This window comes from Streptomyces luteireticuli, from assembly GCF_041519305.1.
In the GTDB taxonomy this organism is placed as follows: domain Bacteria; phylum Actinomycetota; class Actinomycetes; order Streptomycetales; family Streptomycetaceae; genus Streptomyces; species Streptomyces luteireticuli.
Map to the genome: position 1 here is coordinate 1 of NZ_CP167927.1, position 57523 is coordinate 57523.

The following is a 57523-nucleotide window of genomic DNA, read 5'->3' on the forward strand; positions in this document are numbered from 1 at the left end:
TCCCGCGCCGCGGGTCCCACAGCGCTGCGCGCTGTGCAAGCGAACACCCACGCTGCGCGTGGGTGTTGCGCTCCCGCTCCGCGGGAGCGCGTGCGAGGGGCTGCGCCCCTCGCACAACCTGCTTGCTGCGCAAGCAGGTTGATGGCCTGTTCGCTGCGCTTCCAGGCCTGCGGGGTTCTGCCCCGCTACCGGGTCTCCGCTTCGCTTCGACCCGGGCCGGCGAGTCCGCTGCGCTCCCTCGCCGCAATAGTCCTTCCGGCTGCGCCTCCAGGACTTGGGCCCGCTGACGCGGGCCTGGCTGGCTAGGAGGGGTGGGGGTGCTCGTTCGTGTCGGGTTCTAGTGTAGCGGGCGTATCAGGGTGATGCACCATGTACCGTTGGCGAAAACACGAGACACCCTCCAAGCGCACCGGAGATTTTTCAGAATCCTGAGAGGAACGGCCGCAGATGACCGGTCACCACGAATCTACCGGACCAGATCCCGCGCTCAGCAGCGATTCTGTGCGCCGGGTGACGCAGTACCAGACGGCGGACGTGAACGCCCGGTTGAAGCCGTTCGCGCTCCTGGAGGCGCAGGGCGTGCCCGCGAGCGAGGCGGACGACCTGGTGGCCGCGCTGGAGGCCGGAGCAGTCGCTGGGGCGCAGTGCGAGGTCGTGGAGCGCAATGTGTACACAGGCGCCAAGGGCGAAGAGTTCAGAGAGGGCTGGTATGCGGGGTGACGGCCGTGAGCGAGGCCCTGGAGGGCATCGCGGACCGGGGCTGGACGCGGCGCGGCGGATGGTCGGCCGAGGATGCTGAGCTGGCCGTACATGTCGCGGACGTGCGGAGGCCTGAACAGGCGGACCTGGTGCGGCTGGAGACGTTCGTCCGCAAGGCCGTGCTGCCGCGCACGCACCCGAACACCACGCAGCGGCGCCGGGTCCTGGAGGCGCTGCTGCACCCGCGAGGCCGGGCCCTGCGACCCTCACAACGAGCCGTCCTTCAAGGACGGAAAGCCCGGCGGCTGCCATCTGGCGGGCGGCTCGGCCCGGAGCGACGCCGGGTGCGGCCTGCACGCCGCACCCGGCCACCTGAGGATCCACGAGAATTAGGTGTAGGGAGGTACGGAAATGTCTTTGGTTCCGCTCAGGGAACACCAGGTCGACCAGAAATCGGCGTTCCGTAAATGGGTAGGATTCCCTGCAAGATCGTCTGTGCCCCCTCAGGGGGCGCGTGCCACGGGGGTGTCCGCGACCGGGTCCGGAAAGACCATCACGGCCGCCGCGTCCGCGCTGGAGTGCTTCCCGGGCAGCCGGATCCTCGTCATGGTGCCCACCCTGGACCTGATCGTGCAGAGCGCCCAGGCGTGGCGCCGAGTCGGGCACCGCGCGCCCATGGTCGCCGTCTGCTCAGTGGACAAGGACGAGGTCCTGGAGCAGCTCGGGGTGCGCACCACCACCAACCCGATCCGGCTCGCCCTGTGGGCCGGTAAGGGGCCCGTGGTCATGTTCGCCACGTATGCCTCCCTCGTGGACCGCGAGGACCCGGAGGACCCGTCGGGCCAGCGGAAGGTACGCGGACCGCTAGAGGCCGCCCTGGCGGGCGGGAAAGGTCTGTACGGGCAGCAGATGGACGGATTCGACCTCGCCATCCTGGACGAGGGGCACATGACCGCCGGCGACATCGGCCGGCCCTGGGCCGCGATCCACGACAACGCCCGCATCCCCATCGACTTCCGCCTCTACCTCACCGCCACCCCGCGGATCCTCGCCTCGCCCCGGCCGCAGCGGGGCCGAGACGGGCAAGAGCTGGTGGTCGCTTCGATGGAGGCCGACTCCAGCACCTACGGCACCAGGATTTTCGACCTCGGGCTGGCAGAGGCGGTGGAGCGCACGATCCTCGCGGGGTTCGAGATCGACGTGCTGGAGATCCGCGACCCCGACCCGATCCTGGGCCTGTCCGAGGACGCGCTGCGCGGCCGGCGGCTCGCACTCCTCCAGGCCGCGCTGCTGGAACACGCGGCGCAGATGAACCTGCACACCGTCATGACCTTCCACCAGCGGGTCGAGGAAGCCGAGGCGTTCGCCGAGCAGTTGCCGGCGACCGCCGCCGAGCTGTATGCCACCGAGGCGTCCGAGGCCGCTCTCGCCGACGCAGAGGAGCTGCCGGCCTCCTCCATCGACGCCGAGCTGTACGAACTGGAGGACAGCCGTCACGTACCCCCGGACCGGGTCTGGGCCAACTGGCTGTGCGGCGACCACCCCATCGCCCACCGGCGCGAGGTCATCCACCAGTTCGCCAACGGCATCAACGCCGACAACCGGCGAGTGCACCGGGCGTTCCTCGCGTCCGTGCGAGCACTCGGGGTCGGGGTCGACATCACCGGGCTGCGCGGGGTGGAAGCAGTGTGCATCGTCGGCTCCCGCAGCTCCCAGGTCGACATCGTCCAGAACATCGGACGCGCCCTGCGGCCCAACCCCGACGGCAGCGTGAAAACCGCCCGGATCATCATCCCCGTCTTCCTCGCCCCCGGCGAGGACCCCAAGGACATGCTCGCCTCCGCCAGCTACCAACCCCTCGTCGACATCCTCCAAGCCCTCCGCTCCCACTCCGAACGCCTCGTCGAACAGCTCGCCTCCCGCGCCCTGACCCGCAGGAAGGAACACCGGCGTCTCCATGTCCGCCCCGACCGCGGCGGTGCAGGGACAGGCGGCGGCGAAGGCGGGGAGCCCGATGGCCAGGCGCAGCGGGAGACAGACCGTGTCACCTCGGTCGTGGTCAACTTCGCCGCCCCCCGCAGCGCCGCCGACATCGCGGCACTGACCCGCTGCCGCGTCATCCGGCCCGAGTCCCTGGTGTGGCTGGAGGGCTACCAGGCCCTCATCCGCTGGCGAGCCGACAACGGCATCACCGGCCTACATGCCGTCCCCTACGACACCGAGACCGAAGTCGGCGTCACCAAGGACTTCCCCCTGGGACGGTGGGTGCACCAACAGCGCAAGGCACTGCGCGCCCGCGAACTCGACCCCCACCGCAAGGAACTCCTCGACGAGGCCGGGACGGTCTGGGAGCCCGGCGAGGAAGCATGGGAAAACAAGCTCGCCGCGCTCCGCTCGTACCGGCGGGCCACGGGACACCTCGCACCCCGCCAGGACGCCGTATGGACCGACCCCGCCGACGGGACGCAGGTACCGATCGGACAGCACATGGCCAACCTCCGCCGAAAAGGCCAGAAAAACGGCCTCGGCAAAGACCCGGAACGAACCGCCCTGCGCGCAGCGCAGCTCACAGAGATCGACCCCGACTGGAACTGCCCCTGGCCACTCGACTGGCAACGCCACTACCGCATCCTGGCCAACCTCACCGAAACCGAACCCAACGGCACCCTGCCGACCATCGAGCCCGGCGTCTTCTACGACGGCGACGACCTCGGACGATGGGCGCAGCAACAGAAACAACCGGGCACCTGGGCACGGCTCCTGCCCGAGCAACAGCAACGACTGACGATGCTGGGCATCAAGCCGCCCCAAGCACCGTCACCCGCCCCGGCGACCGGCCATGCGGCGAAGGGCAAGGCACAGCAGGCATTCCAACGCGGCCTCACGGCCCTCGCACAGTGGGTGAAGCGGGAAGGCGCCCACCGGCCCGTGCCGAGGAGCCACAGCGAACAGATCGCGGTCGACAGCGAGGCCGGGCCGGTGACCGTGAAACTGGGCGTCTGGGTATCGAACACCAAATCGAGACGCGACAAGCTCACGGCGGAGCAACTGGACGCGCTACGGAAGCTGGGCATCGAATGGGTGTGAAGTACGGAGCCGTGCCTGTGGCGGGGCAGGGCGGGTCTGTCCCTGCAGGGGTCTTCCATGTCATCCCCGCCAGCAGCGGGGCAAGTTGAGCGAACCGCAACGGGCCGCGCTTCGAGAGTGGGCGTAGGTTCCGGCGGAAAGGGCTGGCTGCGGAGTGCCGGGTGTCCAACCCTCTCCGATCAACCAGCGACGGGGCCTGGCAACTGACAGCGATCGGCACGCGCTAGGCATAGCGGCGCTGGGGGCGGGCAGTGGGGCCGGCAGCAGCACGACTCCCGGTCCCCCGTCTGGCATATGGGCAGGCGATGCGCTTGGAGAACGGCGTGGGCGGGGCAGACGGGCCTATGCGCCCGAGCCAAGGCGGCTGAAGGCCCAGCGCAGTACTTCTTGGTCGACGCGGGCCCGGCCGGTGCGTTCCATGGCCGTCTGGGTATGGGCGGTCAGGCGGGACCAGTTACGGAAGTTCCCATGGGCGGCGTGCCTGTCGGCGAAGGTGATGTCGTCCGGGTCTGCGTCGGCCCAGATCGGGTGGTAGAGCGGGATGGCCTCCAACACCTCGTCACCAGTGAGGCGGGTGAAGCGCTGCCAGATGAAGATCCGGGAGGACAGCATCGGTTCCTTGCGCAGCGCGGCGTGGCAGCCCTCGCCGCCGACGAAGATGACGGCGAGCTGGGTATAGGGGTCGTCCCAGAGGTATCGGACGTACTCCAGCTGGTCGCTTTGGAGCCACTGCGCTTCGTCCAGGACGAGGGTGCGCGGATGAGTGGCGAGCGCGTTCTTGAGGAGGTGGTCGAACTCGCTGGCGTAGCGCGGGGGCTGGCCCGGCAGTTCGAGGGCGGCGTGCAGTTCGTGGCGGACAGCGCGGGTGGTGGCGCGGGCGTGGAAGGTGATGCGGCGGATGTCCTCGTCCGGTTCGAGTTCGCGCAGGCAGCTGGTGACGGCCATGGTCTTGCCGAAACCGGCACCGCCGTGGACGCACATCATCGCTCGCGCCTCGATCGAGTCGGCCAGGTTCTCCCTGGCAGTGAGCAGCGCGCGAGTACTGACGAGGCGGGCTTCGGGTAGCACCACGTACTGGTCGGTGGGTGCGGGTGGCAAGTGGCTGCCGGTCATGGGGAGTCCTCGCTGGGGGCGGCTGGGTCCGCGGGTCGGGTGTGTGCCTTGAGGGCCTCGGGGATGGCCCAGTCGGCTGGTGGCGGGGCGGGTGGGATGAGGTCGGGCAGCGCCAGTGCGGCCAGGTCGAGGTGCTGGTGCTGGTCGAGTTCGCGGGCTGCTTCGGTGCTGGTCGTGGCGTCCAGGCGGCGCGGTTGGCCTGGTTCAGTGGCGGGGGCGAAGCGGGTGTGGCGCAGTTGCTCGGCGGTTTTCACCTCGTCGCGAAGGCGCCGGGCGCGCTGGGTACGGGCGCGGCGCAGCGCGGCGAGTTGCTCGTCGGTGGCCTGGTCGGCGAGGTGGGCGGTGCCCAGGTGGCGGCCCTGGGGTGTGCAGAGTTCGATCTCGTGGGTGTGGTGGGGCATGAAGCGCACCGTGACCTTCAGTCCGGCCTGTCCGGTCATCCAGTCGGCGATGTAGTCCCGGTTACGGAAGCGGACGCCGTGGCTGGTGATGGTGCGAGTGCGGCCGTCGTCCTCGAGCGTGAACGACCACACATCCTCGGCAGGAATGTCGTTGAGCGGGGTCGGATCGGCCTGCCACGCTTCGAGCGGGGTCGCGCCGTGCAGTTCGGCGGGGCGGTGCTCGGTGTTCCACCACTGCGCCCAGGTCAGCAGCTCGTTGGTGAACGCCGTAAACGACATCGGCGGGGCCGTTTGCGGGCGGCGGTCGGGACGGCGGCGCGGCTTCTTCGGGGCGTATCCGGGCATGGCCGCGAACAGCATGACGGTGGCGCAGTGGTTGAGGTTCTCGATGCTGCCCTTCAGGTGGGGGCTGTAGGGCGGCAGGACGGTGATGTCCGCGTCCAGCGCGGTGAGTGCGGTGGAGACAGTGCGGGAGAGGAAGTCGCGGCCGCGGTCGAACCTGACGTGCTCGGGCAGACCGCCGACGGGACCGTAAGGGTCGGTGCGCAGGACCGCGGAGCGCAGCGCGGCCAGGATCGAGGCACGGGTGGGTGTGCCTGGGGTGACGGCGAGGCCGGCGATGGCCTTGCTCGCGCAGTCGATGAACCACGTGACGTACGGCGGGACGAGGTCACCGTCGGCATCCACACGCAGCGGGGCCTGAACGTGATCGGCCTCCCAGACGTGATTACGCCAGGTACGGCCACGCTTGGCGAACACATCGCATGCGCGGGCGGCCTCGGGACCGTGACGGTAGCCGGCCCGCTCCCCCGGCGTGAGATCCCTGCGCACTGCGCGCAGGAACGTCGGCAGCGACGGCACGGGGTCCAGCAGCGGCACGGCCGCAGGCGGGGCGCCGCCTGGAACGGAGGCGGTGGGCTGCGGTGTGACGGAGACGATGGTCGTGGAGGTGCCGCTCTCCTCGGACAGCTCGGTATCGGCGGCGGCCTTGGCGTGGGCGAGGAGTTCGCGGTGGACCGCGGAGGCGTTGCCGTGCCAGTACGCCAACAGCACCCGAATCTCGGGTGTGATCTCGAACCGGTCGGCACGGCGCGCTCCCGGATACGCGGTGCTCTCAGGCATGGTGGTCGCGTCCGCCAACCAACGCCACACGGTGCGCTCCGAGACGTTCAGGCACTGAGCGGTGGTGTGGACATGGGCGCGGGTGAGCCGACGCTGGGTGCGCAGGGCGAGCAGGCGGCGTACGGCCGGGGCCCGAAGCGCGGTCAACGAGGCGGGGTCCAGGGCGGGTTCCGTCAGGGAAGCCGGGGCGGGAGCGGTGATGCCGGGGGTGCACAAGTCCATGAAGAGGGGCCTGCCCGTGGGAGGGGTGTGGTCAGGAGGTGGGGCCGAGGCGGGAACAGGCCCCAGACAGCAGCTCGCGATCCACCGCGGTCTCGGGGTGACGGGCCAAGGCCGCGTACGTGTGGGAAGTGATCTTCGCCCAGGTACGGAAATTCCCCTTCGCCCGGGTGGCATCGGCGTGCAGCAGGTCGGCGTTCGTCGCGGCATCCCACAACGGGTGGAACAGGCGCAGCACGGCAGGGACCTGATCCCCGTCCAGGCGAGGCACCTGCTGCCAGGTCAGCACCCGGGAGGCCAGAGCGGGAGCACGCGCGAGGGTACGCTCCGCGCCCGCACCACAGAGGATGAGGGAGGTCTGGGTGGTGGGAGCATCGGCGAGCAGGCGCAGGTAGTCCAGTTCTGGCGCGGCTATGCGCTGCACGTCGTCGATGACCAGCGCACCCGGGGTCTGGAATGCCTCAAGCAGCGCGCGGTCGGCGGCATCCGTGCGGTTCGTCAACGCCGTGGCGGGCAAACCGAACGCGGTCAGCAGCACGGCCCGCAGCTGCGGCAGCGCCGGCTTCACCGACACCACTGCATGGCGTACCGGGATACGGCGCGGCAACAGGCGCAGCGCCTGATGCACCGCAACCGTCTTGCCATGCCCGGGATCCCCGTACACGCACACGGTCCCCCGCGCAGCGATGGTGTGCGCGATCGCCTCGGTGACCTGGCCGAGCTGCCGCGTGGAAACGACGTGCGCGCCCGGCACGTACAGGCGCACGCCGCCGGTGAACGGTGACGTGCCGGCCGGATCAACGCTGTCGGCACCGTCCTTCGGGGCGGGATCGGCGGTCGCCTCGCCGGCCTCGTCGACCGTGCCCGGCAGTGCCAGTTCGGCCAATGCCCGGTCATAGGCGGCCGGATCCACCCGGGCATAGTCGGGACGAGCAAGGTCAAGGACACGCCCCGCGCGCCGTTCCCGGTTCGCTGCGTGGTGCAGCGTCGACAACGACGGCAGCCTGTCCCGGCCCAGAGCAGGAAGCACCTCATCGGCATGCCCGGCCATCCAGCGGTGCAATGCCTTCACGTTCCCGCCCAGCTCCCCCAGCCGGGCCCACAACGCATCAGTCAGCATGAACGCCCCACGCCGCGCGGCCGGTTCAATACGGCCCGACTCCCTCGCCACAGCCAGCCAACGCCATACCGTCCGCACGTTGACCCCCGCCGTCTGAGCAGCGATACGGACATGCACCGTCTGAAGCGTCCCTGCCTCATCCAGCGCGAGAAGACGACGCACCACCACCAACCGCGTCAAGACCCGCTCCCGCGCCCCCGACACGGCAGCCGGCCGATCCAACGACGGCGAAAACGACACGGGCAACGGCTCAGCACTCATACCCGCCAGCACACACCCCTGTCCTGATCACGAACACAGGAATGTTCATCCTCACGTCAGCCACGCCCCTGGTGTGCTAGGCCGAACCCTCACCCCATGACAGCGGTTTAGTCACCCCACGACAGCTGAGATCCCTACTCCAGCACGATAAACAGCCAGCTCAGCTGGCTACGCACCGAACTCAATTCGGCTGCCGCCCAACACGCTGACGCCACCCCGCACACTCACACGTGTGTTCCCCTCAAAGTGACATCACAACGAAGTCAGCATCCGGCCGTCCGACCAGAAAAACCGCCGCGACCGGCCGATGAACACCAACCCACCGCCCCCACCGAACCCGGACTCGACTGGGCATAGCACCGGGGACTCCAGAAAGGGACTCCCGGTAACCAGCGCAGTACGGCGCAAGGACTTGCCGTGGAGAGAGTGGAGGGAGTGGAGGTCCGCGGTGCCGTAGAAGCCGAGCCACCGGGACCACGGGACGCTTTCGGTGACGGTGAAGATGTTGCGGGCACGGCCGAAAGCGGCCCCGGCGCGGCGGCAGTCGGCGAGGAGGGCAGCGGCGGTGCCGAGCCGGGCCTGGACCCCGGACCGACACAACCGACCCTACCCGACCACCAGCTCGCCGGACCGGGACCCCGGCCACCCAACCTCGTTCCTGGCCCCACGAGACAACCCCCACCACCATCACGGAACAACATCTACAGACACACACAACCGACCAGGGCGACTGCCAGCTGATTCACGTGGTGCGGCATGCCCGGCCCCCGGCCTCGCGGCTCAGCACGGACTGCGAAAGGCCGGCAGCGGTCACATGAGCGAGGGAGCTGCCATGAGACCGTCCTCGTAACCGAGGACCGCGGCCACACCCCGTACATCCGGGTCGAAAGAGTCCGGGCCGAAGCCCGCGCGGGCGCGTCCGGACGGCTCGACCAGCACAGCACGCTCCAAAACCTCCCGACGCTCCTCGGTCAAGTACTGGGGAAACTCAGGCACGGGCCGGAGCACGACCACCCGACCGTACGCCCGGGCGAGCTCGGCATGGGTCAGGGAGAACGTACCGCCGTCGATGTAGTCCTCTCCCCCGATACTGACCACCGGCCATAACCCCGGAACCGCGCAGCTCGCGGTGAGCGCATCCACAAGACCGACACCCGACGTGCTGGTGAAGACGGCAAGACTCCCGTCGGCGCGTACGGCGGTGACCTGCAGACGATCACTCGGCCAGGTATCACCCATCACCCTCCCCGCGACGGCTGCACGGCGGAGGGACGGGTGAGTTCCTGAATGCTGCCGGGACAACTGGATGAAGCGCCCGGCCTTCACCGCTGGAGAGTCCTCGCTGTGGTGCACGGCCAAAACGTCGCGGAGCACCTCGGCCGGTGCCGGCACCGGGGCGAGTTCATCGTTGCGCAGCGACTTGCGCACGATCCTGCCGAACTCGGCACCAGCCGATCCGGCCTGGAGCACGGCGGCCGCCACCGCAGCGCCCGCCGACGTACCGATCACGGCACCGACGGAACCCAGCCGGAGCACCCCCTGCTCCTCAAGTGCCGCGAGCACCCCGGTGGTCCAGCCGATACCGGCAAGCCCGCCACCACCGAGCACCACAGCTGTCGAGTCCCCGGACATCATCGCTTCCTTTCTGCGGACTGCCCCCTGGCAGCTCGTCGTCCGCACGCTAAACACTGACATCGATGTGAGAGTCAAACCGCACAGGAGCACACCCCGTACCCGGACGACGGACACGGTCACCCGCACCGGCGCGCACAAGCAGCTGCTACACCCCTACAAGCGACAGGAACCCGACACCAACACGCCTGTCGAGCAGCTACCGGGCCTACCGCAAAACCGACGCAGCCCCTCCCCGAACCACCCCGACCCGCACCAACACACCCAACACGCACAGCGCCCGGAACCCACGAGCACAAACAGCGGCTTCCCGGCCGACGGCAGCAACCGCTTCGGCAACGAGCCCGGCTGAACATCGCCGCCGGCATCCAGGCCGAACACCATGCCCGGCACAGCAACACCGGCGCGCAACAGCCCCGGTACGCTCCCGCTCCACACCTGCCCCGGCAGGCCCTTCATCCAGGGCCGCGGACCAAGATCGACTGTCAGTGGTGGGTGAGACGGTAGGAGCGCCGAGTCGGAAAGAAGGGGGAGCCGTCATGTCCGGACGCCAGAACTACATCAATCACGTCGCTCTCGTGCTGGACGCCAGTTCGTCCATGTCGCACCTGAGCCGCAAGGTCGTCGAAGTCGCCGACCAGCAGATCGCCCACCTCGCCCGCCGCTCAAGGGAGTTGGACCAGGAGACCCGTGTCACGGTGTATGTCTTTGCCGACACGGTGGAGTGCGTCATCTATGACAAGGATGTGCTGCAGATGCCGTCACTGGAGCAGTTGTATCGGGTCGGTGGGATGACAGCTCTGCTGGCGGCCGCACTGAAGTCGCAGCGGGAGCCGGCGCAGACGGCCCAACTGTACGGCGACCACAGCTTCCTGACGTTCAGGCTCCCCGACAGGCAGGAGAACGCAAGCACCCGCTGCCCGGACGCCCCCGCCGGGGACCCGCGCCAACTGGCCGGGGCCGTGGCCGAGATGATCGCCACACAGGACGACAACTAGACGCTGGCCGTCCTCGTACCGGACCAGATGGGCAGGCGCGAGGCCATGCAATGCGGTTTCCCGAAGGACAACATCGCCATCTGGGACGCCACCAGCACACGGGGGCTGGAGGAGGCCGGGCAGGTCATCCGGCAGGCCACCGAAAAATTCATGGTGGGCCGCACCCAGGGCATCCGGGGATCGCGAGCGGTGTTCTCCACCGGTGCGGAGGCGGTCAACAAGCACACCATCAAGGCGGCCGGCCTCACCCCGGTGAATCCGTCGGAGCACCAGCTGATCCCGGTAACCCGCGACACTGCCATCCGGGACCGGGTCGTCGAAAGCGGACACACCTACCGCACAGGGGGGCGCGTTCTATCAGCTGAGCAAGCCGGAGAAGATCCAGGCGAAGAAGCAGATCGCGGTACTGGAGAGGAAGACCAACCGGGTGTACGCGGGGCCCGAGGCCCGGGCCCTGCTCGGTCTGCCGGACACCGAGGTCCGCGTCAAGCCGGACCACAACGACGACTTCACCATCTTCGTGCAGAGCACCAGCACCAACCGCAAACTCGTACCCAACACACGACTGCTCCTCATGCCCTGACACCCCCAAGCTCCGGGACCGTCATCGGCTTCATGGCAGCGCCCGAACCAGGCAAAGAGAAAACCCCCCAACAGATCCGCAACCGAAGCCCTACCGACACCAACAGCACCGGCGACCAACAACACACAGACCCACCCCGCTCGCACGACCGCAGTGAATCACCGCCACCCACACCATATCCGCCTTACGTCTTCGGCCGGTCTACACACCCCATGGCCGGAACGACAGAAACGAGCACCAAGGGGTTGCTCGCCTCCCGCACGCCCCATGGAGGGGCAGAGGTAGGACGAGAGGAAACCGCCACTTCGTAACGGACTGTCCGGCTGGGTGACGGTGAGGGCTGGCGCCGGGAGGGCGGCGGATGCTCTTACTTTTCGTTGAGAATGTTTCCCTAGCGTCGCGTTCATGATGATGCAACGTGGTGCAGTCGGATCTGTTGTCCTCACTGCTGTGGCCTTGACAGCCACCGTCGGGGCCGCCGCCGCGGATCCCGCCTCCGGCAGGGCCGCCTCCTCGGTGTCCCACGGCAAGGTGACGGACAATCTGTACATGTCGCTCGGCGCATTCGAGGATGCCACGTCCGGCGAGGACCCGAAGGTCAAGGCAATGATTGACCGTACGGACATCGGCGGCGTACAGGTGGTGGCGCCCTGGAAGGCCCTTGAGGGGAAGAAGGGGGAGTACAAGTGGTCGCGGCTGGACAATGCCCTGAAGTATCTCCAGGAACGCCACAAGAAACTGTTCGTCCAGGTTCAGGACCGGTTCTTCGATGTGGCCATGAAGGACGCCAACGTTCCCCAGTATGTGAAGGACGAGGGCGGGGTCGCGCCGACGGTCGACGAGAACCCTGACAACCCCACCACCCATGGGGCCATGGTCGCGCAGTGGAACACTCAAGTGCGAGCAGACTTCCAGGCCATGCTGAAGGCGATGGCGCAGAAGTTCGACGGCAAGCTCGCCGGGGTGAACCTTCCGGAGACCGCGGTCGAGGTGGACACCAAGAACGATCGGACCAAGTACACCTCGAAGGCCTACATCGATGCCGAGATCGACAACATGCGCCACGGCAAGAAGGTCTTCACCAAGACGCAGTTCATCCAGTACATCAACTTCCTGCCGGATGACGACGACCACAAGCGCATGAAGGAGATGTTCGACCTCGCCAGGGACAAGAAGATCGGCATCGGAGGACCGGACACCCTGCCGGACCGGAAGTACCAGATGGAGAACTCCTACAAGTTCCTCCACGAGTACAAGGATGCCCTCCCCCTCGTCGCGATGGCCGTCCAGGAACCCGACATCAACGCCAAGGACCCCAAGACCGGCAAGCCGTACACCCGCGAACGGTTCACGGACTTCGCCCACAACTACCTCGGTGCACGCCACATGTTCTGGACCACCGAAGCAGACTGGCTGCAGAAGCCCCCTGCATGACAGGTGCACGAGTGCTGCTGCTCAGGTCTGGTCTGCCAGGCAGCGCGTCGACCAGGTGCTTGTCGTGGCTGTGACGGTGATCCACTGAACGCTGTCACGGCCGCCTTCGGGCCCGAATAGCCCAGCGCCCTGGCACGAGGAGCGTCTCGGCTCCGTGACGATGGCCCGGGCGGGGAAGCCGCCCATCTCCCCTGCCCGGGACCACGCGAGATGGGCGGTGACCCAATTCCGGTTCAGCGCCTGCTCGCTCCGGTCGCGTCGGCAAGGCGCAAGGAGCATGCTGGAACAAGGTTCGTACCTCACAGGTGAGGTTTTCGCGACATCGCCCCAGCCTCGACCGTCGAATTATGACAGTAGACGAGGTACTAATGGCGGTCATGGCCGCTCAAGCTGGTGAACACTGTTCAGAGGTTTCCGGGACCGGAAAAATGTGGGCCGGAGGTGCATGATGGCAGACTTGGAGATCCGCACACGTCAAATAGAACTCGCTGAGATATTTGCGGATATCGAGCAGCTCAAGAACAATGTTCACATTGTGCTGGACAACCTTGGGTTCCAAAATGTCGTAAGCAACGACGAGGTAGCCGGTGACCTGGCTGACATCCGGCTCTCAGTCGTACATCTGCCGATCAGCGACCGGACTTTCTATCAACAGGTGATAGCCGCCGGCGACAGCCACGACGGCACGGTGAATACGGTCAACGCGGTTTTGAACCAGATCGCCAGCCTGTAGTTGCGCGACTCCGCAGATCCCGGCCGGCGGCTTGGGCTTCGCCTCGATAGTGGCGTGCATCGACACTGCCCTTCGGCCCGTAGGAGAGCACAGATGCCCTCCTTGTGCGACCGCGGCAGGCAGCGTGGGGTCCGGCGTTTCCCTATGACGGCCCTCCCAGGCCCCGGCGGCGGTTCCTCAGCCAGGTTGAGCGTCCGCGCCGCCAGGACCGGCGAGACCGACGCCCTGCAGTCCGGCTCCGCCCCGTCTCCGGCACCTCCAGGAGGAGGGATTCCTGGACGGGGCCGGGCTCCCTGCCCCGTCGGGGCACCGGTGCCCCTTCTTCATGGTCTCGGTGCACTGTGGAGCACGTCGTACTGGTCGTGCTGTCCAGGAACGCCTCCGCGGCCTCCACGACAATGACGGCCTCGGGAAGTAGCGGAACGCCGGGCGGACTTCTGGACGGAACTGTCCCTCCAGCAGCAACGCCGACTGGCAGAACCAGGCATCACACCCGTCCGGCGGCCCGCACCCCGGATGTACGGTCACAGGACAGGCCCGGGGCCGCAGGTCAGCCGAAGGACTGCCCGTACAACTGCGCCCGGGAGGTGACGCCGAGCTTGGGGAAGATCTTGTACAGGTGGTAGCCGACGGTCCGGGGGCTGACGAACAGGCGTACCGCGATCTCGCTGTTGCTCAGTCCCTGGGCGGCCAGGCGCAGGACCTGGAGTTCCCTGGCCGTGAGCGCGTCGGTGGCCGGTGGTCCGGCCGGTGGCCGGTGCGCGGTGCGGGTGCCGGCGGCGCGCAGTTCTGCGCGGGCCTGTTCCGCCCATGGGGCGGCCCCCACGGTGTCGAGTTGTTCCTCGGCCCGCAGCAGGTGGTCCCGGGCCTGTTTGATCCGGCGGTTGCGGCGGAGCCACTCGCCGTACAGCAGGTGGCAGCGTCCGGTGTCGAAGGCGGAGGGTCCGGCGTCCTCGAGTGCGGCGAGGAAATGTTCCTCCGCGTCGTCCCCCCGGGCGAGCAGAGCCCGGCAGCGGCGGTCGGGGCGCAAGTGCGGGGGGACGTGCGGGGCTTCGTCGTCGAGCGCCGCCCGGGCCCGGTCCGCTTCGCCGGCTCTGACGCAGGCCTCGACGAAGTCGGGGAGGGCCAGTTGGCGCACCATGTAGTGGTGGGCCGGGCCCTCGGGGGTGCAGATCTCGCCGAGGAGCCGTGCGGCGTCGTGGGGGCGGCCGGCGGCGAGCGCGTCGAGTCCGAGGGCCCAGTGGGCCAGGGCCACGGCGGAGGAGACCCGGCGCGGCACGGTGATGTCGAGGGAGGCGGTGGCCAGTTGGCGGCAGCGGTCGCTGTCGCCCCGGGCTGCGGCGATCCAGGCGAGCATGGCGCGCAGGTGGCCGGCCGGGCCCAGTTGTCCGGTCTCCAGGGCGAGGGTGAGGGCTTCGGTGGCGTTGGTGCCGGCCGCGGACCAGTCTCCGGTGAGGAGTTGGAGGGAGACGAGCGGGGCGAGGGTCATCGGCAGCGTGCCCATCGCGCCCTCTTTGCGCAGGGCGTCCGCGGCGTGTTGGAGGGCCTGGAGGACGGGTCCGGTGGAGCCGAGGAGGTGCGGCAGGAAGACGGGGGGCCACACCCAGGGTCTGGGGTGGTTGGGGCATAGCCAGGTGACGGGTGTGTCGGCTCCGGCCGGTCCGGGTGGTCGCTCGTTATAGGTGACGGAGCCGACGTACCGCAGGTGGCCGGCGAACCGGCGGGCGTCACGGGTGGCCGGTGTGGAGGGCAGTCCTTCCAGCAGGTCGGCGATGTCGGCCAGTTGCTCGGGGGTGTTGGCGATCCAGGCCGAGCGTGCGGCCATCACCAGGGATTCCCCGGCCTGCCGGGGGTCGGTGTCCCGGGTCAGCCGGGCGGTTTCGAGGAGCATGGCGCAGGCGTCCGCGGGGTCTTCGGAGGCATGGGTGATGGCGCCCCGGACCCGGAGGAGTCCGGCGCGCAGCGCGGGGGTACCCGCCAGCGACTCGGCCTGGGTGAGGAGGGCCTGGGCCTGGTGGGGTTCGGCGGCTTTCCAGGCGCATTCGGCCGCGTCGGTCAGCAGTCGTGCCCGGGTGCCGGGGTCGGAGGCGAGGGCGGCGGCACGGCGCAGGGCTTTGGCGGCGGTGGCGACGCCGCCGGTGCAGCGGGTCCGGTCGGCCAGTTGGGCGAGGAGGCCGGCGGAGTGGTCGTCGAAGCCGACGGCGGCGGCCGCGAGGTGCCAGGCGTGGCGGTCGTCGCCGGTGCCGACCGCTCCGGCCAGGGCGAGGTGGGCGGCGCGGCGTTCGTTGAGGGGTGCTCCTTGGCGGAGGGCGGAGCGGACGAGGGGGTGGCTGAAGCGGATGTGATGCTGGTCGAGGTGGACGAGTCCTCGGGTGGCGGCCGTCGAGAGTTCGTCCATGGCGCGTTCGGTGTGCTCGGCGGCGCGCAGGACGACCGCGAGGTCGCCGTTGTGCTCGGCGGCGGCGAGCAGGAGGGCGTTGCCGGGCAGGGCGAGCAGGTCGGCCGCGCGGTGGAGGAAGAGCCGTTGCAGGCGTTCGGTGAGCGGGAGTTCGTCGGGCAGGGCGGCTTCGCCGCTGACCTGTCCGGGGCTGAGGGCGGTGGGGAGTTCGACGAGGGCGAGGGGGTTGCCGTTGGCCTCGCGCAGGACGCGTTCGCGGGTGGCGGGGGCGGCGGCCGGGAGGCGGCGGGCGAGCAGGGAACGGGCGGCGTCGGGGTCCAGGGGGCCGACGCGCAGTTCGCGCACGCCGGGGGCGGGAAAGGCCGGGGATCCGTCGGGGGTCGCGTCGCGGGCGGCGAAGACTACGGCGACGCCTTCCGCTCCGAGGCGGCGGGCCACGAACTGCAGGGCGTCGGAGGAGGGGGTGTCGATCCAGTGGGCGTCGTCGACGAGCAGGAGCAGGGGCGTGCCCCGGGAAGCTTCGGAGAGGAGGGCGAGGGCGGCCAGGGCGACGAGGAATCGGTCGGCGGGTGCGGAGTCGATGCCGAAGGCGGAGCGGAGCGCGGCTGCCTGGGGGTCCGGGAGTCGTGCGCCGAAGGGGGCGAGGGGGCGCAGGAGTTGGTGGAGGGCCGCGTAAGGTAACTCCGCCTCGCTCTCCACGCCGATCCCCCGCAGGACGCGTATGCCGGGGCCGGCCTGTTCCGCCATGTGGTGCAGGAGTGCGCTCTTGCCGATGCCGGCGGGGCCGCGCAGCAGGAGGCAGTCGCTGGTGCCCTGCTGCACCGCCGCGATGACGGCGGACAGTTCGCTCTGTTCGCGTTCTCGTCCGATCAGCACGTGGGTCCCCCCTATTGATCTACGTCGGCTGACGGATGCATTCTCCGATCAATGCGCTTTATTCGCCCTATACCGACTGATGTGACTTGCATTACTTGGTTGTCGAGGCCCGTCATGTGACGGATGCCTGCTGATCAAGGGGTGGCGCAGGGTGTCGGTCATGGCCGGCCCGTCGTTCCGGCACCGCCCGGACGGGGTGCCGACGGGCGGCCCGTACCAGTGACCCCCGCAAGACAGCAGGTGGATACATGTCGGTATCGGAATTGGAACCGGGCCTCGCTCCGGGCGACGGCGTGGTGGCGGATCCCCATCCCCTGGGGCTGTACGAAGTGTTCGAGGGCCGTCTGGGCCCGGGCGAACTCCTGGAGTCCGTGCGGTCGGTCCTCGATCGGTCGGTCCTCGATGCCGGGGCCGGGGATCCCGCCCGGGCGGGCACCGTCGTCGCACACGGGCCGGATGCGTGCACCGTACGGCTCGACGGCGCCCGGGTGGACGTCCGCAGCCGTCTTCTGCCGCACCGGGGTCCCGGCACCCTGGACCCCGTCGTCGGGGATCCCGGGGAACAGCAGGTTCTGCTGTCCGTCTCCGGCCCGCTCACCGATGCCGTGCGCACGCTGTTCGACGCCCTGACGGAGGACCTCCGGCAGCGCACCCGGTGCTACACCGACGCCGAGATCGCCTCCATCGTCGCGGGCATGCCGCTGGTCGAGCGGTACGCGACCCCCGAACCGGCGCTGTCCGGCTGGGCGTTGGTCTTCCGCGACCACTACGTGGAGAACAGCGTCGGTTTCCTCCTGGGAATGGAGCGGGCCGGGGTGGACCCGGCGTGGATCTACGCGCTGTCGAAGGGCGACCGGACCGCGCACCGCGACCGCGTGCACGCCTGGTTCCTCCGCCGCGGCTACCGCAGCGACGTGCTGGACAACTCCGTCATCAACGGCACGGCCACCGAGGCGGAACGGGGTCACGCGCTCGCCGTCGACGCCCGCGTCGCCGATTTCGTCCGCCGGGCCCACGCCGCGGGCCGCAAGGTGCTGGTGATCGACGACGGCGGGCTGCTCGCCCAGGGCTACGGCACGGACGGCGGCCCCTCCGAACGGGTCGACGCGGCCATCGAACTGACGGTCAGCGGGCTCAAGCGCATCGCGGCGGCCCCCGGACAACTGGCCGTTCCCGTCCTGAACATGGCCCGGTCCCGGCTGAAGTCCCGGCTCGGGTACAACGAGATCGCCGACTCGTGCATCCGCCGCCTGCGCGCCATCGTGCCGGGCGAGAAGTTCATCGGCCGGCACGTCCTGCTGCTCGGCTACGGCACCCTCGGAACGCGCGCGGCCCACGCGCTGCGCGCGCTGGGCTGCCGGGTGAGCGTCGTGGACACCGACGTCCTGGCCCTCATCACCGCCGCCGAGGACGGCTTCGACACCCACCGCACGGTGGCCGAGGCCCTCGCGCACCGCGTCCCGTTCCTCGTCGTGGGCAGCAGCGGCGGCACCGCGATCGCGGCCCGGGACGTTCCGCTGCTGCCGGACGGGGTGCTGCTCGCCGGGTTCGCGACCAAGGACTTCGCCGTCCTCACCGACGGCCACCGGGAGGCACGGGCGACGGAGATCCCGCACGTCGGCGTGGTGTACGCACTCCCCCACGGCGCGACGGTCACCGTCCTGGGCGACGGGCGCTCGCTCAACCTCTTCGAGTACGAAGGCATCGCCAACCGGGGCTACGACGCCTACCGGGCAGGGACCCTGCTCGCCGCCAAGGAGCTGTGCCGGGACCTCGGCCGGTTCCCCGCGGGGGTGCACCTGGAGCCCGTGGACCGGATCGTCGACGAGGCGGGGCTCTTCGAGGCGTACTACGCCCGCTATCTGGCCTCCGGCCGTTGCTTCCCGGCCGTCCTCGAGCACGGCGGGGACCATGATGCCCGGTAGGCCGCGCGGAACCCACGTCTGTGTCGTCGGCCTCGGCGTCGCCGGCCGGCTCCACCACCGGCTCCTCACCGGTCTCGGGGCGACCGTCTCGGTCGTCGATCCGGCCGCCGACCCGCGGCTGCTCCCCTTCCCGGTGGCCGCGCGCGTCGAGGACGTGCCCGAACTCCCGCCGGTGGACGTCTGGTCGGTGTGCACGCCGACGGCGGCGCACGTGCCGACGGTGGCCGCCGTCCTCGACCGGGACCCCGGCGCCCGGCTGCTGGTCGAGAAACCGGTGTGCCGCTCCTGGGAAGGCCCCCGGCTCGCCGCGCTGCTCGCCGCGCACGAGGGGGCCCGGCTGGTGGTGATGAACCAGTACGCGCACGCCGAGGCGCCGGCCCTGCTGCGGGCGGTGAAGGACGAGTACGCCCCGCGCCACCCCGTCGAGGCGATCCGCGTCGCCTTCGGCAAGGACCGCCGCCAGGACATCGCGGCCGGCCGCTTCGTCGACCACGACTACGGTGTCTTCGGCTACGAGTGGCTGCACATGCTCGCCCTTCTCGGCCGTTTCCTGCCCGAGGACGCCTACCACCGCTACCTGGTGCGGCACCCGGACCACGGCTCCGTGCGCATCGCCCGCGACCCGGAACTGACCAGCACCGCCGCGCACGACGTGGTGGACCTGGACGGGACCGAGATCGACCTGTACTCGTCCGTCGTCGGCCACGACCCCGGCCCCGAGGCGCCCGCGCCGCACTGGACCGTCAGGACGACGCCCGCGGCCGACAGCCGCCACCGCCTGGCCCGCGTCGAGGCCGGACCCGTGCGTCTGACCCTCGAACTCGACCCGGTGGTCCTGCCGGACGGCACGCCCCTGCCGCGCAACACCCACCGGCTGACCCTGGACCGGCCCGAGGGCCGCCGCGAGTGGCGGATCGAGGACTCCCCCCTGGAGAACGCGCTGCGCCACTCCCTGACGGCGCTCCTCGACGACAGTGCCCGGCCCTGCCCGGACCTGCGGCCCATCGCACGCATCGGCCGCCTGGCCGCCCTGGCCCGGCACCCCGCCGACGCGGCCACCGCCGCCCTGCCCACCCGCCTGTGAGCCACCCCACCGTGAGAGAGACGCACCCATGAGCCGAATCTGCCTCGTCATTCCGAGCAACCCGTTCGACCAGTACTTCGTTCAGCTGCCCCTGGACGCCGTCACGGCGGCGGGGCACCTCCGCGCGGAGGGCCACACGGTCGCCGTCTGGGACCAGCGCCTCCGGGACACGCCGCCCGGCGACGCGTTCGACCTGCTGATCGTCTTCTCCGCGATCGCCGACCGCGCCCAGTGCTACCCCCTGGAGCTCGCCCCGGTCCGCACGGCCGTCGACCGGGCCAAGGCCCTGTTCCCCACGGCCCGCACCATCGCCGTCGGTCCGCACGGAACCCATCTGCCCCTGTCGACCCGGGCGGAGCTCGGCGTGGACCATGTCGCCCTCGGCGAGACCGACTCGGCCGCCGTCGCCGCCGTGCGCGACCTGGCCGCCGGTGCCGACGCGCCCGTCCTCTCCGACTCCGCCTCGCCCCGGAACCTGCTGGCCCCGGCCGCCGGCGCGCCCCGGCCCTACCCCAACCTCCCGCTGGAGGAACTCGCCTTCCCCGCCTACGACCTGGTGCCGACGGCCCGTTACACCGCCGAGGTCATCTCCGGCGGGCTGCCGCTGCCCGGCCCCTGCGGCATGGTCCTGGCCTCGCGGGGCTGCACCTACGGCTGCACCTTCTGCCACCTGCCCTTCGGCACCCGCATGCGCAGCCAGCCGCTGGACCGGGTCGTCGCGGAGATCGACGCCCAGCAGGCGGCGGGTCTGGATTTCGTCTTCTTCCTCGACTACGTCTTCGGGATCAACAAGTCCTTCTACGGCGACCTGTGCCGGCGCCTGCGGGGCCGCGGTCTGGGCTGGGTGGGCCAGACCCGGGCCGAGGTCGTGCTCAAGAACGACGTGCGCGAGTGGGCCGCGGCCGGCTGCCAGGGCATGTGGCTGGGCGCCGAGTCGCCGGCCATCGCCCAGACCGGCGTCCACAAGCGGGTCAGCGAGGAGCAGATCGAGCAGGCCATCCTCAAGCTGCGCGACGCCGGCATCACCCCCTTCGCCTTCGTCCTGCTGGGCCTGCCCGACGACGAGGCGTGCGTCTCCGGCCGCCTGGTGGACTGGGCCGCCAAGATGCCTGCCTGGTTCGGCATCAACCAGCTCTACCTGCGCCCGGGCACCACCCTCTACGACCGGCTCGCCGCCGACTACAACGACGGCGCCCGGCCCACCACCTGGGAGCAGGTCCGGGAGGTCACCCGCCGCTACCGGGAGTCGTACCCGGTCGACCTCGACCGGCAGCAGCAGCGCCTCACCGAGCTCCCCAACTACCTCGGCAACTCCATCGCCCCGGTGGCGGGTTGAGGGCACCGTGCTGAACTTCGGCATCATCGGCTGCGGAAGCATCGGCGGGTTCCTGGGCCGGCTGCTCACCCGCCGGGACGGCGAACTCGCCGACCGGGCCCGCCTGGTGGCGGTCGCCGGCCGGAACCCGGCCCCCGTCCGCGCCCTCGCCGCCGAACTGGGCTGCGAAGCCCTGGACGTGGCGGACCTGCTCGCCCGCCCTGACGTCGACGCGGTCGTCGTCTGCACCCCGAGCGGCACCCACGCCGAGCTGGGGACCGCCGCGCTGGAGGCGGGCAAGCACGTCCTGCTGGAGAAGCCCGTCGACGTGTGCCGGGACGCCGTCGAACGGCTCCTCGCCACCGCCCGGCGCACCGGCCGCACCGTCGGCGTCGTCTCCCAGCGGCGGTTCGACCCGGCCGCCCGGCTCGCCCGGGCCGCCGTCCGGGACGGTGCGCTGGGGCGTGTCACCTCGGTGCTCATCGAGGTTCCCTGGTGGCGGGGCGACGCCTACTATGCCGGCGGCACCTGGCGCGGCACCCGCGCCCTGGACGGCGGCGGCGCCCTCATGAACCAGGCCGTCCAGGCCGTCGACCTGGCCATGTGGCTCGCCGGCCCCGTCGAGGAGGTCGCCGCGCACACGGCGCTCCTCGCCCACCACGGCCTCGAGGTCGAGGACGTGGCGACGGCGAGCCTGCGCTTCGCCGACGGGGCGCTGGGCGCCCTGCTGGCCACCACCGCCGCCTACCCCGGGCGCACCGCGCGCATCGCCGTCCACGGCGACCGCGGCTCCGTGGTCATCGACAACGACGAACTGGCCTACTTCCACGCGGCGCAGGACGGGGAACAGGCCACTGCCTACGGCGCATACGGGGCCGGGAACCAGGCCGACGCCCACCGCCCTTCCCTCGCCGCGGACGGGACCAGGGACTCCATCGGGCTCCTCTACCAGCCGCACCGCGACCAGCTCGCCGACTTCTGCGACGCGATCGCCGCCGGGCGGTCCCCGCTGGTGGACGCGGAGGCCGGGCGGCGCGCCCTCGACGTGGTCCTCGCCGTCTACGCCTCCGCCCGGACCGGACGGGCCGTCCGGCCCGGCGACACCGGGACCCCAGTCTCCTCAGGAACCCCAGAAATCCCTGGAATCCCTGGAATCCCAGGAAAGGAAAGCCTCTCGTGACCGAGATCCTGCGCCGCACTCCGACCGGCGAACTCAAATGGGCGCTGGCCCAGCTCTTCGACCGCAGCGCCCCGACGTACGAACGGGTCGGCGTCTCCCACTTCGACGCCCTGGGCCGGCAGCTCGTCGAGCGCGCCGGGCTGCGGGAGAGCGAACGCGTCCTGGACGTGGGCTGCGGTACCGGTGCCGTCCTCGTGCCCGCCGCGCTCGCCGTCGGCCCACACGGCTCGGTCACCGGTGTGGACCTGTCCCCCGGCATGGTGGAGCGGGCCCGCGAGGCGATCGCGGAGCAGGGGCTGACCCAGGCCCGCGCCGTCGTCGGCGACGCCGAGACCGCCGAGTGGACCGACGCCGACGGCACGGCCACCGGGCCCGCCGACGGCTCGTTCGACGCCGTGCTCGCCGGGATCTCGCTGTTCTTCTTCCCCCACCCCGATGCCGCCGCCGCCCGCTACCGGACGCTCCTGGCACCGGGCGGCCGGCTCGCGGTCTCCTGGTGGGGCCGCCCCGACGCCCGCTGGGACCCGGTCTTCGCCGCGAGCGCGCCCTACGGCGCGGCCTCCGCCCACCGGCTCCCCGACGACAGCCCGTTCCGTTCCGTCGACGCCCTGCACTCCCTGCTGGCGGACAGCGGGTTCACCGGTGCCGAGACGGTGGAGACGGACTGCGTGACCCGCTTCCAGGGCCCCCGGCAGTGGTGGCGCTGGGTGTGGTCCACCGCCGGCCGTCAGTTCTGGGAGAGCGTCCCCGACGGGGCGAGGGGCGAGGCCACCGCCGCCGTGAACGCCGAACTCGACCGGCTGCGGGCCCCGGACGGGAGTCTGACCAGCGTCAACAAGGTGCGGTTCACCGTCGCGAGGGCCGTATGAGCCGTATGCCCGGGGCTCCGCACGCCCTGTTCTCCGCGGCGTGGCTCCGCATGGCCGCCACCGTGGCGGCGCCGCACGCCCCGGATCCCGGCTCCGGCTCGGCGGTGCGTATCGGCCTGCGCCTCACCGACGCCTCGGGGGACGTCGCCGACCGGGTGCTGCTCCTGGCCGACATGGCCACCGGAGCACTGGAGTTCACCGCGGGCGAGTGGGGCGAGCGCCCGGCGATGACGCTCGCCCTCAGCCGGGCCGACGCCCTCGTCCTGCTCTTCGGCGACGGGGAGCAACGGGTCCGGCTCTTCGAACACGGCGGCCTGCGGCTGGAGGGCGTCTTCCTGTTCGTCTTCTTCCTCGACCGGGTCCTCCAGCAGGACCCGGCCGGGGTGGTGGCCCGGCTGCGGGAGCTGACCGCGGGTCCGCCGCCCCGGGGGCCGGAACCGACGGGCGGGGCGGCCTCCGCCGGGGACCCGGCCGTCGCCGAAGGCGAGGCCCTGGACCACGCCCGGGAGCGACTTCCCCTGACGATGGCCGCGTTGCGGCACGAGCTCGGGCGGACCACCCCCGGGGCCCAGCTGTACGTCTCCGGCGCGGACACCACGGTGTCCGTGGCCCTCGGCGAGGCACGGCCCGGAGTGCCCTTCACCCGTGACGCCCTGCCGATCTGGTACTGCTGCTCCAAACCGTTCGGCGCGGTGGCCGTCGGACAGCTCTGGGAACGGGGCCTGCTGGACCCGGAGCACCCGGTCGCCGCCTATCTGCCCTGGTTCACCGGGGACGGCCGGGAGACGGTCACCCTCCGCCAGTTGCTCACCCACACCTCCGTCGTCCCCATGGGGCTCGACCCGCTGCACGGCAGCATGACGGCTCCGCTGCCGCTGCGCCGCGAGCAGGTGCGGACCATGGCCGTCCCCCGTGACGCGACGCCGGGGTCGAAGATCACCTACGCGCCGTGGTGGGCCTGGTTCCTGCTCTCCGAGGTCGTCCGCGCCGTGGACGGCCGGGACTACGAGCGCTACCTGGCGGAGGAGATCCTGACGCCGTGCGGGATGACGGACACACGGGTGGTGCTGGCGCCCGAGGAGTACCAACGGCTCGCCGGCCGCCTGCCGTTGATCCACATCACGGGCGGGGGGCTGCCGTCCCAGCCGACCCACTGGTTCGCCACCGAGGCCTCCTGCACCCGGCCCGTCCACGGCCTCAACATGCGCGGTCCCATGGCCGACCTGGGTCTCTTCTTCGAGGCCCTCGCCAACGGAGGGCTGGGCAGGCAGGGGCGGATCCTGCGGCCGCAGACCGTGGCGGCCCTCACCGCCCGTCACCGGGTGGGCCTCCGGGACGACTTCGGCAACGCCGACTGGGGCCTCGGCTTCCGCGTCGAATCCCGCTACGTCGCCGAGGAGTGCACGGCGTTCGGCCACCACGCGTCGCTCCGCTCCTTCGGCCACTACGGTCTGTGGACCTCGGCGGCGTTCGCGGATCCCGACGCGGGTCTGGTGGTCGCCCTGCACCTGAACGGCAAGACCTGGCAGGAGGACCACCAGCGGCGGCTCATCGCGGTGTGCGACGCCGTCTACCGGGACCTCGGCCTGGACCGGGCGGCGACCGTGCACCCGGGCGGGCCCGGGCGGGCGCTTACGCTCCCGCCGCCCACCGTCACGGCTGATCAGGCAACTTCACCCGACGGCCCCGAGAGGTGACACCCTGTTCCCGGCACCGGTCTCCGCGCCGGGAAGCACCCGCAGCATTTGCTTGTCCCTCGCCCCCTCGTGGGAGACGATTCCTCCGCCCGCACAGGTGATTAACGCGCTGGTTGGGGCAGTCCGGGACGATCCCCGGGGTCAGGAAGCGCCGGCGCCGGCCTCGACACCGACCACCGACAGGCCGACGTGATCCGCCATCCGTCGGGTCAGGCCCACCCAGCGGCCTTGAGAACGGCGGAGGCAACGGCCGGGAGCGGGACACGGGTGGTGTCGATGCTGAAGTCGGCGATGCCGGCCCGGTCGAGGACCTGTTGGAGCCGGCCGGCCCGCTCCAGATGCCAGGGCAGGGAGCCGGGGTCGTTGTCGGCTTCGTGGCGGCGCCTGAGCCGCCCGTGCACGACAGGGAGGTCCGCCGTCAAGCGGCACACGGTGAGCGGCATGCCGACGGCAGCCCGGAAGCCGTCGCGGTCGGCCGCGTTCTCAGCCACCCCCGCCAGGATGAACCGCCGCGCACCGGCGTCGAGGTAGTTGGTGGTCAGAGCGCGCAGATTGCGCAGCAGCAGGCCGGAGTTGAACGGGTCGTCCTCAGGGGCGGGCCACGACTGGCAGAGGCGGTCCAGGTCCATCACCGCGTGCGGCACGCCTGCGTCAGCGAGAAGATCTCCCAGCAGATCGGCGGCAGAGGTCTTGCCGACACCGACGGTGCCAGTGATCAACAGCGCGCACGGCTCCGCCCCGTTCGCATGGTCGTGGTGGTCCACTACTGCTCGCTCTGCGTCTTACGTCCTTGGCCGATCTGCGCATTATGGCCGGAGCCATGGATACGAGCACCAGGTTTTTCCCTTGTCCGGGAAGACAACGACCAGCATCACGGCCGAGCGTGATGCAGCCGGGCCGCCCGCCCGCAGCCGTACCCAGACCGAACCGGGCGATCGACCACACCAGTTCCGTCCGTCTGTACCGAAACACGGTGGATATCACCAACAAGGCAGGGGCACTGGCAGCGGCCGGATCAGACGGTCTGGAGGGCGACGCTGTGGTTGCCCGCCGGGCCTCCGGGTATCGGGGCGGCCATGTTGTATCGAGCCTGGCCCGGATGGGGGTGCTATGCGTCGACCAAGGCGCTGTCCTCGGATATCTCGATCCATCGGTCGGGCGGTCCGGTGATCGGGCGGGCGTCGGGGACGGTGATGCCGGCTTGGTGGCAGGCGTAGGCCAGCTCGTTGTTGTTCCAGCGCCGTGCCGGTCTGTCCCAGAGCCAGAAGCGGTGAGTCCAGTGGCCTGCGGGGACGTCCGCGTCGAGCGGCGGCAGACCGATCTCCTCGCCGTGCAGGGGGACTCCGTTCTCGGCGAGCGTGCCGAAGACACCGCCCTTGGGGTTGAAGTAGAGGCCGTAGGCCCGCCCGCCACCGTCGGTCAGGGCGGCCAGCCAAGTGTCGGTGTACAGCCCGTAGTAGGTCGGCTGGAGCAGCGCGCAGCCGCCCGGTACAGCGGTCGCTGCGACGAATCGGGAGCTGTGGTCCCAGTCGTCGTACGGGTCGTACGCGGTGGGGCCCGGGTCGTCCGGGTCGGCGCCGAGCCGGACCATGGCCTCGGGGAGGGTGACGCCGGAGAGGAACGCGGCGGAGATGCCCTCGGTGTACAGGTCGTCGCCGAAAGCGGCGGCCTGTCCGTCGGCCGCCGCGAACGCGGCCCGTTCCGCCTCGGTGAGCCGGGCGTGCTCGGGGGTACCGGCGGCGAACAGCGGCGCGAGCCGGGTGGTCAACGCGAGGCGGCCGGGTGACCAGCGCCCCATACGGGGCGTCCAGGCGTCCGCCCCGGCCGCGAGGAGTTCGACGACGTTCGCCTCCGCCCCATGACACACGGCCTTCCACAGGGCCGTCTCACCCCACTCGTCGGGCCGGTCGACATCAGCGACCCGTCGTGCCAATTCGCGCACCGACTCGGGGCTTCCGTTCTCCGCGGCCCGGTGCAGGAGCCCCACCCATTGAGCACCGGGATCGGTTCCGGCGTCCGGGTCGTCCCGCCCGTCCGCGTCCTGCGGATCCCCTCTCTCGTCGGGGACCGCGGTCGCGGGCGGCTCAGCACCGGAGGGAGCGGGATGACGAGACTGCGAAGAGGTGTCCATGCAAGGGATCCTGGCACCCACCACTGACATCCCGTTCTCCCGGCGCCGCCCCGGCGGCCGCGCCCGACCACAGCCACACCGTCCACACCGGCCCGCCGCGCCCTCGCCGCGGCTGAGCGTGCTGTAGCCGTCCCCAGACCGAACCGTGTGATCGACGAGCTGACAGAGCGTTCGGTGGCGGGGGTGGCGGACACGGCGGGATTCCTTTCGGTGGTTCCGGCGGACGGTACCGGCACACCGGTCCTGCCGTCGGCCGCCGCGGCGAAGAGGTTCAACCGCACCGGCCCGCCGCGCAGTTCGCACCATGCCTGTCCGTACTCCGCCGCGGCATGGCGGCAACATCCCGGTGGAGCTCGTCGTCGAGTGACGCCGCCGGGAGGGGCCTCAGTTGCCGTCGTCCCCCGCGGACGGTGATGCGAGCAAGTCGTGGACGAGGTGCAGCAGTTCGTCGGGGTCGGCGTCGGCGAGTTCGGCCAGTGCCCCGGTGGAACGGGCGAGCAGGATACCGGTGAGGGCTGCGACGGCCAGTTCGGCCCGCAGGCGCGGGCGGGAGCGGCCCTCGGCGGTGAAGCGGTCGTGGAGCGGGCCCACCAGCCGGGCGTCCAGCTGTGTGCGCGCGGCGTCCTGGATGTCCGGGTCGGTGTGGGGTACGACGGCGGTCCGCAGGACGGGGCCCAGTTCTCCCCGGTCCGCCCGGGCCAGCAGCGCGCGCAGGCGCCCGTCGCTCAACAGGTCGGCGGGCACGGCCTCCTCGGACCACGTCCGCAGGACGGCGAGGTAGAGCTGCGTCTTGCCGCCGAAGTAGCGTGCGATGAGCGCCGCGTCCACGCCGGCCCGTTCGCCGATGTCCCGGGTGGTGGTGCGGTCGAAGCCCTTCTCGGTGAACAGTTCGCCGGCCGCCGCGAGCAGGAGCTCGCGGCTGCGGGCCGAGTCGTACGGGCGCCGGGCGGAACGCGGACCGGTCATCGGGCCCGCTGCTCCGCGGCCGCCCCCGTACCGTCCTCCACGACCATCGTCCGCTCCTCCTCGTTCGCCCGCCGCCTTCCGGGCAGGGCGGCGGACAGGACAATAGCGGCCGCCCACACCGCGCACCCCAGCAGGGCGCCCGACCGGTAGCCCCCGACGGCCGGCAGGACCTGCCCGGCCGCGGTGTGGGCCTGCAGGACGGTGGCGCTCAGGGCGCTGCCCACCGCGTAACCGACGCAGCGCAGCAGCTGGTTGAAGCTGATGGCGCTGCCCGTCTCGTGCGCCGGGACGGCCTCGACGATCAGGGACGGCATCACCGAGAAGGTCACCCCGATGCCCAGGCCGGAGAGGCCCATGGCCAGGAACAGGCCCCACAGACCGTTCTGGAACAGGGCGAAGCCCACCATCGACAGCAGCGAGACCGCACACCCCACGGCCATCACCAGCCGTACAGGCAGTCGGCGGACGAGGACCGGTACCAGTCTGCTCGCCGCGAGACCGGTGGCCGAGAACGGCACCAGGATCAGGCCGGTGACGGCCACGGAGGCGCCGAAGCCGTAACCCGCCGTGACCGGGGTCTGCGCGAAGCGCGTCACCATCGACATCAGCAGATACATCCCGACCCCGGCCACCAGGATGACCAGGTCCGCCGTGAGCACCGAGCGGTGCCGGAGCAGCCGCAGGTCCACGAGCGGGTGTGCGGTCCGCAGCTCGTGCGCCGCCCACCAGGCCAGCAGTGCCAGTGCCCCGCCCAGCAGACCGAGCGTCCGCGGCGAGTCCCAGCCCCATCGGCCGCCCTCGCCCAGCACCAGCAGCAGTCCTGTGACCGCGGCGCCCAGCAGCAGCGCTCCGGGCACGTCCAAGGGCCTGCGCGGGAGACGTGCACTGGACGGAAGGACGGCGAAGGCCACCAGGAGGGACAGCGCGCTGATGCCCGCGCCGAACCAGAAGGCCGCGCGGATGCCGGCGCTCTGGGCGATCAGTCCGGTGAGCGGATATCCCAGGCCCACGCCGGCTGCCGTGGTGATCGACAGCAGGGCGAGCGTCGTCCGTGACCGGGCTTCCGGCAGGGCGTCGCGGGCGGTGGCGATGGCCAGCGGCACGAGCCCCGCCGACACGCCCTGCAGGGCCCGCCCCGCGACCAGCCAGCCGAAGCCGAGCGGCAGCGCCGACAGCACGCCCCCGGCCAGGACCAGGGCCATGGAGCCCAGCGTCACGGCCCGCCGGTACGGCCCGTCGCCGAGCCGCCCCATGACGGGCGTGGCGACCGCCCCCGCGAGGAGCGTGACGGTGAGGGTCCACTGGGCGTCGGCGAGCGGCACGCCGTAGACGGCGGCGATGTCGGGGACGAGGGGCGCGCCGAGGCTGCTGATCACGGCGAGCGCCATGCCGAAGAAGACCAAGGACGGCGCGAGCAGGCCCTGCCGTCGCGGAGGACCGGATATCTCCACGCTCACCATGGCATTCCCCTTCACCCGATATTGTCATCGCCTGATGTCATTCCATGATGACATCGAGGAGAGAAGGTGTCGACCGGCCGGTCGGACGATGTTCCGGAGAACCGACGGGTAACCGGCGGCCGAGGCCCGGGGACGACGGCAGGGGACGCCGCCGGGCTCGGGCGGGGTGCGGCGGAACGCGGCGAGTTCGTCGGGAAAGGTGAGGGCCCGGGCACGCCGGGTCTTGATCACGCCGACGGATTCGCGACGCGCCCGTCACGGCGGTGGCCGACGAACTGCGCGGCGAGAGCGTCGAAGCTTTCGTGGTGCTCACCTCGGGCGGCCGGCCCGGTGACGGGGCGCACCGACCCTCCGGCTCCGTCCGTCGCCGAGCCGAGGTTGTTGACGACGACCTGAGCTCCGCGCCGGCCGACTCCAAAGCATCCTGCCGGTTCGCCCCGGAGTGCCCGATGATCAGCCGCTCGGGTCCGCGGACGTTCACATGGGACCTGTACTCGACGCCGATCAGGCGTGGTTGTTTGACCCGCTCCGCGAACGCCCGCAGCAGAAGGGCCGCTCCAAGCATGCGGCCTGGAGGCTACAGATGACCGACCACGTTCTGGAGCGCGTCCATGATGTGCGTGCGCCAGCCGCTGCCCATGATCTTGCGGGCCATCATCTGGGCCGGGTCGTCCGGGTCGAATCCTTCGTGGACGAGGAAGAGGCGGGTGCCGCGCCCCTCCGGCTCCAGGGTCCAGGTGATCGTCCAGTCGGCGGCGTCGGCGGCGGAGGCGTCCGCCCAGCGGAGGCTGAGCATCCGCCCGGGCTCGAACGCGAGGACTTCGGCCTCCACGGTGCCGGAGAAGTTGGTGTTGGGGCGGGGAAAGGAGGTCATCGTGTAGCGGTGGCCGATCTCGAGGCGGAAGTCCGCGGGCATCAGCCACTGGGCGATCAGTTCGGGCTCGGTGAGGGCGCGCCAGACCTTGGCCGGCGGGTGGGCGAGGAACTGGTCGACCCGGACGGTCGTGAGGTCGTCCGGATCTTCGGGGCTGTCGAATGCGGAGGTCATGTCTCATCGTCCGGGATGCGGTCGAGCAGTTCGCCCAGGCCCTTGAGCCTGTCGCGCCAGAACCGCTCGTACGGATGGAGCCACTCCTGCACCTCGGCCAGGGGGGCGGCTTCCAGCTGGTAGATCCGCTGCCGCCCGGACCGTGTCTCCGACACCAGCCCGGCCTCCCGTAGCACTTTGAGGTGCTCCGAGAGGCTGGGGCGGCGCATGGCGAAGTGGTCGGCGAGCGCCTGGACGGGCTGCGGGCCGCGTTCGCGCAGCAGCCGCAGCACTTCGCGGCGGGTGCCGTTGGCAAGCGCGGCGAACACGCGGTCCTCGTCGGCACCCGTCGTGACCATGGCGTCTAGAAGCCTTCCTTCTCCGTGAGCAGCATCAGGCCGTTGCCGTCGGGGTCCCGGAAGCCGGCCATCCGCCCCCAGGGGGCGTCCTCCGGGCCGTTCACGTCCACACCTGCCGCGGCGAGCTTCGCGCAGTCGGCGTCGACATCGGCCGTGACCAACATGATCCCCTGCGCGGAGCCGGGCACGAAATCGCCCATCCCCGGGCCGGAGAGCGTGAAGACGGTCCGGGCGCCCTCGGGGGCGACCTGCAGCCAGCGTGCGGGCCCGACCTGGCGGTCCGCCCGCACTTCGAATCCGAGCACGTCGGTGTAGAAGGCGAGCGCCCGGTCCTGGTCGGCGACGGGAAGGGTGACGAAGGAGGTGTGGGTGATGTTCATGCCCTCCACGATAGGTAGGGTTTTCCCTACCCGTCAAACGTAGGGAATCTCCTACGTGTTTTTCTGTCACCCGCCGGCGATGGCGCATCGGGCGGCCTCGCCGATGTCCGCAACGGGCAGCGAAGAGTTCACCGCACGTTCCTGGCGCCCCACGGAACAGCACGGAAAGGTAACGGGTATGGACCAGCGCTCCCCCGGGCCGACCGGGGCATCGGCGCTGTCCCCACACCGACGAAGATCTCCGACGGAGGAGTTCCATGCCGATGCCGGGCATATCCCGCCGCACCCTGCTCACCGCCGGCGCCGCCACGGCCGCGGTCGCCGTCGGCGGAACGCTCACCGCCCCCGCCGCCCGTGCCGCCGCCCCCACGCTCCCCAACGGCATCAGCAAGGACAAAGTGCTGGTCGTCGGCATGGACGGGCTGCGTCACGACCGGATCGGCGCGGCGAAGGCCCCCGCCCTCAAGTCCCTGATGGCGAACGGCACATACGGCACCTCGCTGCTGTACGCGAACCCGATGGCCGCGACCTCCTCCGGCCCCGGCTGGTCGACCGTCAGCACGGGCGTGTGGCCGGACAAGCACGGCGTGAAGGACAACACCTTCGCAGGCAAGAACTACGCCAGATATCCCGGTTTCCTCGCCCGGTTGAAGCAGGTCCGTCCCGGGCTCTCCCTCTTCGCCGCCGTCGACTGGCCCGAGCTGGACACCCACGGCACGGTCACACCGGGCGCCGACGCCAAGCTCGTCCACAACAACGACTACGCCGTCAACGACAAGTTGATCACCGAGCAGACCGAGGACGTCCTGCGCAACCAGAACCCCGACGCCCTGTTCGTGTACTTCGGCGAGACCGACGAGATCGGCCACAACAACGGCGCGGCCAGCCGGAAGTACCTCGACGCCATCGACGTCCAGGACGGCTACCTCGGGCGCCTCCTCGCCGCGATCAAGGCCCGTCCCACGTACGGCACCGAGCGCTGGACCGTCATCGTCACCACCGACCATGGCCACACCGACGGCGGCGGCCACGGCGGCTCCTCCATCGAGGAGCGACGCACGTTCGTCCTCGCCCAGGGTCCCGGCATCGCGGCTGGCCTCCGCCCGGTCGACACCAGGCCGGTCGACGTCGCCGCCACCGTCTTCCACCAGCTCGGCATCGCCCCCGACGCGTCCTGGGGCCTGGACGGCAGGCCGATCCAGCAGCGCTCCACCGACCCGTTCGACTCGCTCCGGTCCTCCCTCTCGCCACGGGTGGACGAGACCGGCATCCCCGCGGACGTCCTCGGCTTCACCCACACCGCACCGAGCGGCTGGTCGGTCGTCAACGACTCCATGGGCACCGGCGGCGTGACCGAATGGCGCGGCTGGTCCTTCACCACCGACGAGTTCTGGTCCCGCACCCAGCCCGACCAGTACCGCGAGCTGAACGTCCGCGCACGGGGCGTCTTCGCGGTGGCCGACTCCGACGAGTGGGCGGACAAGTCCTTCTCCGGCAGGTACGACTCGACCCTGGTCACCCCGGCGTACGACGTCGGCGGCAGGGCGGCGGTGACGCTCGCCTTCACCACCCTCTACCGTCACGAGGGCGGCCAGACCGCCGAGATCCTGGCCTCCTTCGACGGCGGCACCCCGGCGGTCGCCATGTCGTACACCTCCGACGTGATCTCCCAGCCCCAGTCGGTCACGGTGGATGTCCCCGCCGGAGCCTCGTCCGTGAACTTCCGTTTCCGCTATACCGGTTCCAACGACTGGTACTGGGTGATCGACGGGGTCGAGATCCGGTAACCGATGATTCAGCGGGCGGCCGTGCGGGTGCGGCCGGAACTCACCGCCGGCTTCTCGGGCTTCAGCGAGTTGCCCGCGGGGATCCTGCCGCAGTCGGACGGAGGGGTCCTGCCCGCGAACCGGTCGTCGAGCCAGCCCAGCGCGGCGGGCGCCCAGGGCACGGCACTGCCGAAGTGGCCGAGCAGGTCGTACTGGCGGTACTTGATCGACTTGTTGCCGTTGTCGCAGTACTGCCGGGCCAGCGACCGCACGTCCCCGGAGACCATGACCCCGTCGCCGGTCCCGATGCCCGGGAGATTGCCGAAGGTTCCCTCCTCCACGCCGCCGTTGCCCTGCGCGATGAACCCGGGGACGGTCGGAGTCGCGGCCGAACCGAGGTTGAGCCTGTTCACGGCCTTGAGGAACTCGGGCACGGAGTTCGGGTCGGCGTACTGCGGCTTCGCCATCTTCTTCCACGTCAGGCCCGGGTACCGGCCCAGGACATCGACGATCGAGGCGTGTTCGAGCTTCTTGTACATCTCCAGGCCGTAGCTGCTCATGTACGGCTTCAGGTCGATGTCGTAGGCGCGGGAGACCCCGATGAGCGCCATGGGCATGACGCCGGCCCATACGAGGCTGCCGCCGATGTACTTGAGGTTGTGCGCGGGGTCGACGAACAGCCCTCCCTCGGCGAAGCCCACCAGTCTGCGGTCGACTTCCGGCGCGTAGCTCGGCGCGAGCGCGGCCGCCCAGTGGGTGGCGATGGCACCACCCGAGTAGCCGATCAGGCCGAACCGGGTGCCGGCGTCCATGCCGGTCTCCGGGGATCTGCTGACGGCCCGGATCGAGTCCAGCGTGGTGGTTCCGTACTCCGGGCCGGCCGCGAAATCGGCGTTCTGCCCCTCGGTGTCCGGGATGACGACGTCGTAGCCCCGCAGCAGAAGCGGCACCAGGACGAAGGACTCGCCGCTGGGGATGAGACCGCCGAGGCCGGCGTCACCCGCGATCGCGCGGGACGGACCGTCCGCCGCGCTGAGGGAGTCGTAGGCGGACTGGTACGACACCGCCTTGCGGCCGTCGCCGCCCGGGCTGCGCACCACCGAGGTCACGCCGGCGGACGGGCGGCCCTGGGCATCGGTGGTGCGGTAGAGCAGTTGGATCGCCTTGACCGGCGTCGGGATGCCTGCGATGTGGTACCGCAGCGTCCGCGTCTTCAGCACGGTGCCGGGTGCGAACGAGGACAAGGGTCTGCCACCGTCGTACATGTAGAACGGGTCGTTCTTCGCGGCCGACGCGGAAGCGGACGGGGACGGGGCGGCTGCGGCGGTGGTCGCCGGAGCGGCGGTGACGGCCAGTGCCGTGATGGCTGCGGTTGCCAGTTGCCGTATGGCGGTTCTGTGCATGACTCCCCCGGCTCGCGAAATGGGTCACAGGGATGGCTGATGCGCGCGTTACCACGGGTACCGGTGAGGAAAGTTACCAAACGGTAAGTCTGTTGCACAGGCATGCGGCAGGACTTCTCACGGCGCTGTCGGCAGCCCCTGCAGCGGACCTCGCCTTCGCCGCGCTTCGAGGACGGCACAAGCTCCTTGCCCGCCCGGCGACTTCATGGAGAACGAACCGGATTGCCTAATGGCATTAGGCATGTACATAATCCAGTTAGATCGAGTGAGGGGGAGTCATGACACGCGTGCGTGCAGGCCTGACCACGGAACGGGTCGTGCAGGCGGGGGCGGAACTGGCCGACGAGCTCGGCTTCGAGCGGGTGACCCCGACGGAGCTCGCCCGGCGGTGCGGCGTCAGGACCGCAAGCCTGTACGCACACGTCAAGAGCCTCCAGGACCTCAAGACCCGTATCGCCCTGCTCGCCCTGGAAGAACTCGCCGACGCGGCCGCCGCCGCCCTCGCCGGGCGGGCCGGCAGGGACGCCCTGGCCGCCTTCGCCGACGTCTGCCGCGACTACGCCCGGCAGCACCCCGGCCGTTACGCCGCCACCCAGTTCCGGCTCGATCCGGACACGGCGGCCGACAGCGCCGCCGTCAGGCACTCCCTGATGCTGCGGGCGATCCTGCGCGGCTACGACCTGGCCGAGCCCGACCGGACGCACGCCGTCCGCCTCCTGGGCAGCGTCATCCACGGCTACGTCAGCCTGGAGACGGCCGGCAGCTTCAGCCATAGCGCCCCCTCGACCCAGGACACCTGGGTCTGGACGCTCGACCGTCTCGATGCCCTGCTGCGGAACCGGCCCGCGCCCTGACCCGGTACCGCGCCGCGGAACATGAAGCCATGCAGCGCCTATACACACCCGAAGGAATCCGACATGTCCGTTGCCGCCCCGCCCTTCCGTACCTTCGTGGACGACATTCTGGATTCGCTCGGGGCCGTCCCTTCACGAGAGGCCCTGGTCCACCGGGAGCGGCGCATCACCGCCGGTGAATTCCGCGACCTGGTCCACCGGTTGGCGCACGCGCTGCGTGCCCGGGGCCTGGAGCGCGGACAGACCGTCACGCTGCTCAGCGGCAACCTTCCCGAGGCCCTGGCCGTCCGTTACGCCGCCAACCTGCTCGGCTGCCGGGTCACCCATCTCTACGGCGGGCTCTCCGCCGGCACCCAGGCCGCCATCGTCCGCGATGTGGAGACCCGGGCGCTGGTCGTGGACCCCTCGTACGCCGCGCGGGCCGCCGAGGTCGCCGGCCTGGCCCCGGTCCCGTACGTCCTGACCCTCGGCGTCAGTTCGATCGGCGTCGACCTGCTGGAGTCGGCCGCGGCCCTGCCCGCCGAGCCGATATCGGGGCTGGCCCGCCCCGAGGACATCTGCTCCATCCGCCACACCGGCGGCACCACCGGCCACCCCAAGGGCATCTGCACCAGCTTCGAGAGAGCCGGCAGGCTGCGGCCCGAGCCCGGCGGGGAAGAGGCCGGCCGGCCCCGGCAGTTGGTGGCGACCACCCTCGCGCACGCCGCCGGGCTGATCGCCGACCATCTGCTGGCCGAGGGCGGCACCGTGGTGCTCCTGGAGGACTTCGACCCCGGCCGGGTGCTCGCCGCGATCGAACGCGAGCGCATCACCCACCTCTACCTGCTGCCACCGCTGCTGTACCGGATCGTCGACCACCCGGACGCGGACCGCACCGACACCTCCAGCCTGCGCCAGGTGATCTACGGCGGCTGCCGGGCGTCCCCGGCCCGCATCGCCGACGCCATACGCCGCTTCGGGCCCGTCCTCCTGCAGGGCTACGGCCAGACCGAGTCCGGCAGCATCAGCGTCCTCGGGCCCGAGGACCACGACCCGGCCCGCCCCTGGCTGCTGCGCTCCGCGGGCAGGGTGCTGAACGGGGTCGACGTCGCCATCCGCGACGCGCACGGCAACGACCTGCCGCACGGCGAACACGGCGAGATCTGCGTCCGCTCCGCCATGATCATGCAGGGCTACTGGAAGCAGCCCGAGTTGACCGCCGAGGTACTGCGCGACGGCTGGCTGCACACCGGCGACATCGGATTCCTCGACGCCGAGGGCTACTTGACCATCGTCGACCGGATCAAGGACATGATCGTCGTGGTCGGCGGCCACGTCTACACCACCGAGCTCGAGGACCTGCTCAACTCCCACCCCCAGGTGCTGCACAGCGCCGTCTTCGGTGTGCGCGACGGCGACGGCACGGAACACGTGCACGCGGCTGTGGTACGGGCCCCGGGAGCCGGGGTGGACGCCGCCGGGCTGCGGGCCATGGTCCGTGAACGACGCGGCGCGATGTACGAACCGGCACATATCACCTTCGTCGACCAACTGCCGCTGACGGACGCGGGCAAGCCGGACAAGAAGCTGCTGCGGTCGCGCGCCGCGCAGGCCGACCGAGGCGGCGAACCGCTCTCCACCGGACTGCCGTTCGGCGATAGCGTGATCACTTCGGCGCCCGGGTGCGGCCGGCCCCGGCCCTGATCCCGGATGCGCCGAGCAGCGTCGTCGACGGAGAGGAATGCGCAATGTGCGGAACATGTGAGGGCATCGAGCCCCATGCCGGGACCGCGTCCGAGGCCCGTCCGGCGGGCGTGCCGGGGGTGGGGCGCCGCCGGTTGCTGGCGGCCGGTGGCGCGGGGCTGGCGTTAGGACTGGCCGGCGGGGCCTTCGGGGCACCGGCCGCTGCGGCCGCAACGTCCCCCGGCGGCAAGGCCGGTGACGCCCGGCTCGAACTCGTCCTGCTGGGCACCCAGGCCGGGCCGCCCCCGCTGGCCGACCGGGCCGGGATCTCCACCGCTCTGATCGTGGACGGGCGGATATATCTCGTCGACTGCGGGCGCGCGTCGGTGACCCAGTTCGTCAAGGCGGGGCTGGCGTTCGACAAGGTCCGGGCGATCTTCCTCACCCACCTGCACATCGACCATGTCGCCGACTACTACAACTACTTCGTCCTCGGCGGCAACGACCCCCACGGGCCGCTGGGCGCCTCGGGGCCGGTCGGGGTGTACGGGCCGGGGCCGGCGGGCGGGCTGCCGCCCGTCTTCGGCGGCGGTTCCGCGCCGGTGATCTCTCCCTCCGACCCCACCCCGGGCACCCGCGCGATGACCGAGAACTGCCACCGTGCCTACGCCTATTCCAGCAACGTCTTCCTCCGTGACGCCGGCTCCCCCGACGTCACGACGCTGATGGACGTCCACGAGATCGGCATCCCCGCCTCCGTCGGCGCCAGTTACACCCGCACGGCACCGACGATGCGGCCGTTCACGGTGATGAGCGACGACAAGGTACGGGTCTCCGCGGTCCTGGTGCCGCACGGCCCGGTGTTCCCCTCGTTCGCCTTCCGCTTCGACACCGAGTACGGCTCGGTCACCTTCTCCGGCGACACCACCTACACCGACAACCTCCCCGCTCTCGCCCAGGACACCGACGTACTCGTCCACGAGGCGATCAACGTCCAGGACGCGCCCCTGCCGCCCGCCCTGCGCGACCACCTGCTCCAGTCCCATGTCGAGGTGCAGAAGGTCGGCCCCGTCGCCCAGCGCTCCGGTGCGAAGAAGCTGGTGCTCAGTCACCTCGCCGACCTCGCCCACCCGCAGCTGGACCCCCGCCGGTGGGAGGCGTGGGCGAAGGACGGCTACCGGGGTCCGGTCGTCGTCGGGGAGGACCTGCAGCGCATCGTCCTGCGATAGGCCCCCGGCCTCATCGATCGGCCCGATGCGGCCGGCGTCGGCGCAGCCGGACCCGTCCGCCCCGCGTGGGGACGAGGATCACCGCCATGAGCCGCGTCGACTCCGGCGGTCCGGCCTCTTCCGGGACGGCCGCGGCGAGGGTTTCCCTCAGGACGGTCTCGACTTCGAGCTGGGCCAGCGATACCCCGATGCAGCGCCGCACGCCGCCGCCGAACGGCGTCAGCGAGTAGGGCACCGCGTCGTCCGCGCCCAGGTGGCGTTCGGGCCGGAACGCGTCGGGCCGGGGCCACAGTTCGGGGTCGTGGTGGGTGAGCGGGAACAGCGCCGCGACGAACGCGTGCCCCGGCACGGGGTGGCCGCCGAGCTCCGTGTCGTACGCCGCGGTGCGCAGGGAGCCGTAGACGGCGGGGCGCAGTCGGCCGGATTCCTTGATGACCGCTTTGAGCAGCCGGTCCGATCCCGCGTCGAGGTCGGCGATGAGGTCGTCGCGGACGGTGGGATGGTGGGCGAGCAGGTGCAGCGTCCAGGCGATCGAGGCCGCCGTGGTCTCGTGGCCGGCCAGGACGAGGCCCATCAGCTCGTCCAGGACCTGTTCGTCGCTCAGTCCGACGCCGTGCTCGTCGCGGGCGTCGAGCAGCATGGACAGCACGTCGTCGCGCTCGGCGCGGTCGGGGGCCGCCCTGCGGGCGACGATCTCCTCGAGGATCAGGTCCCGGGCGGCCGCGCGGCGCCGGTGGAAACGGCCGCCGGGTGAGAAGGGCCCGAAATCGCGCCGCAGCGGCCTCGGCAGGAACAGCACGGGGAAGTTCCCCATGCCGACGAACGCGTTCAGCGCCTGGCGGAACTCGGCGGTCCGGGCGGGGTCCGTCAGGCCGAGGACGACCCGCAGGATGACGTCGAGGGTGAGCCGCTGCGCCCACGGGCGTACCGGTTTGGGGCCGTCGGCCAGCAGATCGGGCAGCTCGGCGCGCACGAGTTCCCGTACTCCCTGCGTCCAGCGCGTGACCTGCCGGCCGTGGAAGGGGGGCAGCAGGAGCTTGCGGTGGCGCAGGTGCACGGGAGGGGGCGTGCAGATCAGCGATCCGGCGCCGACCACGGCCGCCAGTCCGGCGGAGGCGTCGCCACCGGGGAACCGCTCGTGGTCGGTCAGCACCTCCCGGTTCGTCGCCGCGTCGGTCGCGCAGACGAGGGCGCTGCGATAGGGGAACATGCGCAGCGAGAAGACCGGGCCGAACCTCCGGCGCAAGGAGTGGCCGTAGCCCTGGGGATCCAGGAGGTTCCGTGCCGTCTGCACGGCCCGCGGCGTGCGGTAGGCCGGTGGGAAGAGCCGGGGGTTCCATGGGGGCTCCCGGGTGAACGCATCGCTCATGGCCGGCGGTACTCCTCACAACGGGTGGACGGGAAAGGGCGGCCGGGCGTCCTCGGCGGAGGTGGTCATCAGGGTGTGCGCGGCGGGGGTTGCGTCCGTTTCTTCCCGGGTCATGCTGATGCTCCCCACAACCGAGGTCACCTCCCAGCATGCCCCGGAATGTCATGCTCAGGGGAAAAGACCACTCTTGTGGGTGGCAATGGCGACGAATCCGGACTTGACGCCCTTTCAGAGGGCGTTTACCTAGTTCTGTTCCGATAAATGGCCTTTGCCGCTGCCCTAGTTTGCTTGGCTTCGCGAGGTATGCAGACTTCGTGCCCCGTCGCTGCTCGGGACCTGTCGTCCGTTTCGCTCGCTTCTGACGCCGGGAGTCCGTCTGGTTTCAAGATCAGGGAGAATCGCCGAACATGCAGCGGAACGACACCGTCCGTCTCGACCATGATCACGCTACGGCGTGAGCCAGCGGAAGCCGTACCCCAGCGACCTGTCCGACGCCCGATGGGCCTTGATCGAGCCGACGTTGACGGCCTGGCGGAAAGCCCGGCTCGACCGTCGCCCCACCGGAAAGCCGGCCACGGTCGAACTCCGCGATGTGTTCAACGCGATTCTCTATCTGAACCGCACGGGAATCCCCTGGAAGTACCTCCCGCACGACTTCCCCGGACACGGCACCGTCTACTTCTACTACGCGGCCTGGCGCGACGAGGGAATCTTCGCCCAACTCAACTACGACCTCACGGGATTGGCCCGCGTAAAGGAAGGCCGCAAGCCCGAACCCACCGCCTCCGTCATCGACACCCAGAGCGTGAAGACCTCCACCAACGTGCCCGTGACCAGCCAGGGAACCGATGCCGCCAAGAAGATCGTAGGCCGCAAGCGCGGCATCCTGACCGACACGCTCGGCCTCATCCTCGCCGTGACCGTCACGGCCGCCGGCCTCCACGAGAACGCCCTGGGAATACGCCTCCTCGACCAAGCGAAGGAAACGTATCCGACCATCTCCAAGAGCTGGGTCGACACCGGCTTCAAGAACGCCGTCGTCGAGCACGGGGCGAAGCTCGGAATCGACGTCGAAGTCGTCAACAGGAACCCCGGAGTTCGCGGATTTCATGTCGTGAAAAGGCGCTGGGTGGTGGAACGGAGTATCGGGTGGATCATGATGCACCGACGCCTCGCCCGCGACTACGAGACTCTTACCGCCAGCTCCGAGGCCATGATCCAGGTCGCGTCCATCGACAACCTCGCCAAGCGCATAACGGACGAGACCACACCAACCTGGCGAGGAACCTACTAGGGCATAAGCGGCAATCCGCCTAGATTAAACGCCCTCTCAGTGGAGGTTTCATCCTGGAATCCCCCGTGGCAGACCGATTCTGAAGAGCGGTCAGTGAGGCACGTGTGGTTTTCGTTCCTGTTGGTGCACCACGGCATCGGACTTGCGGCGCGTTATGCGCTTTGGGTTCCGACATCAGCCTTGGAGTCTGTCTCATTCAAGGATGCCCGGTCTCACCCAGGAATCGGCGAGTGGACCTCCGGGCCCTGGCGGTGGGTTCCCCAACGCGGTACGCCAAGAGTATGGGCGAACGCCGAGCGTATGGCAGCGATCTGTCCGATGACCGATGGGCCCTGGTGGAGCCGGTGTTGAGCGAGTGGCGTGCCAAGCGCCGCCAGGCCGGCATCCCCGGTGGGCGGCCACCGAAGTACGCGCTGCGGGACCTGCTGGATGCGATCTTGTACGTGGACCGCACCGGCATCCCCTGGCGCTACCTGCCCCACGACTTCCCGCCGTGGGAGACCACCTACCACTACTTCGCGTACTGGCGTGACGAGGGAGTCTTCGAGAAGCTGAACGGGCTGCTGCGGCACCGGCTGCGTGAGCAGGCCGGACGGGACGCCGAGCCGAGCGCGGGGATCATCGACGCGCAGAGCGTGAAGACCGCCCACACCGTCCCGTCCGCCACACAGGGCACGGACGCCGCGAAGAAGATCGTCGGCCGCAAGCGCAGCATCCTGACCGACACGCTCGGCCTGCTGCTGTTCGTGCTGGTCACTGCCGCCAGCGTGCAGGACTCCACCGCCGGCACACCCTTGATCAGGCAGGCCTCCCGGGCACACCGGCGGCTGCGGAAGATCTGGGTCGACGGCGGCTACCGCCAGCACCTCGTCGAGAGCGCCGCCCGGCTGGGCATCGACCTGGAAATCGTCCAACGCAAGCCCGGGACCAGGGGATTCGCTCCGATTCCACACCGCTGGCCAGTAGAGCGGACCTTCGGTTGGATCATGATGCACCGCCGTCTGGCCCGCGACTACGAGACGCTGACCGCCAGCTCTGAAGCCATGATCTACCTTGCAATGATCGACACCATGGCCCGCCGGATCACCGGAGAAACCACCCAAACCTGGCGCACCTCAACGCCCGAGGATGAGACACCACGCCCAGGATGAAACCTCCACTCAGTGCCGTCACCACGGACCTCTCCCGTCACCGGTGGCCGCGACGGCACGCGGGGCCTCCGGCGCCCTCGCGGTGCCACGACCGGCTCCTGTGTGATGTCACGGCGCCGGGCGCGACGCCTTCAACAGGCAGGCGCTTAAGGCACGTTGGGCGCATTCCCGAGGCCCTGTCCCGCACGTCGGGCCGTTGGCGCGGGCATGGCGCAGGGCGGGGGCGACGCCGTGCGGGGCGGGGGCGCCCCGACGGGTTCCGTCAACCCCCAAGGCGCTCCCGCAGCACCGTCAGCCCTTCCGCCGGCCGTTCCCCGGGCCCGGGTCGGTGGTCCGGGCGTAGTGGTCGGCGATCTCGTCACTGGTCGTCAGCCACACCCCGGGGTGGTTCGCGACGTACTCCAGCGCCTGGTCCAGGTACTTGGCCCGGAAGGGCTGGCCGGTGACGAACGGGTGCAGGGCCAGTGCCATCACCCGGCCGCTGTCCGCGGAGTCGTCGTAGAGCTGGTCCAGTTGGTCCTTGACGACCTGGACGAAGTCCGGGCCGGTCATGCCCTTGCTGACGAAGAGGCCGATGTCGTTGAGCTCCACGGAGTACGGCACGCTGAGCATTCCGGGGACGTTCAGCCGGTACGGCTGGTCGTCGTTGGTCCAGTCCAGCACATAGTCCAGGCCGAGTTCGGCCAGCAGTTCCGGGGTGTGGAAGGTCTCGGTGAGCGCCGGGCCCATCCAGCCGCGGGGGCGCTGTCCGGTGCTCTTCTCGATGGTGCCGATCACCTCGGTCAGATAGGCGCGTTCCTCCTCGGGGGTCATGTCGGCCTGGAAGGTGGAGTTGTCCTTGCCGTGGGCGAGCCACGCCCAGTTGCGGGCCCGTCCCGCTTCGATGATCCGGGGGTAGCGTTCGCCGACGTCGGAGTTGAGCAGGACGCTCGCGCGGATCCCGTGCCGGTCGAGGCTGTCGATCGTCCGCCAGATGCCCACCCGGGGCCCGTAGTCGCGCCAGCCGTAGTTCAGCGGGTCCGGCGTCAGGTCCGCGGTGCCCTGGAAGGTACTGGTCGAGGGGCGGTCGATCCGGTAGTGCTCGATGTTGAGCCCTACATAGAAGGCGACCCGGGCACCACCGGGCCAGTGGAGGGGCTCGCGCTCGACGATCGCGCTGTAGTCGTAGAGCCGGTTGTCCATCAGTGCTCACCTCGGGGTCCGTTGTGGATCTTGGCTTCCTTCGGGATATACGCTCGGACCTTCACATCGATGTGAAGGTCAATGAAGTCCGCTGTGAGGTGGGGCACATGCGTATCGGAGAGCTGTCGGAGCGCACGGGCACGTCCCGTCGGCTGTTGCGCTACTACGAGGAACAGGGGCTGATCGTCGCCGACCGCCTCCCGAACGGCTACCGCGACTACGACGAACGGTATGTGGACCGGGTCAGACAGATCCGGGGGCTGCTCGACGCCGGCCTGCCGACCCGGATCATCAAGCAGGTCCTCCCGTGCCTCGACAAACCCCGCACCATCTACTTCTCCGATGCCACACCGGAGATACTGGCCACGCTGGAACACGAACGGGACGGCATGACCGAACGCATTCAGTTCCTGACCCGCAACCGGGACGCCATAGCCGACTATCTCGACGCGGTGCGCGGCGGCGACCGCCGCGACGTCCCGGCCTGATCGTCGGTCCCGCGACCTGTGGCCCCGCACCGGCCGGTTCCGCTCGCCACCGGACCCGAACGGGCGGATTCCACAGGGGACTTCGGAAGTCGAGTGACTCCCGCCCGGCCCGCTCGCTGTGCCCTTGTCGCGCAACCGGCGGAGGATGCCGGATCGGGGGCGGGCCCGCGCCGTCCGTCCCCGACATCGCGCTGTTCGCCCTGTCCGAGCTGCTGCCCGTGGGCGTCGTCCTCGCCCCGACCGCCTTCGCGTGGCCGCGCTACGGGGCGGCCCGGCTCGTGCCGGCCGCCCGGGGCCGGCTGCCCCTGCGCCTCCAGGCGTTCCTGGCCGACGCCCACCGTCTGGGCATCCTCCGTCGGGTGGGCCCCGTCTACGGGTGGGCCCCGTCTACCAGTTCCGGCACGCGAGCCTGCAGTACCGGCCGGCGGCCCTGGCCGACGTGCCGCGCCGGCGCGTCCGTCCCGAGGCGCAGCGGATCCCGTACCGGCCGGGCGTCACTCGACGACGAGCTCCACCGGGATGTTGCCGCGGGTCGCGTTGGAGTACGGGCAGACCTGGTGCGCCTGCTCGACCAGCTTGCGGCCCGTCTCCGGGTCGAGGCCGTCGGGGAGTTCCACGCGCAGGACGACCGCCAGGCCGAAGCCCTCGCCCTCCTTGCCGATGGCGACCTCGGCGGTCACCGCCGCGTCCGCGAGGTCGGTCTTCGCCTGCCGGCCGACGAGGCCGAGCGCACTGGCGAAGCAGGCGGCGTACCCGGCGGCGAACAGCTGCTCCGGGTTCGTCCCCCGCCCGTCGCCGCCCAGCTCCGCCGGCAGGGCGAGCTGGACGTCGAGGCGGCCGTCGGTGCTGACGGCGCGGCCCTCGCGGCCGTGGGTCGCGGTGGCGACGGCGGTGTAGATCGCATCCATGGGAACCATCCCTCTCCTGTGCCGTGCGCTGCACGGGCGGCCGCTGCGGCCGCCGCACGGACAAGAACAGTAGAGCACGCAATTAAATTGTGCGCAATCTATTGGGGTCCGAGATATCGTGGGGCCATGACGAAGCCGCCGACCAGCACGCCGGACGCCGGATCCGCCGAGGACTTCCTCCGCCTCGACCGGCAGCTGTGCTTCTCCCTGAACGCCGCGTCCCGCGCCTTCGGCGCCGTCTACCGCAACCTCCTCAAGGACCTCGGGCTGACCTATCCGCAGTACCTGGTCATGCTGGCGCTGTGGGAGCACGGCGAGCTGCCGGTGAAGCGGCTGGGCGAGCTGCTGCGGCTGGACTCCGGGACGCTCTCCCCCCTCCTCAAGCGCCTGGAGTCGGCCGGGCTGGTGCGGCGGGAGCGCAGCGTCCACGACGAGCGGTCCGTGCTGATCGGCCTCACCCCGGCCGGCACGGAGCTGCGCGGGCGGGCCGCGCTCGTGCCGCGCCGGATCGCGGCCGCCACCGGATTCGACCTGGACGAGGCCGCGCGGCTCCGCGCGCTCCTGGACCGGCTCACCCTCGCGCTCGACGGCGCGGCCCTCGACGGCGCGCCGTCGCCCTGCGACTGACGCCCGCCCCGGCCGCCGTACCGCGGGAAGCCGGGCCGGGAGGAGGTTCATTCCTCCTCGGCAGTGGGAAGACCGTGAGAACGTGAGCGAAGAACTGGCCCTGGACGTCGGCCCGTCGGGCATCGTGATGGCCTACGAACGATTCGGCGACCCCGCCGCGCCGCCGGTGCTGCTGGTGATGGGCGCGGGAGCCCAGATGATCTACTGGCCGGACGGTTTCTGTGCGGAACTCGTCCGCCACGGACTGCAGGTGATCCGGTTCGACAGCCGCGACTGCGGCCGGTCGACGCACTTCCACGACGCGCCCGTACCCGACCTCGCGGCGGCGCTGGCCGGTGACGTCTCGTCCGCGTCCTACACGCTGTCGGACATGGCCGCCGACGCGGTCGGCCTGCTCGACGCCCTCGGTCTGGGCGGCGCCCACGTCGTGGGCGGGTCCCTGGGCGGCATGGTCGCCCAGACGATGGCGGTCGAACATCCCTCGCGGGTCCGGTCGTTGACGTCGATGATGTCCAGCACCGGCGAACCCGGTGCCGGACGGCCCGACTTCGCGGCGCTGGCGGGCTGCGGCACGCCTCCGGACGGCCGCCGGGAGTACGTCGACTGGGAGGTCCGGGCCGCGCGGGTCGTCGGGTCCCCGCGGTTCGCCTTCGACGAGGCCGAGGCGGCCGGGCGGGCCGGGCTCGCCCACGACCGGGGCCTCGACCCCCTGGGGACGGCCCGCCAGTGCCTCGCGGCCCTGGCCTCCGGGGACCGCACGGCGCTGCTGCGGTCGCTCTCCGTCCCCGCCCTCGTCGTCCACGGCACGGACGACGTCCTGTGCGACGTCAGCGGCGGGCGGGCCACGGCGGCGGCCGTTCCGGGCGCGGAGCTGATGATCGTCGACGGCATGGGCCACGACCTGCCCCGCGAGCTGTGGCCGGGGATCGCGGGCCGGATCGCCGCGCTCGTGCGGCGCGCGGAGGGGGCCCCGGCCCCGGGCGGGCGGCAGGGCTGACGGTGCCGTGCCCGCCCGTTCGTCAGTCCGTCGCCTCCTGCGGCACCGCCTCGACGATGTCGAGCACGGTGGGCGTGGGGACGATCCGGGCCAGGCGCAGGCCCGCCGCCCCGAACAGGGCGCGGAAGTCCGCCTCGGTGCGCTCCCGGCCCACCAGGGAGGCCATCATCAGCAGGTCCAGGGCCTTGGCCTGGTGCGGGTCGCTGTCCTCGGGGACGACGGCGTCGACGACGAGGATCCGGCCTCCGGGGGCCAGCGCGCGGCGGCAGTTGCGCAGGAGCGTGACGCACTGGTCGTCCCGCCAGTCGTGCAGGATCCGCTTGAGCAGGTGGACGTCCCCGGGCGGGACCTCGGTGAAGAAGTCGCCCTCGGCGACGCTCCACCGGCCGGTGAGGGCCTCGTCCCGCGCCAGCCGGTGGCCGGCCAGGACGTGGGGCGCGTCGTACAGCACGCCGTGCAGGCCCGGCCGGTGGCGCAGCACCTCGGCGAGGAAGCCGCCGTGGCCGCCTCCGACGTCGACGACCGTGCCCTTCTCCGGGAAGTCCCCGGCCGCGGCGATCGGCTGGTTCTCCGCGTCGGACATGGCGGCCATGCCGTCGTGGAAGACGGCGGCGGTGGCCGCGTCCCGGGCGAAGTGCTCGAAGAACGGCCGGCCGAAGACGTCCTCGAAGGCGGAGGTCCCGTCGGTGAGGCAGCGGTGCATCTCGCCCGCCGGCAGCCAGAAGGTCCGGTCGGTGATCATCAGAATGGCGGCGCGGGCCGAGGCGGGGGCGTCCGAGCGGAGGGCGTCGCCGGCGGGCGTCAGCCCGAAGCGTCCGCCGGCCTCCTGGCTGACCACCCCACGGGTGGCCAGCAGCCGCAGGACCCGGTGCAGGCTCGGCCCGTCCGTCCCGGTCGCGGCGGCGAGTTCGGCCGGGGTGCGGGCGCCGTCGGCGAGATGGTCCGCGACACCGGCGGCCGCCGCGGCGCGCAGCGCGGCGGGGAACAGGAAGCCGAGGGCCTCGTCGATGAGGAAGGCCGCGGAGGTGCGGTCCGCGGGCGAAGGGGCGGGCCGGGGTGCGTCAACTCCCATGATGACTCCAGGTGTTCACTTATGTCGGCAATTGACCGGGAGATCGCAGCGTAGCCACCGCCGGACCCGTGGGAGAAGACCGCCTGCCGCCGGACGGGCACGGCGGCGGTCGTCTCCTGGGTCGCCCAGACCCTCCTCCAGCTGGTGCTGCTCCCGGTCATCATGGTGGGCCAGAACGTGCAGGCCGCGGCATCGGACGAGCGGGCGCGGGCGACGTACGACGACGCGAGCGCCACCCTGCACGAGGTGGCGCAGTTGCGGCGGCATCTCGCGGCGCAGGACGCGGTGTTGCGCGCGATGGCGGAGCGGCTGGGGCTGGAGGACGTTCCGCGCGCATGACCGTGTGACGACGGGTGCCGGCGGGGTAGGGATGCCCGGGCCGTGTCCGGAGCGGTCCTGTCCACCCTGGTCCAGCCCTGTCCAGTCCGGTCCTGTCCCGAGGAGCGCAGCATGCCCAAAATCCTGATTCTCACCGGTGACGCCGCGGAGGACCTGGAGGTCCTCTACCCGTACCAGCGGCTGCTGGAGGAGGGGTACGAGGTGGACGTCGCCGCGCCGTCGGTGAAGAAACTCCAGTTCGTGGTGCACGATTTCGTGCCGGGCTTCGATACGTACACCGAGAAGCCGGGGCACAGCTGGGACTCGGATGTGGCCTTCGCGGACGTGGCGCCGGAGGCGTACGCGGCCCTGGTGATCCCGGGCGGGCGGGCGCCGGAGTATCTGCGGCTGGACGCCGATGTCCAGCGGATCGTGCGGCACTTCTTCGAGGCGGACAAGCCCGTGGCGCAGATCTGCCACGGCGCGCTGACGCTCGCGGCGGCCGGGGTGCTCGACGGCCGGCGCACCGCCGCGTACCCGGCCTGCGCGCCGGAGGTGCGGCTGGCGGGCGGGACGTTCGTCGACGCGGAGGCGGTGGTCGACGGGAACCTGGTCTCGGCGCGGGCCTGGCCCGACCATCCGGCGTGGATGCGGGCGTTCGTGGGTCTGCTGCGGGAGAAGGCGCCGGTTGCGTCCTGAGGCCGGGGCGTTAGGCTGGGCGTGATCCGCCGCAGGGGCGGCCGATCGGGTGGGGAACGGGGGGCCGGGTGAACGACCGCCTGCGCCGAGGGCCGTTGCGCGCCCTCGTTCTCGTTCTCGCCGGGCTGTGGGCCCTGTTCACGGCCGGTGGCGCTCCGGCGACGGCGGCCGGCTCCGGCTCCGCGACGGGGTCCGTGGCCGTCGTCGCGCACAGCACCGGTCGGCTCTCCGTCCAGGTCCGTGCGCCGCACGGCCGGACCGTGGCCGAGGCGCCGACGCGCGCCCACGCCGCGCAGGCGCATGTCCGTCAACCGCACTCCCCCGGGCTCCCCGAGGCCCTGCCCGGCCCGGTGACGGGCCCGCTCGCGCCGCGGCCGGTGCCGGGCGAGGTCGTCGGGCTGCGGCAGGGGCGGGCCCCGCCCGCCGCGGCGCACTCCCCCCGGCTGACCCGGGGTCCTCCTTCCCTTCGGAGCAACTGACGCCCAGGGCGCGGCCGCCGGTACACCACCGGGAGGCCGGCGCTCCGCCTCCGTATGCCCTGAAGGGGAGAACCCATGTCGTCCCGCGCCTCGTTGTGGCGTGCGCTGTTCGCGCTCGTCGCCGTTGCCGCCTCGTTGTACTTCGCCCTCACCAGCCCCGCCCGCCTCGGTCTCGATCTGCGCGGCGGCACCCGGATCGTGCTGGAGACCCGCGACTCACCCCCTGCCCGTGCCGACGCCGCGTCCACCGACCGGGCGTTGGAGGTGCTGCGGCAGCGGGTGGACGCGCTCGGTGTCGCCGAGCCGTCGCTCGTGCGCTCCGGCGAGCGCCGCGTCGTCGTCGAACTGCCCGGTGTGCAGGACCCGCGCCGGGCCGTGGACGTGATCGGCCGCACCGCCCAGCTGACCTTCCATCCGGTGCTCCCCGCCGCCGCGTCCGGCGGAGCAGCGCGGACCCTGCCGGACCCGGACGCCCCCGGGCAGTCGCTGCGTCTGGCCCCCGCGGCCCTGACCGGCAAGGACGTCAAGGACGCGAAGGCGCTCCTGGACACGGCGTCCGGTGCCGGCTGGACCGTGGACCTGGCGTTCCGCGGCAGTGGTGAGAAGGCGTGGGCGCGCGTCACCGGCGACGCCGCGTGCGCCCCGCCCGGCGACGTCTCCCGCCGGGTCGCCATCGTCCTCGACGACCGGATCGTCTCGGCGCCGGGGATCAGGGAGAGCGTGGCGTGCGGCACCGGGATCCGGGGCGGCAGCACACAGATCACCGGCGGCTTCTCCGCGTCCGAGGCCCGGGGCCTGGCGGCCCTCGTCAAGGGCGGCGCCCTGCCGGTGCCCGTCGACGTGGTCGAGCGGCACACGATCGGCCCGACGCTGGGCGCCGAGGCGATCCGGGCCGGCGCGGCCGCGGCGGTGATCGGGCTGGTGTGCACGGCCGTGTTCGTGGTGGCCGTCTACCGGCTGCTCGGTCTGCTGGCCACCGTCGCGCTCGGCCTGTACGGGCTGATCTCGTACGCCGCGCTGGTCGCGCTGGGCGCCACGCTCACCCTGCCGGGGCTCGCGGGCTTCGTCCTGGCGGTGGGCATGGCCGTGGACGCCAATGTGCTGGTCTTCGAGCGGACCCGGGAGGAGTACGCGCGGGCCGCCCGGCGTTCGCGGGGGCTGCCGGATCCGGGCGGCCCGCTGCGGCGGGGCTTCGCGAAGGCGTGGAGCGCCGTCGTCGACTCGAACGTGACGACCGTCCTCGCCGCCGGGCTGCTGTTCCTCTTCGCCACGGGCCCGGTGAAGGGCTTCGGGGTGACGCTGACCGTGGGCGTCGTGGCGTCCATGGTCTCGGCGCTCGTCATCACCCGGGTGCTCGCGGAGTGGGCGCTGCGGAGCGACCGGGTGCGGCGCCGGCCGCGGCTGGCGGGGGTCGTGCCGGGCGGGCGGGTGCGGGCCTTCCTCGCGCGGCGCGCCCCGCGGCCGATGCGGTACCGGCGGGTCTGGCTGGGGGTCAGCGCGGGGCTGGTGGTGCTGGCGGCCGCCGGTGTGCTGGTGCGGGGGCCGCAGTTCGGGGTGGAGTTCACCGGCGGACGGGTGGTCGCGTACGGCACGGCCCGGTCGGTGGACGTGGAGGAGGCGCGGTCGGCCGTCGCGGACGCGGGGTTCCCGCGGGCGGTGGTGCAGAAGTCCGGGGACGGCGACGTCCTCGTCCGTACCGGCGGGACGACCGACGGGGAGCAGCAGCGGATCCGCCGGTCCCTGGAGGCGGCGGTGGGTCCCGTGACGGTCGAGCGCGACGAGCGCGTCGGGCCGAGCATCGGGAAGGAGCTGCGGGGCAAGGCACTGCTGGCGCTGGGCGGCGCGGTCGCGGCCCAACTGGTCTATCTCGGCGTGCGGTTCCGCCGGACGTTCGCGGTGGCGGCGGTGGCCGCGATGGTGCAGGACGCGGTGCTGGTGGTGGGGCTGTTCGCCTGGCTGGGCCGGCCCATGGACAGCGTCTTCCTGGCGGCGCTGCTGACGGTCATCGGCTACTCCGTGAACGACACGGTGGTCGTCTTCGACCGGATCCGTGAGACGCGCCGGACGGGGGCGGCCGGGCGCGGGGGTGTCGAGGGCCTGGCGTCGGTGGTCGACGGGGCGATCGTGCAGACGGTGCCGCGGACGGTGAACACGGGCATGGGGGTGCTGTTCGTCCTCACCGCGCTGGCGTTCCTGGGCGGTGACGCGCTGGGCGACTTCTCGCTGGCGCTGCTGGCGGGCGTGGTGTTCGGGATGGGGTCGACGGTGCTGACGGCCGCGCCGCTGGCCGTGGTCCTGGAGGGACGTCGTCCGGCGCCCGCCCCGTCGGCGCCGCGGCCGCGCGCGCGGTCGCGGAGGGATTCGGGGGCGGTGGTGTAACGGCCGCGGGGCGCGGGAGTTGGCGCCACGGTCACGGGCACGTCCGGTGCCGCCGCGCGGGCGGCACCGGGGCGGGCGTCAGTGGCCGCCGGGGACGGGCTCCAGGACGAAGACCGGGATGACCCGGTCCGTCTTCTCCTGGTATTCCGCGTAGGGCGGGAAGGCGGCGACCGCCCGCTCCCACCACCGGGCCTTCTCGTCGCCGGTGATCTCCCGGGCCCTCATGTCCCGGCGCACGGTGCCGTCCTGGAGCTCGACCCTCGGGTCGGCCACGACGTTGTGGTACCAGACCGGGTGCTTGGGGGCGCCGCCGAGGGAGGCGACGACGGCGTACGTGCCGTCGTGCTCGACCCGCATGAGCGGCGTCTTGCGGATCTTCCCGCTTTTGGCGCCGCGGGTGGTGAGGATCACGACGGGCAGGCCGGTGTCGCGCAGGGTCGTGCCTTCGGTGCCTCCGGAGCCCTCGTACTTCTCGACCTGCTCCCTGACCCACTGTTCGGTGCTGGGTACGTACTCGCCCTCGAGCGGCATGCGTCCTGTCCTCTCCTCGGCTTTCACACGACTGCGGTCTCGAACACCGCGGTGGCGCACGGCGGTTCCGGTGCCGCCGGACCATGCTGTCACCCGGGGGCGGAAGCGGTCGTTCTCCGGGGCACCGTGTCCGGAAACAGCCGGAGGCACCGGTTCATTCCCGACGTGCGCGCCGGCCGGGCTAGTTGACGCCGAGGCGGGTGAGGGCGGTGGTCCAGTCCGTGACGATGGCCTGCTGGGCGGCGCCGAGAGTGACCGTGCCGGAGCAGATGGCGGTGTGGAGCTTGGACTCGACGACGTCCTTGGGGTTGTTGGGGCCGCCGCCGGGCCGGTGCCCCGGGGACGGCGGCTCGACCCACAGGTTGCGCGGGTCGTTGGGGTCGCCGCCGAGTTCGAGGCTGACGAGGTGGTCGTACTCCGCGTCGTGCGGGTCGCCGGTGTAGCCGTAGGAGCGGGCGTTCGCGGTCTTCTCGGGACCCGTGACGGAGACCGGCGGGCGGATGCCCTTGGTGTAGCCGGAGGGGCGGCAGATCGTCCGGGCCAGGGTGGCCTGGGTGACGTCGGGGTTGAGGGCGCCGGGGGTGCAGGACGGGTCCTGGAGCGGCTCGCCGCCGGACGTGTGGCGGAAGTGGCAGGTGCCGGGGGCGGGCTGCTGCTGGACGGTGTACTTCTTCTGCGGTCCCGGGCCCGTCGGTATGGACGTGCCGGGAGCGCGGTCGGTGGGCCGGGTCCGCGGCGGGTGCTTCTTCCCCGCGCCGAGGGCGGCCGTTCCCTGGCCGGAGGCTCCGGCGCAGCCGGTGGTGAGGGTGAGCAGCAGCAGGGCTGCGGTGGCAGTTCGGGCAGGACGGATACGCACGGGACCCCCGGATGTGACGAACATGTGAGCTGGCGCCGAAAACGTACTTCGCGGAAGGGAAGCCGCTCCCCGTCCTCCGGGAAAGCCCCGGTCAATTCCTGACAGGGCCAGGTCAAACCTGTCGTCCCGTACCCCCGGCTGTCCCCGCGGGCCCGTTATGTGCAAGGGTGATCCCTGCCGCCGCTGCCGACGCGCGCGCTCGTGTGGTGCTCCCTCCGTGGCAGCGGGAGTGACTCCTGTGGTGTTCCGTCGGCCGCCGGGGGCGACGACAGCCTTGGGCTGATCGGGCGAGCCGCGCGGTGTGGCTCGCCGATCGGCTCGAACCGACCCCTGTTTCGTGGGTTCCCCGCACGCGGGTCCCCTCGGAAACACCACACAAGGAGCACACACATGGCCGAGACCGGAGCGAACGTCTACTTCGACGTCACCGTGAACGACGAGCCCATCGGGCGCATCGTCTTCAAGCTGTTCGACGACGTCGTGCCGAAGACCGCCCGCAACTTCCGCGAGCTGGCGACCGGTGAGCACGGCTTCGGCTACGCCGGCTCGCCGTTCCACCGCGTGATCCCCGCGTTCATGCTCCAGGGCGGTGACTTCACCCGGCAGAACGGCACCGGTGGCAAGAGCATCTACGGCGAGAAGTTCGCGGACGAGAACTTCCAGCTCAAGCACGACCGCCCGTTCCTGCTGAGCATGGCCAACGCGGGCCCGAACACCAACGGTTCGCAGTTCTTCATCACCACGGTCGTGACCGACTGGCTGGACGGCAAGCACGTCGTCTTCGGCGAGGTCGTCGAGGGCCAGGACGTCGTCAAGCAGGTCGAGGCCCTGGGCTCCCGCTCCGGCGCCACCGCCGCCAAGATCGCCGTCAAGGAGTCCGGCACCCTGTAAGCCGGTTCCGGGGCCTCGGCCCCACGTCACGCCGGGGCGGCCGCCGCCACCTCCGCTACTGCCGCTCGGCCGTGACGAAACTGCGCTTCGCGGACACGTAGCCGGCGGGCCGGCCGTACGCCATGGCCGCCTCGGCGCGGTCGTGCCAGGCCGCCCGCCAGCCGCGTCGCGCCAGCCAGTCCACCGGGTCCTCGGGCAGTCCGCCCTTCCAGAGCGCGAAGACCGACGCCATCTCGGGGACCGTGGCCGCCCTGCCGTGCGGGGACGTGTCGCCCGCACCGAGGCCGTGGGTGAGCGCCAGCCGGCTGCCGGGGGCGGCGAGCGCCCCCGCCCGTTCCAGCAGCCGGGCCGCGTCGGCCGCCTCCAGATACACCAGCAGCCCCTCGACCAGCCATGCGCTGGGGCGGGCCGGGTCGAATCCGGCGTCCGTCAGCGCGGCCGTCCAGCCGGGCCTCCGCAGATCCGCGGCGAGGGCCGTCCTGCGCGCCCTGGGCACGGCCGCCCGTTCGGCCAGCACCCGTTCCTTGAAGGCCAGTACCTCGGGCATGTCGATCTCGTAGCAGACCGTGCCGGCGGGCCAGTCCAGACGGTACGCGCGGGTGTCCAACCCTGCTGCCGGGAGGACGACTTGACGGCAGCCGTCGGCGGCGGCGCGCCGGACGAAGTCGTCGAAGAAGCGGGTGCGGACGACGAGGTGGTGCAGGATCTGCACGAGCCCGGGCGACGGGGCGTCGCCGCCGGGCCGCTCCCTCCCCTGTCCGGCGGCTTCCACGAAGGCGGCCGCGTAGGGGTCGTCGAACAGCCGGTCCGGGCGGTGGCTTTCCAGCATGCGGGCGTGGGCGACGGCGAGGGCTGTGCGGCCCACGCCTTCGGGTATGCGGTGGTTGCTGCTGCTCATGCCGCCGCATGGTAGGCGGGGTTGCCCGCCCCGGGCCTCCCTTTCGCCGTTTCCCGATCCGTCCCCTACGGCACCAGCGTCTCCGGCAGCAGGGCCGCCGTCCACCGGCACGCAGGCCCCGTTGACGTACGAGGCCCCCGGGCCGGCCAGGAACGCCACCGCCTCCGCGACCTCCTCCGGCCCGCACAGCCGGCCCAGCGGATACGCCGTCAGGATGCGGGCCCGCTCCCCCGCGTCCTGCCAGCGGTGCGCGTTCCGGCCGACGGCCACGAAGCCCGGCTCGACGACATTGCAGCGCACACCCAGCGGCCCCCACTCGGCCGCCGCGGCCCGGGCCAGGGCCGCCAGGCCCGCCTTCGCCACGGCGTAGGCGCCCATCCCCGGCGCGGCGCCGTGCGCGTGCACCGAGCCGATCAGCACGATCGCGCCGGGCCGCCCCGCCCGTCGGCGAACGAGTTCCGCGCCCGCCTGCCAGGCGGAGACCAGGCCGGTGTCGAGCACCGAGCGCAGTGCGTCGGCCGTCAACTCCGCGAGCGGTGCCCGCGCTTCGCCGAGCAGGGCGTGCACCAGGACGGCGGGGGCGCCGCCGGCCGCGTCGTACGCCCGGGCCAGGACGTCCCCGTCCGTGGCGTCGCCGACGACGGGCACGCAGTGCGGCAGGCCGCGCACCGCCTCGTCGCGGTCGACGGCGACGACCCGCGCCCCTCCCCCGGCCAGCCGGGCCGCGCACGCGCGCCCGATGCCGCCGGCGGCGCCCAGGACGACCGCGGCGCCGGGTCCGCCGGTCTCAGTGGACACCGGCCGTCCCCAGGACGGGAGTCAGCCCCAGCCCCGGGGCGTCGCCGAGGGTGTAGCCGGCGCCCGTGAGGGGTTCGGGCGGGATGCTGGTCCTGTGCACGGGCGTCTCGCCGTACATCGCCTCCAGGGGGAGTCCGTCCGAGAGATGGGCGGTGAGGTGGGCCGAGGCGGCCGTGGCGACCGGGCCGCCGAGGTTGTGCAGCGAGACGCGCGCGCCGTGGTCGGTGGCGAGGCCGGCCAGGCGCAGGAGGCCGAGCGGGCCGCCGGCGTGCTTGACGTCCGGCAGGAGCACGTCGAGGGCGCCCGCGCGCAGGGCGGGCAGGATCTCCCGCGCGGTGCCGGCGAACTCGCCGCCCGCGAGCGGGATGCCGAGCGCGTCCCGGATGCGCAGCAGGTCGCCGGGGGCGGACAGCGGGGCCGCGTCCTCCAGCCAGCCGGGCCTCAGCCGGGTGAACTCCTCGGCCCTGGCGAGGAAATGACGGGGTTTCAGGAGGTGGTGGGCGTCGAGGAGCAGGGTGCGGCCGGGGCCGATGGCGTCGCGGACGGCGTGCGCGATCTCCAGGCCGCGTTCGAGGCGGTGGGGGGTGTCCAGGCCGTCGAAGGGGGCGCACTTGACCGTGCGGTGTCCCTCGGCGACGGCCCGGGCGGCGAGTTCGGCCGCGGCCTGCGGGGTCCGCGCGGTCAGCGCGCGGTTGATGTTGGCGTAGAGGGGGACGCGGGTGCGGCGGGGGCGGGGGGCTCCGGCGCGGCGGGCGAGCCACGCCCCCAGGGGCGCGCCGGCCGTCCGGGCCGCGGAGTCGGCGAGCGCGGTGGCGAGGCCGCCGAGCACCGTGCGGCGGTGCAACCGCCCGGTGGGATACCGGCCGTGGCCCGACCAGGCGTCCCCGGCGCGGTCGAGGACATCGGTGGCCTCCTGGGGGCCCAGCCCCGCGACGAGCGGGGCGAGACCGGCCAGCAGCCGCCGGGCCTCGGAGGCGGGAATGTCGGAGCACTCGCCCCAGCCCGGGGCGCCTCCGACGGGGTGGACGAAGACGAACAGCCAGGTGGTGCGCGGGGTGACGGGCACGGTGTGGAGCCGGGGTCCGGGCTGGGTCATGGCGGGGCCTTCCCTGGGGGTGGGTTCCGGGTGCGGCGGGCGGGGGACGCTCACCGCTCCTCCCGCTGCGCCGTTGCGTCGAGTTCCTCCAGCGACCGTCCCGTCGTCGCCAGGAAGGGGGCCGCGGCCACGACGGCCGCGCACAGGGCGTACGCCGTGGCGTAGAGGGCGACGGCCCGCAGGCCGAAGCGGTCCAGGAGGTGCGGGACGAGGAGGATGTTGAGGGCGATCATCAGCCGGGTGACGCACTGGGCAATGCCGGATCCGAGGCCGCGGAGCTCGGTGGGGAACAGCTCCGAGCTCCAGACCCAGGAGAGGACTCCGGGGCCGAGCCAGGTGAGCAGCGCGTAGCAGAGGTAGGCGGTGAGGAGGACCGGTGTGCCGGTCCGTCCGGCCAAGGCGAGGACGAGCCCGGCGAGGAAGACGCCGAGGCAGGTGGCGATGCCCAGGGCGCGGCGGTTGACGCGGTCGATGATGCGGGCGCCGGCGGCCACCGCGAGGAAGCCGGCGGTGAAGCCGCCGAGGGAAAACAGCAGGGCGTGTTCGGTGCCGATGCCGGTGGACTCCATCACCAGGGGGCCGGCGATGGTGGCGACGGCGCCGCCGAAGGCCTGGAGGGCGAAGAACGCGGTGACGGCGGCCAGCCGCGCTCCGGCGCGCCGGGTGAACAGGGCGCGCCAGGAGCGTGACGGGCGGCCGGCGGGGGCGGGGGGTGCGGCGAGGCCGAAGAGCCAGCGCCAGGTGTCGTCGCCGGCCACGGGCTTCAGGGCGAGGGCGACGAGGACGCTGGTGATCGCGCCGCCGAGCCACATCAGGTTGGGGAGGGAACCGGCGATGCGGCCGCGCCGGGCGGTGGGGGCGATCTCGGCGAGGAAGGCGTGGGAGGTGGGGATGTCCATGCCGACGGCGACGCCGATGAGGAAGCGGGCGGCCATCAGCTGCCAGACCTCCGTGACGAAGGCCGAGGCGAGGGAGACCGCGACGAAGAGGGCGAGGTTGACGACGAAGATCACCTTGCGGCCGAGCCGGTCGGAGAGGTCACCGAAGACCACGAGGCCGACGGCCGTGCCGAGGAAGGCGATGGCGCCCAGCCGGCCGGTCTGGTCCGCCGTGAGGCCGAAGTCGGGCTTGAGGAACAGCAGGGCGGCGCCCATGACGAGCAGATCGTAGCCGTCGATGAACTCGCCGAAGGCCACCAGGCGCGGCGTCCAGGTGCGGGTCCACTGGGCGCGGGCCGCGGTGGGGGCGGGCGGGGCGGCGGTGGTCGGGGGCATGGTGGCGGTGCTCTCCGGGTGACGGTCGGGTCAGTGGTCGTGGAAGCCGAGGGCGGGCGGTGTGCCGAGGGCGGTGCCGAAGAAGTCGCGTCCGCCGTCGTCGGCGAGGGGCGTTCCGGCGCGGCGGGCGGGCGAGTCGGGCAGCAGCCGGTAGGCGGCGGGGTCGGTGGTGCCGGGGCCGGGCGCGGTGAGCAGGGGCGCTTCGGTGAGGGTGTGGGTGGCCGCGGGTGGTA

The 57523-nt window shown here is 71.6% G+C and carries 47 protein-coding genes and 1 pseudogene (1 of these 48 cut by a window edge); 25 read left to right on the forward strand and 23 right to left on the reverse strand.

Features of this window, described 5'->3' with window-relative positions; all coding sequences use genetic code 11:
• Positions 1-510 precede the first annotated feature (510 nt).
• Both AB8735_RS00005 and AB8735_RS00010 read left to right on the forward strand, forming a co-directional pair.
• Positions 511-720, forward strand: coding sequence for a hypothetical protein (locus AB8735_RS00005; RefSeq protein WP_372404111.1), 210 nt, complete (start codon positions 511-513; stop codon positions 718-720).
• Between the two features lie 390 nt (positions 721-1110).
• Complete coding sequence (locus tag AB8735_RS00010; RefSeq protein ID WP_372404112.1) at positions 1111-3786, forward strand: Helicase associated domain protein; 2676 nt, start codon at positions 1111-1113, stop codon at positions 3784-3786.
• Between the two features lie 342 nt (positions 3787-4128).
• On the opposite strand, the gene AB8735_RS00015 is transcribed toward AB8735_RS00010, so the two are convergent.
• From AB8735_RS00015 to AB8735_RS00030, 4 genes are all read right to left on the reverse strand, one after another.
• Positions 4129-4899 carry an AAA family ATPase gene (locus tag AB8735_RS00015; RefSeq protein ID WP_372404114.1) on the reverse strand — a complete coding sequence of 257 codons (771 nt, stop codon included), beginning with the start codon at positions 4897-4899 and terminating at the stop codon, positions 4129-4131.
• Positions 4896-6644, reverse strand: coding sequence for a Mu transposase C-terminal domain-containing protein (locus AB8735_RS00020; protein WP_372404116.1), 1749 nt, complete (start codon positions 6642-6644; stop codon positions 4896-4898). Before AB8735_RS00020 ends, AB8735_RS00015 begins: the two co-directional genes overlap by 4 nt.
• A gap of 31 nt (positions 6645-6675) precedes the next feature.
• Positions 6676-8022, reverse strand: a complete 1347-nt coding sequence (locus tag AB8735_RS00025; RefSeq protein ID WP_372404117.1) for an AAA family ATPase — start codon at positions 8020-8022, stop codon at positions 6676-6678.
• Between the two features lie 810 nt (positions 8023-8832).
• Positions 8833-9657: a patatin-like phospholipase family protein gene (locus AB8735_RS00030; protein WP_372404119.1), complete on the reverse strand. Its 825-nt coding sequence runs from the start codon at positions 9655-9657 to the stop codon at positions 8833-8835.
• Positions 9658-10193: 536 nt separating this feature from the next.
• Here AB8735_RS00030 and AB8735_RS00035 point away from each other — a divergent pair.
• From AB8735_RS00035 to AB8735_RS00045, 3 genes and pseudogenes are all read left to right on the forward strand, one after another.
• Positions 10194-11235: pseudogene (locus AB8735_RS00035) on the forward strand (VWA domain-containing protein).
• A gap of 450 nt (positions 11236-11685) precedes the next feature.
• Positions 11686-12669 carry a hypothetical protein gene (locus tag AB8735_RS00040; RefSeq protein WP_372404120.1) on the forward strand — a complete coding sequence of 328 codons (984 nt, stop codon included), beginning with the start codon at positions 11686-11688 and terminating at the stop codon, positions 12667-12669.
• Positions 12670-13126: 457 nt separating this feature from the next.
• Positions 13127-13402 carry a hypothetical protein gene (locus tag AB8735_RS00045; protein ID WP_344021293.1) on the forward strand — a complete coding sequence of 92 codons (276 nt, stop codon included), beginning with the start codon at positions 13127-13129 and terminating at the stop codon, positions 13400-13402.
• Positions 13403-13952: 550 nt separating this feature from the next.
• On the opposite strand, the gene AB8735_RS00050 is transcribed toward AB8735_RS00045, so the two are convergent.
• Positions 13953-16676: an AAA family ATPase gene (locus tag AB8735_RS00050; protein WP_372404122.1), complete on the reverse strand. Its 2724-nt coding sequence runs from the start codon at positions 16674-16676 to the stop codon at positions 13953-13955.
• 248 nt (positions 16677-16924) lie between these two features.
• Here AB8735_RS00050 and AB8735_RS00055 point away from each other — a divergent pair, with 248 nt between their 5' ends.
• From AB8735_RS00055 to AB8735_RS00080, 6 genes are read left to right on the forward strand one after another with little or no spacing between them, the layout of a single operon-like run.
• Positions 16925-18601: a hypothetical protein gene (locus AB8735_RS00055; protein ID WP_372404124.1), complete on the forward strand. Its 1677-nt coding sequence runs from the start codon at positions 16925-16927 to the stop codon at positions 18599-18601.
• Positions 18588-19685: a Gfo/Idh/MocA family oxidoreductase gene (locus AB8735_RS00060; protein WP_372404125.1), complete on the forward strand. Its 1098-nt coding sequence runs from the start codon at positions 18588-18590 to the stop codon at positions 19683-19685. The genes AB8735_RS00055 and AB8735_RS00060 overlap by 14 nt, the downstream gene beginning before the upstream one ends.
• Positions 19686-19713: 28 nt before the next feature.
• A complete protein-coding gene (locus AB8735_RS00065) occupies positions 19714-21021 on the forward strand; it encodes a radical SAM protein (RefSeq protein ID WP_372404127.1) in 1308 nt (435 codons plus the stop codon).
• Between the two features lie 7 nt (positions 21022-21028).
• On the forward strand, positions 21029-22180 hold the full coding sequence (locus tag AB8735_RS00070) for a Gfo/Idh/MocA family protein (RefSeq protein WP_372404129.1): 1152 nt from the start codon (positions 21029-21031) through the stop codon (positions 22178-22180).
• Complete coding sequence (locus AB8735_RS00075; RefSeq protein ID WP_372404131.1) at positions 22177-23049, forward strand: class I SAM-dependent methyltransferase; 873 nt, start codon at positions 22177-22179, stop codon at positions 23047-23049. Before AB8735_RS00070 ends, AB8735_RS00075 begins: the two co-directional genes overlap by 4 nt.
• Positions 23046-24746, forward strand: coding sequence for a serine hydrolase domain-containing protein (locus AB8735_RS00080; protein WP_372404133.1), 1701 nt, complete (start codon positions 23046-23048; stop codon positions 24744-24746). The genes AB8735_RS00075 and AB8735_RS00080 overlap by 4 nt, the downstream gene beginning before the upstream one ends.
• Before the next feature lie 209 nt (positions 24747-24955).
• Here AB8735_RS00080 and AB8735_RS00085 read toward each other — a convergent pair whose 3' ends face one another.
• The 7 genes from AB8735_RS00085 to AB8735_RS00115 form a co-directional block, all read right to left on the reverse strand.
• A complete protein-coding gene (locus AB8735_RS00085; RefSeq protein ID WP_372404134.1) occupies positions 24956-25465 on the reverse strand; it encodes a hypothetical protein in 510 nt (169 codons plus the stop codon).
• A 389-nt stretch (positions 25466-25854) separates the two neighbouring features.
• Complete coding sequence (locus tag AB8735_RS00090) at positions 25855-26877, reverse strand: ankyrin repeat domain-containing protein (RefSeq protein ID WP_372404136.1); 1023 nt, start codon at positions 26875-26877, stop codon at positions 25855-25857.
• Between the two features lie 384 nt (positions 26878-27261).
• On the reverse strand, positions 27262-27843 hold the full coding sequence (locus tag AB8735_RS00095; RefSeq protein WP_372404138.1) for a TetR family transcriptional regulator: 582 nt from the start codon (positions 27841-27843) through the stop codon (positions 27262-27264).
• Positions 27840-29303 carry an MFS transporter gene (locus AB8735_RS00100; RefSeq protein ID WP_372404139.1) on the reverse strand — a complete coding sequence of 488 codons (1464 nt, stop codon included), beginning with the start codon at positions 29301-29303 and terminating at the stop codon, positions 27840-27842. Before AB8735_RS00100 ends, AB8735_RS00095 begins: the two co-directional genes overlap by 4 nt.
• Before the next feature lie 577 nt (positions 29304-29880).
• Positions 29881-30351, reverse strand: a complete 471-nt coding sequence (locus AB8735_RS00105; RefSeq protein ID WP_372404141.1) for an SRPBCC domain-containing protein — start codon at positions 30349-30351, stop codon at positions 29881-29883.
• On the reverse strand, positions 30348-30689 hold the full coding sequence (locus tag AB8735_RS00110) for a metalloregulator ArsR/SmtB family transcription factor (protein WP_344021348.1): 342 nt from the start codon (positions 30687-30689) through the stop codon (positions 30348-30350). The genes AB8735_RS00105 and AB8735_RS00110 overlap by 4 nt, the downstream gene beginning before the upstream one ends.
• A 5-nt stretch (positions 30690-30694) precedes the next feature.
• A complete protein-coding gene (locus tag AB8735_RS00115) occupies positions 30695-31069 on the reverse strand; it encodes a VOC family protein (RefSeq protein ID WP_372404143.1) in 375 nt (124 codons plus the stop codon).
• 257 nt (positions 31070-31326) lie between these two features.
• Here AB8735_RS00115 and AB8735_RS00120 point away from each other — a divergent pair, with 257 nt between their 5' ends.
• Positions 31327-32856 (forward strand): alkaline phosphatase family protein, encoded by a 1530-nt coding sequence (locus AB8735_RS00120; RefSeq protein ID WP_372404145.1) that lies wholly within the window; start codon positions 31327-31329, stop codon positions 32854-32856.
• A gap of 8 nt (positions 32857-32864) precedes the next feature.
• Here AB8735_RS00120 and AB8735_RS00125 read toward each other — a convergent pair whose 3' ends face one another.
• Complete coding sequence (locus AB8735_RS00125) at positions 32865-34238, reverse strand: lipase family protein (RefSeq protein WP_372404147.1); 1374 nt, start codon at positions 34236-34238, stop codon at positions 32865-32867.
• A 278-nt stretch (positions 34239-34516) separates the two neighbouring features.
• Between AB8735_RS00125 and AB8735_RS00130 the strand changes: the two genes are divergently transcribed.
• The 3 genes from AB8735_RS00130 to AB8735_RS00140 all read left to right on the forward strand — a co-directional run bounded on the left by AB8735_RS00130 (position 34517) and on the right by AB8735_RS00140 (position 37983).
• A complete protein-coding gene (locus tag AB8735_RS00130; protein WP_372404149.1) occupies positions 34517-35092 on the forward strand; it encodes a TetR/AcrR family transcriptional regulator in 576 nt (191 codons plus the stop codon).
• A 63-nt stretch (positions 35093-35155) separates the two neighbouring features.
• Positions 35156-36775: an AMP-binding protein gene (locus tag AB8735_RS00135; protein ID WP_372404150.1), complete on the forward strand. Its 1620-nt coding sequence runs from the start codon at positions 35156-35158 to the stop codon at positions 36773-36775.
• Between the two features lie 44 nt (positions 36776-36819).
• Positions 36820-37983 (forward strand): MBL fold metallo-hydrolase, encoded by a 1164-nt coding sequence (locus tag AB8735_RS00140; protein WP_372404152.1) that lies wholly within the window; start codon positions 36820-36822, stop codon positions 37981-37983.
• A gap of 10 nt (positions 37984-37993) precedes the next feature.
• Here the strand turns inward: AB8735_RS00140 and AB8735_RS00145 are convergent, their stop codons facing one another.
• Positions 37994-39352, reverse strand: coding sequence for a cytochrome P450 (locus tag AB8735_RS00145; protein ID WP_372404154.1), 1359 nt, complete (start codon positions 39350-39352; stop codon positions 37994-37996).
• A 454-nt stretch (positions 39353-39806) separates the two neighbouring features.
• On the opposite strand from AB8735_RS00145, the gene AB8735_RS00150 reads away from it, so the two are divergent.
• Together AB8735_RS00150 and AB8735_RS00155 are read left to right on the forward strand one after the other, a co-directional pair.
• Positions 39807-40646, forward strand: coding sequence for an IS5 family transposase (locus tag AB8735_RS00150; RefSeq protein ID WP_372404156.1), 840 nt, complete (start codon positions 39807-39809; stop codon positions 40644-40646).
• 281 nt (positions 40647-40927) lie between these two features.
• Positions 40928-41797: an IS5 family transposase gene (locus tag AB8735_RS00155; protein WP_372404158.1), complete on the forward strand. Its 870-nt coding sequence runs from the start codon at positions 40928-40930 to the stop codon at positions 41795-41797.
• Between the two features lie 291 nt (positions 41798-42088).
• Here the strand turns inward: AB8735_RS00155 and AB8735_RS00160 are convergent, their stop codons facing one another.
• Entirely contained in the window at positions 42089-42979 is an 891-nt protein-coding gene (locus AB8735_RS00160; RefSeq protein WP_344021363.1) for a polysaccharide deacetylase family protein, read from the reverse strand.
• 107 nt (positions 42980-43086) lie between these two features.
• Here AB8735_RS00160 and AB8735_RS00165 point away from each other — a divergent pair, with 107 nt between their 5' ends.
• Entirely contained in the window at positions 43087-43467 is a 381-nt protein-coding gene (locus tag AB8735_RS00165; RefSeq protein ID WP_344021365.1) for a MerR family transcriptional regulator, read from the forward strand.
• Between the two features lie 494 nt (positions 43468-43961).
• On the opposite strand, the gene AB8735_RS00170 is transcribed toward AB8735_RS00165, so the two are convergent.
• Positions 43962-44375, reverse strand: a complete 414-nt coding sequence (locus tag AB8735_RS00170) for an organic hydroperoxide resistance protein (protein ID WP_344021367.1) — start codon at positions 44373-44375, stop codon at positions 43962-43964.
• A 126-nt stretch (positions 44376-44501) separates the two neighbouring features.
• On the opposite strand from AB8735_RS00170, the gene AB8735_RS00175 reads away from it, so the two are divergent.
• Both AB8735_RS00175 and AB8735_RS00180 read left to right on the forward strand, forming a co-directional pair.
• The gene (locus tag AB8735_RS00175; RefSeq protein WP_372404161.1) at positions 44502-45002 is read left to right on the forward strand and encodes a MarR family winged helix-turn-helix transcriptional regulator; all 501 of its coding nucleotides are present in this window, start codon (positions 44502-44504) and stop codon (positions 45000-45002) included.
• Between the two features lie 82 nt (positions 45003-45084).
• Positions 45085-45999, forward strand: coding sequence for an alpha/beta hydrolase (locus tag AB8735_RS00180; RefSeq protein WP_344021371.1), 915 nt, complete (start codon positions 45085-45087; stop codon positions 45997-45999).
• A gap of 22 nt (positions 46000-46021) precedes the next feature.
• Here AB8735_RS00180 and AB8735_RS00185 read toward each other — a convergent pair whose 3' ends face one another.
• Positions 46022-47071 carry a methyltransferase gene (locus AB8735_RS00185; protein ID WP_372404163.1) on the reverse strand — a complete coding sequence of 350 codons (1050 nt, stop codon included), beginning with the start codon at positions 47069-47071 and terminating at the stop codon, positions 46022-46024.
• Positions 47072-47215: 144 nt separating this feature from the next.
• Here AB8735_RS00185 and AB8735_RS00190 point away from each other — a divergent pair, with 144 nt between their 5' ends.
• The 4 genes from AB8735_RS00190 (at position 47216) to secD (ending at position 50946) form a co-directional block, all read left to right on the forward strand.
• Entirely contained in the window at positions 47216-47410 is a 195-nt protein-coding gene (locus tag AB8735_RS00190) for a DUF1003 domain-containing protein (RefSeq protein WP_372404165.1), read from the forward strand.
• Between the two features lie 111 nt (positions 47411-47521).
• Positions 47522-48088, forward strand: coding sequence for a DJ-1/PfpI family protein (locus tag AB8735_RS00195; protein WP_372404167.1), 567 nt, complete (start codon positions 47522-47524; stop codon positions 48086-48088).
• Between the two features lie 68 nt (positions 48089-48156).
• Positions 48157-48567: a hypothetical protein gene (locus AB8735_RS00200; RefSeq protein ID WP_372404168.1), complete on the forward strand. Its 411-nt coding sequence runs from the start codon at positions 48157-48159 to the stop codon at positions 48565-48567.
• A 75-nt stretch (positions 48568-48642) separates the two neighbouring features.
• Positions 48643-50946, forward strand: coding sequence for a protein translocase subunit SecD (gene secD / locus AB8735_RS00205; protein ID WP_372404169.1), 2304 nt, complete (start codon positions 48643-48645; stop codon positions 50944-50946).
• Between the two features lie 78 nt (positions 50947-51024).
• On the opposite strand, the gene AB8735_RS00210 is transcribed toward secD, so the two are convergent.
• A complete protein-coding gene (locus AB8735_RS00210; RefSeq protein WP_344021384.1) occupies positions 51025-51477 on the reverse strand; it encodes a nitroreductase family deazaflavin-dependent oxidoreductase in 453 nt (150 codons plus the stop codon).
• 181 nt (positions 51478-51658) lie between these two features.
• Positions 51659-52333, reverse strand: coding sequence for a hypothetical protein (locus AB8735_RS00215; protein ID WP_372404171.1), 675 nt, complete (start codon positions 52331-52333; stop codon positions 51659-51661).
• Positions 52334-52723: 390 nt separating this feature from the next.
• On the opposite strand from AB8735_RS00215, the gene AB8735_RS00220 reads away from it, so the two are divergent.
• A complete protein-coding gene (locus AB8735_RS00220) occupies positions 52724-53224 on the forward strand; it encodes a peptidylprolyl isomerase (protein ID WP_344021389.1) in 501 nt (166 codons plus the stop codon).
• Between the two features lie 55 nt (positions 53225-53279).
• Here AB8735_RS00220 and AB8735_RS00225 read toward each other — a convergent pair whose 3' ends face one another.
• The 4 genes in view from AB8735_RS00225 to AB8735_RS00240 are tightly spaced (at most 50 nt apart) and all read right to left on the reverse strand, a layout consistent with a single transcriptional unit that may run on beyond the window.
• Positions 53280-54920, reverse strand: coding sequence for an SAM-dependent methyltransferase (locus tag AB8735_RS00225; RefSeq protein ID WP_372404173.1), 1641 nt, complete (start codon positions 54918-54920; stop codon positions 53280-53282).
• On the reverse strand, positions 54910-56016 hold the full coding sequence (locus AB8735_RS00230) for an enolase C-terminal domain-like protein (RefSeq protein WP_372404174.1): 1107 nt from the start codon (positions 56014-56016) through the stop codon (positions 54910-54912). Before AB8735_RS00230 ends, AB8735_RS00225 begins: the two co-directional genes overlap by 11 nt.
• A 50-nt stretch (positions 56017-56066) precedes the next feature.
• Positions 56067-57290, reverse strand: a complete 1224-nt coding sequence (locus AB8735_RS00235) for an MFS transporter (protein WP_372404176.1) — start codon at positions 57288-57290, stop codon at positions 56067-56069.
• A gap of 30 nt (positions 57291-57320) precedes the next feature.
• Positions 57321-57523: the 3' end of a right-handed parallel beta-helix repeat-containing protein gene (locus AB8735_RS00240; protein WP_372404177.1), read on the reverse strand. It continues 1378 nt past the right edge of the window; 203 of the gene's 1581 nt are visible here — the last part of the coding sequence; the start codon falls outside the window, past its right edge; it ends in the stop codon at positions 57321-57323.

Excerpts from the sequence above, each read along its gene's own strand:
- AB8735_RS00165 (WP_344021365.1), top strand. The coding sequence starts at position 43,087 with ATGCGTATCGGAGAGCTGTCGGAGCGCACGGGCACGTCCCGTCGGCTG.
- AB8735_RS00010 (WP_372404112.1), top strand. The coding sequence starts at position 1,111 with ATGTCTTTGGTTCCGCTCAGGGAACACCAGGTCGACCAGAAATCGGCG.
- AB8735_RS00020 (WP_372404116.1), bottom strand. The coding sequence starts at position 6,644 with ATGGACTTGTGCACCCCCGGCATCACCGCTCCCGCCCCGGCTTCCCTG.
- AB8735_RS00095 (WP_372404138.1), bottom strand. The coding sequence starts at position 27,843 with ATGACCGGTCCGCGTTCCGCCCGGCGCCCGTACGACTCGGCCCGCAGC.
- AB8735_RS00195 (WP_372404167.1), top strand. The coding sequence starts at position 47,522 with ATGCCCAAAATCCTGATTCTCACCGGTGACGCCGCGGAGGACCTGGAG.
- AB8735_RS00025 (WP_372404117.1), bottom strand. The coding sequence starts at position 8,022 with ATGAGTGCTGAGCCGTTGCCCGTGTCGTTTTCGCCGTCGTTGGATCGG.
- AB8735_RS00060 (WP_372404125.1), top strand. The coding sequence starts at position 18,588 with ATGATGCCCGGTAGGCCGCGCGGAACCCACGTCTGTGTCGTCGGCCTC.
- AB8735_RS00015 (WP_372404114.1), bottom strand. The coding sequence starts at position 4,899 with ATGACCGGCAGCCACTTGCCACCCGCACCCACCGACCAGTACGTGGTG.
- AB8735_RS00105 (WP_372404141.1), bottom strand. The coding sequence starts at position 30,351 with ATGACCTCCGCATTCGACAGCCCCGAAGATCCGGACGACCTCACGACC.
- AB8735_RS00185 (WP_372404163.1), bottom strand. The coding sequence starts at position 47,071 with ATGGGAGTTGACGCACCCCGGCCCGCCCCTTCGCCCGCGGACCGCACC.
- AB8735_RS00230 (WP_372404174.1), bottom strand. The coding sequence starts at position 56,016 with ATGACCCAGCCCGGACCCCGGCTCCACACCGTGCCCGTCACCCCGCGC.
- AB8735_RS00055 (WP_372404124.1), top strand. The coding sequence starts at position 16,925 with ATGTCGGTATCGGAATTGGAACCGGGCCTCGCTCCGGGCGACGGCGTG.
- AB8735_RS00135 (WP_372404150.1), top strand. The coding sequence starts at position 35,156 with ATGTCCGTTGCCGCCCCGCCCTTCCGTACCTTCGTGGACGACATTCTG.
- AB8735_RS00120 (WP_372404145.1), top strand. The coding sequence starts at position 31,327 with ATGCCGATGCCGGGCATATCCCGCCGCACCCTGCTCACCGCCGGCGCC.
- AB8735_RS00125 (WP_372404147.1), bottom strand. The coding sequence starts at position 34,238 with ATGCACAGAACCGCCATACGGCAACTGGCAACCGCAGCCATCACGGCA.
- AB8735_RS00110 (WP_344021348.1), bottom strand. The coding sequence starts at position 30,689 with ATGGTCACGACGGGTGCCGACGAGGACCGCGTGTTCGCCGCGCTTGCC.
- AB8735_RS00115 (WP_372404143.1), bottom strand. The coding sequence starts at position 31,069 with ATGAACATCACCCACACCTCCTTCGTCACCCTTCCCGTCGCCGACCAG.
- AB8735_RS00130 (WP_372404149.1), top strand. The coding sequence starts at position 34,517 with ATGACACGCGTGCGTGCAGGCCTGACCACGGAACGGGTCGTGCAGGCG.
- AB8735_RS00080 (WP_372404133.1), top strand. The coding sequence starts at position 23,046 with ATGAGCCGTATGCCCGGGGCTCCGCACGCCCTGTTCTCCGCGGCGTGG.
- AB8735_RS00065 (WP_372404127.1), top strand. The coding sequence starts at position 19,714 with ATGAGCCGAATCTGCCTCGTCATTCCGAGCAACCCGTTCGACCAGTAC.
- AB8735_RS00175 (WP_372404161.1), top strand. The coding sequence starts at position 44,502 with ATGACGAAGCCGCCGACCAGCACGCCGGACGCCGGATCCGCCGAGGAC.
- AB8735_RS00030 (WP_372404119.1), bottom strand. The coding sequence starts at position 9,657 with ATGATGTCCGGGGACTCGACAGCTGTGGTGCTCGGTGGTGGCGGGCTT.
- AB8735_RS00100 (WP_372404139.1), bottom strand. The coding sequence starts at position 29,303 with ATGGTGAGCGTGGAGATATCCGGTCCTCCGCGACGGCAGGGCCTGCTC.
- AB8735_RS00155 (WP_372404158.1), top strand. The coding sequence starts at position 40,928 with ATGGGCGAACGCCGAGCGTATGGCAGCGATCTGTCCGATGACCGATGG.
- AB8735_RS00090 (WP_372404136.1), bottom strand. The coding sequence starts at position 26,877 with ATGGACACCTCTTCGCAGTCTCGTCATCCCGCTCCCTCCGGTGCTGAG.
- AB8735_RS00160 (WP_344021363.1), bottom strand. The coding sequence starts at position 42,979 with ATGGACAACCGGCTCTACGACTACAGCGCGATCGTCGAGCGCGAGCCC.
- AB8735_RS00145 (WP_372404154.1), bottom strand. The coding sequence starts at position 39,352 with ATGAGCGATGCGTTCACCCGGGAGCCCCCATGGAACCCCCGGCTCTTC.
- AB8735_RS00220 (WP_344021389.1), top strand. The coding sequence starts at position 52,724 with ATGGCCGAGACCGGAGCGAACGTCTACTTCGACGTCACCGTGAACGAC.
- AB8735_RS00210 (WP_344021384.1), bottom strand. The coding sequence starts at position 51,477 with ATGCCGCTCGAGGGCGAGTACGTACCCAGCACCGAACAGTGGGTCAGG.
- AB8735_RS00235 (WP_372404176.1), bottom strand. The coding sequence starts at position 57,290 with ATGCCCCCGACCACCGCCGCCCCGCCCGCCCCCACCGCGGCCCGCGCC.
- AB8735_RS00140 (WP_372404152.1), top strand. The coding sequence starts at position 36,820 with ATGTGCGGAACATGTGAGGGCATCGAGCCCCATGCCGGGACCGCGTCC.
- AB8735_RS00170 (WP_344021367.1), bottom strand. The coding sequence starts at position 44,375 with ATGGATGCGATCTACACCGCCGTCGCCACCGCGACCCACGGCCGCGAG.
- secD (WP_372404169.1), top strand. The coding sequence starts at position 48,643 with ATGTCGTCCCGCGCCTCGTTGTGGCGTGCGCTGTTCGCGCTCGTCGCC.